We start from the raw sequence: 49,537 nt of genomic DNA, 5'->3' as shown, positions 1-49,537 counted from the left end.
CATACGAGATGTATCATAACGGCATTGTAATCTATGAAGATATTTTAAAAAGTGATATAAGCTTAACCGAGACTCAAAGACTTCAGGTAATCACAAAAGATAACAGTCCATATATAGATAAAAGCATGATAGATGAGTTTATCTCTAATGTAAAATATCCTATAAACTTCTTAGACTTTGAGACATTTCAAGATGCTATTCCAAGATTTGACCACCAAAGACCATACACTCAAGTAACCTTTCAATACTCGCTTCATATCCTTCATGAAGATGACAGATTAGAGCACTTTGAATTTTTAGGTGATGGGATAAACGATCCAAGACAAGCTCTAGCCAAAGATATGCTTAAAAAAATAACAAAGCAAGGATCGATAATGGCTTATAATATGAGCTTTGAAAAAAGCAGAATAAAAGAGCTTACAGAGCTTTTGCCTGAACTCAAAGATGAATTATTAGCCCTTAATGAAAGATTTATAGATCTACTGGTTCCGTTTCGCTCTCTTGGATACTATGATAAAAACTTCCATGGTAGCTTTTCTATTAAGTCTGTTCTGCCTGCTTTATTTCCAAATAATAAAGAACTTAGCTATAAAGAGCTTGATATACAAAACGGAGGAGATGCAAGTAGCGAGTATGCAAATCTAATCTATCAAACAGACAAAAAAGAGATAGAGAAAGTAAGGCAAAATCTACTTAAATACTGTCATCTTGATACGCTTGCTATGGTTGAGATATTTAATAAGTTGAGGGGTATAATTAACTAAATTAAAAAGGAGGAAAAATGCAGGAGTTCTTAGATGAATTTAGCAAAGCTTTAAATAATTATAAAAATTATATTAAATTGCGTAAAAAACGTGGTTTGCACGATTATAATATTTTTACTGCTTTATTAAAAGAAAATGATGAAGTCAGGCTTCATTCGCGGTTTTTATATTCATTACTTAACACAGAAGGCAGACATTGTCAAGATGATTTATTTTTACAACTATTTTTAAAAAATATTGGTGAGCAGGACTGGATAAATACAAAGGAAGCAAAAGTATTCAAAGAATACCAAAATATAGATATTTATATCACAAATGGAGCAAAGCATATCATCTTAGAAAATAAAATATATGCTAATGATCAAAAGGAGCAAATTGGTCGATATATTGACCTTTTACGTGAACAGTACAAATATGATAGCAATAAACAAGAAAAGCAAGAGCCTGAGATTTTAGTCGTTTTTTTAAGTCCATTTGGACGTAGTGTTAGCGAATATAGTCTTGGCAAATATGAGCTTAAAAATGGAGAACTTACATGTCGAAACTTTAGTGTGCGATACAAAGAAATTTCGTATCAGTCTGATATTTTAAGATGGCTTAATGAATGCGAAAAAGAAGTTGAAAATTTGACCGATTTAGCAGTGTTTATTAAGCATTATAGGCAGGTTATTTTAAGCATTACAAATCAAAAACAAGGAGAAAAAATGGATGAACTAGCAAAAATTATGGCTCAAAATTACAATATAATTATAGATACGATGTCGCAAGCTAGGAAAATAGTTATTGATGATTTTGTAAAAAAGCTAAAAGATAGTCTAAAAATTCCAGATTGGTCAATAGAAACTTATGAGGCACAAACAGACAGTGGCGATGAATTGTTGCTAAAAGCTTTCAAGAAAGAAAGTTGTTTTTATTTTGCTTTAAAAATCTACAAAGACAATAATGGCTTAAATTTAAAAAGAGCTTATTTTAGCTTACGAACAGATGATGGGAATATAAATTGTAAAAATCTTGTTTCTGAAAAAAGTGATATTGACACCTTTGTTTGGGAGTATAAATACGGCAATGATTTTGCAGAATATATTAAAACACTAGAAAACGACTGTGTAGTCCAAGTCGCAAACGACATCATAGAATTTATAAAATCATACGAAGAAAAGATTGTGAAAAAAGTATTACAAAATTAAATAAAGGCGAGAAATGCGCCTTTTATTACACCAAAATAAATCCTTAAGTTCATAATTTTTTAGCAAAAAATCCTTCATTTTTAACCTATAGTTTTTTAATGTAACAAGATCGTACTTTAGTTTATTAGTAAAAATTGTAATATCTTCTAAAGTTTCAAATTTTATTACTTTTTCATCAAACTTTAGTCTATTTTTTACAAATTTTATTTGTCTTACAATTAGGCATTGTCGCTTTTTATCTACTTGAAAAATTCGTTTTTTAAGATATGAGTCATCGTAAATCAGGTACACTCCAGAATCTATTGCAATAAATTTGTAGTCGATCTCAACTAGTGATAAATTTCTAGCCAAATCAAGTACAAAAATCTCACACAATCCAATATCATCTTTTAGGCCGGACAAAAATCTATTTATTTGGCTGATCTGGCTTTAATTCCGGCAGAAATTTTTCATTAAAAAACACAAGTGTTTGTAACTGATCTATAAGATCAAAAATAGACTTAGTGCTACAATACAGCTCTTTTAAGCCATAATTAAAATCCTCTTGTTTGCTTTTGATGGTTGAGTCATATACATAAGAAACCAAATTTACAATATGTTCTAGCATATTTAACTACTAAAAAATAATTAAAATTTTATAGGCTCAGGGTTGCCACCAAGACCGCGAGTATGTGACGGCTCTCCACTTTTATTTAGTTTTAGGCAATACTTATTTTTTAGCATTTTATATACTTGAGCGCCCCTTTCATTGAATCTTCCTTTGTCTCCCCACATGCAAATAACTTTATCAACTTTGTCGCTATATTCTATGATAAATTGATCGTTTTCATTGCCGATTGGGTCATCTGCTGTGCATATTATTGTAGGACACATTGAAACCATCGCGAACAAATTTAGCATATAAAAACCACCATAACCCCAAAATTTAGCTAGGTTAGTGCATCTTGATATAGTTTTATCGGTAGTATTTTCATCAGCTATTGACGGATTTAACCCAACAAAAGCAACCATAGGCTTGCTTTCATCCCAAATTCTAGTTAAAACATATCTATATTTGTGATCTTTTGAAAATATTGCATCTTGTTTAATTTGATTGTCCATTGCATCTCCTTTAAAATAAATTTAAAAATTATACCACATGATAAAGCCACTTTCTTGTCCACTTTTTATGCTACACTTCTTGCTAAAGGATCTCAAATGCAACCATCAATCATCACAGCCAAAAACATAATAAACGAAGCAGATGCCATCATCATCACAGCTGGAGCTGGAATGAGTGTAGATAGCGGACTACCTGACTTTCGTGGAGACCAAGGATTTTGGAGAGCGTATCCGCCTTTAAAAGATAAGAATCTAAGCTTTACAGATATGGCAAATCCTCAGTGGTTCTTTTCTAATCCAAAGCTTGCTTGGGCTTTTTACGGACATAGACTTAAGCTATATAATGCCACTAATCCTCATGAGGGATTTTATCTGCTTAGAGAGCTTTGTAAAGAAAAAGATGATAACTACTTCATATATACTTCAAACGTAGACGGACACTTTGCTAAAGCAGGATTTGATAAGGATAAAATTTACGAGTGTCACGGAAGCATACACTACACTCAGTGCATATATAAAGACGATGGAGCTATCTGGGCAATAGATGAGAATGAGATAGAGGTGGATGAAGATAAATTCGAAGCTACTAAGATGCCTGTATGTAAAGAGTGCGGATGCGTAATGCGTCCAAATATTCTTATGTTTTACGATAGTACGTTTAACTGGAATAGAACAAAAGCTCAGTATCATAGATACGATGCTTGGTTAAGTAAAAATATGAACTCTAAAATTGCTATCATTGAGATAGGAGCAGGACTAGCCGTTCCAACTATAAGAGCTTATGGCGAAAGAATGGCAAAGAGATTTAACAAGGCAAATCTAATACGTATAAATCCAGTAGATACTAAGATAAACCCATATTGTGGAGTCAGTATAAAGATGGGTGGTTTAGAAGCCCTAAAAGCAATCTTATGCTAGATAAGACAGATAAAAGTCCTCTATCTGGTATAATAGCAGATAGAGGAGAAGAGATGAAAAAGATAGTTCCTGATAGCAACACAAGTAAATACGAACGTATAAACATAATAGCCCAGCTTATAAGAAATAAACCTCACTCCATATCACAGCTCTCAGAAAAGCTAGGAGTATCTACTAAAACCATACAAAGGGATCTATATGATGTATTAACAGATTATGGAGCGGTAAGAAGAGGTAGAATGTGGAGCATGGATGATAAAGACGCCAAAGATAACCTAACTCAAGAAGAGCGTATAGTATTAAACGTACTTGATAATATCTCAAAGAGTATGGGTGCAAATTTTTATAGCAAAGCTCATATATTATTAGAGCAGATTACACAGCAGCTAAATCACCCAATACTTACAAATATAAATAACGAGAAGCTAAATGAAGATGACTTTATAAATTTTGAACTGATTGAAAAGTCTATAAAACAAAAACAAGAGATAGCTTGTAAATATAACGACTATGAGTTTAAAGTAAAGCCGCTAAAGCTAGCTATGTTTGATGGTTTTTGGTATCTATTGCTGCTTGATAGCAATAAAAAGGATGCTTTTAAGAAATTTCATCTAAGAAGCATAAGTGATATAAAGATTCTTGATGATAGATTTGAGATAAGTAGTGAAATAGAAAACAGAATACAAAACGCAAACTCGGCCTGGTTTGATCTGGTAAAGCCAAAGAAAGCAAGACTGCTTCTTGCTCCACAGATCACAAAGTACTTTGAAAGAAAACCGTATGCAAAACAAAGCATAACAGGTAAGGACAATGACGGATCGGTAGAGGTAGAGATAGAGTATACAAACATAATGGAGATAAAGCCACTGATTTACTACTATATACCTTTTATCAAAGTTCTTGGACCAAAGGAGCTGGCTGAGATAATAAGAGATGAGATTGGGGAGTATTTTAAAGAGATAGATATATAAAGACAAACGAGACACAAAATGTCCTAAAGTCCTGCTAAAATTTCAAAAGATCACAAAAAATGTATCGGTGATCTAAAAAAGAAAAAAGGATAATAAATGATCTTTAACCAACTACAAGAGCTAGTATCTAAATCAGATATCAAAAAGCTTAGCAAAGAACTAGGGTATGCAAGAGAGAAAAACTTCTCAAGAGCTCTTTATAATCTAAGTAAGGTAAATTCATTAGATGAGTTTTTAGAACGCGGACACTTTGACTGGTGTCATAGTTCAAAGACTCTAATTACTTCAATTGCAAATCATTTTAATATAGACATAGCAGATGAGCTTAATACCTCAAGTATTTTAAATGATGAAAAAAGAAGATACAAAGATTCCTATATCTATATAGAGACAAATTTTAAAAGACAAAACGAGCCTATATTTATGCTCGCTATGACTCAAGGAGTAAGATATATAAGCTTAAAGCCTATACTTCATGAGCTTTATTTTAAAAGCATCGACATAAAACTAAAAATAATATCTGAGTTTATAAAAGATCATTACAAAAATACCAAAACACTTCCTCTTTATGGAGATATAACAGGCTATAAACTATATCTTTTAAATAACACTTACAGCTTCGATACGGATGCAAATCTTGTGGATAAAGAAATTTCTGAGCAGGTAGCTTGGATTAAGATATAAGGAGATAAAAATGCGTGAATTCTCAAAACAAGAAAGAGCTAGGTTTATGGATATAAATAATAGACTTCATGGATTAGAAAAGAGAATTTTGGATGTAGCTATAAAAACTGACAGCTACTTAGCGCCACTTAAAGATAGAGATGGGATATATGATTATGATATTGACCTGAAAACTTTTTATAAAGATATAGCCGATAGTGACAAGGTGGTTGTCTCATACAATGAGTGTTTTAGAGGCATATCGCAAGATATGCTTAAAGATGATAGCTCAAGTAGTTATTTTTACATCAAAAACCAAAACGAATTTCAGCACTGGGATGATCATCCCATGAGAAATGAGTGGCACTGCTGGTTTTATCACTGCCTTTATGATCATACTAATCTTTACTTTGAGGATATATTAGATATTGGAAATATAGATTCAGTATTACAAACAAGTATAGATTATAGTTGCAGGACTCTTGAACTTAAGAGATTTGATAGCAGGATGGATTTTTGGTTAACAGATTGCAGTGATGAAGAAAAAGCTGAGATGATGAAGATAAACTCAACCTTGCAAGATATTCAAGAAACTCTAATCAGCAAGGCTATTTTTCATGAGAATGAATTAAAGCAGAAGCTAGAAGATGACATAATAAAGGGATTTGATATGAATTACGAAGTTGCTTTTTATCTTAATGAAAAGGATCCCTTATACAAAGACGATGAGGATAATGTAGTAGCCATTATAAACGAACCTCTTAATATGAGTAAAGAGATAAAACTACCCACCTTTCAAAACAGATGGAGAAGAAATTGCAATGAATATCTTGGTCTTAGTGCATTTAAAAAACTAAACAAAGATTATCACTGCTATCTATTTCATACTCTTTGCAACCATACTAGCTTGCTTGGAGATATAAGCCAGATGTCTGGCATAGGTAAAATAATCTTAGCTATAAAATTTAACGAATACTTTAAAGCTTAAAAGGATAAATAGTGAAAACAAAAGAACAAATCATAAAAAAGCTAAGAGAGGTAGTCATAAAAAATCCAGTCGTTAGATCGGTATTTATCAGGCTAAAAGACAAATGAGATACTTTAGCATAAATGAAGCCATAGAGCTTCATGATATCATAATGAACGAAATAGGTGGCAAGCGTGGATTTAACGAGAGTCAAATTTCGCTTCTTGACTCTGTGCTCTCCTCTATACAAAATGATGATTACTATCCAAGTTTTATAGATAAGCTAACACATCTTATCTTTTCTTGCATTAAATTTCACCCCTTCTTAGATGGCAATAAAAGAAGTGCTATATTTTTAGCAATATTTTTTATGGAACTAAACGACAAGGCTGATATATATGAGGAGTTTGCAGCTCTAATGGAAGATGTGGTAGTGGAAGTGGCTGCTGGAAGTATAAGCAAAGATGAACTTAGGCTAATAATAGGTGAGTTTATAAAGCCCTTAAAATGAGGACTTTAAGTTATTTTATAAATTTTAGAAATTTCATCAAAAATCAAAACCTTACTTTTTAATACGCTCATATTTTTATCGAACACTTTTAGATTATATTTCTTTGCCACTGGTTTTTTATCGTTATTTTCTATATTGTATTCGTAAAATATTTTATTTAAATAACTTATAGTATCAATATATTTGTCAGAACCATGTTCAGGATAACCAAAAGTGCGTGTGATTGAAAAATTTTTATTGATATTTTCAAAAATTTCTTCTATATAATCTCTTAGTTCGCCTTCTTTTCCATAAATATTCATAATGTATTTCGCTGCAGCTTTGGGTATATAGTATAACTCATAAATTATATCATTAAAACTTTCTTTTAATGGCGAGCTGTAAATACCTATATATAAATCATCTAAAACAAAATTATTTTCGTCAATAGGTATATTAAACACATGTTTTATGTTTTTTGATTGCTTTTCTTTGGAATAATACAATTTATCATCTTCATTATTGATATCTAAGCTATCAATAGGAAGTTTAAAAGTTAATTTTGCCCAGTCTTTAATTTCTTTATCGTTTATGAAAACGTTTGCACTGTGTAAATAAACTCCGGATATATCGTAGTCTAATGACTTTAAAAAATTTTTACACTCTTTTTCATTTATGCTGTTTTTTAACGCATCCATCTTCTTCTTGTCGGTGTATCCAAACTCAAAATATTCTATCCCATCACCATTTACGGATATTGTAATTCCTTGCGTATATGATTTTTTTGTTTCGTAATATACCAATAAACACACAATAACACAGAAAAGATATTGTGCATTTATGGATTTTTTTGTTTTTACGCATATTTTTTTAATTTCATTTTTTTCTAATTCTTCTATAAAAAATCTTCTTCTTCTATCTCTTTGTAATATATGATATTGATTTATACTGCAAAATACTTCATCTATAAAATTTACAACATCAGTATATATCTCATTTGCGTGCAGCTCTAATTTATTTTTTATTGAATGCAAACTTTCTTTTCTGATATAATAAACTTTTTTTAACGCGCATACCCCATTAAAATAAGAATCCAATCTCATATTTGATACAACTATGTTTTTTATGTCAAAATCCTCTTCTTCATCAAGTTTTATCTTATAAAAAGTTTCACTACTGCCTATATCATCTGCTTTTACAATGAAAGTTCCGGCATTACTATTTTTTGCAAATTTATTTGGTAAAAATAAATCACAACAAAAATTATTCAATTCAGAACCGGAATAATACTGAGTGCTTTTTAATATGTCGTTTTCATAAATATCAACAAAAACATCATAAGTGTAAATGCCTGTTTTGCCTCGTATATCTTTTGTTAGGTATATATTGTTTAATACTGGTAAAAGTAGTGTATTCTCAGGTATAAAATTTGATTCTTTCGCTAAACTATTATTATCTTTTATTGCATTAAACTCATCAGTACTCATCTCTTTAAAAGATAATTCATATGATTTCATGGTTTTTATACAAATTTGCGCATATTTTTTCATAAAATATCCTTTGGTTTTTTGATATATTATAATTGTTAGAGCGAGACATTTTATGTCTATATTTTTAATACAATCACATATAAAATAGATTTGTGATAAAATGATTTCGCAAAAATATTTGTGCAAAAAGGAGAGAATTATGAATAATTGGAAGCAAATTAGTCCAAAAGTAAGGGCTTCGCTTTTGTCAGATGATGAATTTTATGTTCTTGATTATATAAAGCTAGATTGGCTTTATAGTGAAAGTAGTAAAAATTTGTTAAAAACTGTCTTTATTAATGACAGTAAAGATGAATATACAATCAGTTTTAACAATCAAATAATATCGATTGCTCAAAATGCAAATATAATTATTGGCCTTATTTGCAACGAAAATATGCATAAAGCGACAATAGAAATTCAAAAACCAGCAAAAGAAAATGAAAAATTTTATCTAAGAATGGATAAAAATTTTAATGTTTTAGATAACAGCGACATAAAATTAACAATGAAAAAAATAGAAGGTATTGTTTTGGATTTTAACGTATTAATTCAAAAAATAAAACAAGAAACAATAATGAACAATAGCCCAGAAAAAAGAATAGCCGGGTTTGGTGATAAAAAAACTTTTATGCAATGGTATATGGATCAAAATAAGAAATGTTGTTATTGTGGAATCACTGAAAAGCAATTGGAGCTACTTGGAAAAAAAGAACAGCTAAAAACTAAAAGAATCACAACTAGAGGTTACACTCTTGAGGTAGATAGAAAGCTACCAAATTTAGAGTATAGTGATAAAAACTGCTGCATGGCTTGCTATTGGTGTAACAATGCAAAAACAGACGAGTTTTCACCGTCAGAATTTAAAGAAATTGCAAGAGGTATAAATAAAGTGTGGAATGAAAGATTAAAAGCCATTGGTGAACGTGAAATTGAATTTGATGAAAAGTCAACAATTTGGCAAACAGACTTTAATGGAATAATGAAATAAAATTTATCTCTCTGCTGTCACACAGTGTAAAGCCCCGCCGAGTTTTATGATCTCACTAAAATTTATAGGCTCTATTAGACAGTTTTTGTAAATTTCTTCAAGCTGTCTTAGAGCCAAACCATCCTCATCTACACCATAAATTGGAACTATTAAAATATCCTTAATTTTAATAAAATTTAAGTATGCGCCCCAGCCTCTATCTTTAGTAAAAAAATTATCACTGTATTTCATCAACTTGATATTTAGCTTATGGGACTTAAGAGCCTTTAAAATTTTATCGTTGAAAGTCCTGCCCTCATTTGAAAAATCATTTACAAGTACGCTATTTTCATCTATCCATCTTACCATGCTGTCACTATGTCCGTATATATCATAAGGCTGTTTTGGTATGATGATAAGCTCGTTAAGATTGCATTTTTGCTTTATGATTTTGATGATTTCGTCTTTTGACTTTAGCGGATTTTCTTTGAAAATTTTATCAGTCATGATGGCTTTGTTTTTATATCTTACAAAATTGCCACCATCCATCACTAAGCCTATATGATTATCGGCACAAGGAATTTTTGTTCTTATGTTTTTATACTTATCATCTTTTAAGTAGTCTGGATCATAAACGTAAGAGGTAAAGCTTGCATTTTCAAGCATTAATGGCATAAAATCTCTCATCCAAATATCTTTTGTTTTTAAAATTCGATAATTTATTTTGTGTTTATATAGAATTGAGCATAAAGCATTTGCGACTTGTGGATGATTTTCAAACAAAAGATTTGATAAAAGGATTGTATGGCTCATATTAATTCCTGTGCTGATACTAAGTAAAAAGATACTTATGTAATATTACCCTTAAAACAAGACATAAGATGTCTTAAAAGCATTGTTAGAATTTCCAATATCATAAATTTAGCTACTGCTAGTAGATAAAATAAGTTTAAAGGATGAGGAGCAAATATGCTAAATAATATACTAATAATCTCAGAAGAAGTCTATAGATGGTCTTTGGATAAAAAATCAAAGCCTAACGGCGTGATGATATATGATAACTATAGAGCCTTGCACAATCTTTGCAAATCGGTAGAAATAGCTGCTAATCACTATCTGGACTTAGAATTTGATAATCCGATACTAACAGAAACAAAGAGCTTTAAAACACCGATAGACAAATGGCGAACAATTATCAATAAAGATTTTAAAAGAATGTGGGATAGCGTAGGAAAATTCGTAATATCTCTTTATCTATATAAATATACAAATAGATTTTTTGGATGTAAGCTTGATGGAGTATTTCTACCACACCATTTTCATGCTAGATTTTTAGGTACTTATTTAAGAATAGATGAGGATTTAATTTTGCAAGGATTTATTAAGACATTAGATAGTGCAGAATTTAAAAAATTTAGCTTAAATTTAAGCCGTTATGAGAAAAGGTTAAAGTTTAAAAATGAACTTTTGCGTGATTTAGAAAATTTTAATAAACAAAAAGATGTCTTAAGAAATTTTATTATCGAAAACTACGATATAAGCGAGCTTTTAATTTAGATTTAAAATTAGCCTATAGTATTCAATAAAGTTTGGTTGGTTACTCATCAACCAAACAGAGCCGGTTAAAACCCGACTCTGTTTCCACTATTTTCTACACCCTTATGCTTTATCTCTTCATTTAGCCTATTGATAAACTCATCGGCATCTTTTATGGGACTAAATCTGTTTGCTCTTAAAACAGCAGCAAAATCCCCAGGTGTTAATAGAGAAAAACTAAGAAGTCTATCTTTTGTGAATTTTGAAACTTTTAGTCCTAACAACTCACACTCTTTCATAAATAGCTTTTGAGCTTGTTTTGGTTTTAGATAGCCAAACTCTATCTTCATATCAAATCTTCTTATGCTAGCCTTATCAAGTCTATCTATAAGGTTTGTAGTAGCTATAAATACTCCTTCAAAGCTTTCCATCTGAGTCAGCATCTCATTTACCTGACTTACCTCCCAGCTTCTAGCAGCTTCATTTCTATCTTGTAAAAACGTATCAACTTCATCAAATACAAGCACGGCTTTTTTCTCTTTAGCCTCTTTAAATGCCTTGGCTATATTCTTTTCGGTTTCACCTACATAAGCATCCATAAGATCGCTTGCTTTTTTGATAATTATCTTTGAGCCTAGACTCTTAGCTATAAATTTTGCATAAGCACTCTTACCGGTTCCTGCCGGACCATATATACAAAGTCTTGCATTTTTGCTTGACTTTATACCCTCTGCAAGCTCTTTTAAATTTAAACTAGAATTTATTATGCTTGCATCATAGCTCTTTGGCAGTTCTATCTTCTCTTCTTTATTTTTCTTTTCTTTTTTGTCAAATCTATATCCTTGAGCTTTGAGATTATTTTTTATAAGATCTTTAAAGATCTTATCTTTCTCATCACTATTTAAATTTGATACAACCTTTGTTGCGTTAGAGATAAGAGCAGGGGCTATAAATTTATTTTTAGATAGTTGCTTAAGCACTTTTTCGCTTATTTGCCCATTGGTGTATTGTGTTAAGATTTCAAGCCTCTTTGCTTTAGGTGGTATCTTAAACTCTATAACCATATCAAATCTTCTGATGTAGGCGTTATCTATCTCGTAAATATCGTTTGTAAGCCAGAAGGTTGGCACAGAATTGTTTTCAAGAGTATTATTTAAAAAAGCCTTTGATATTCTTTGTCCATCTTTAAATACATCTTCTACTTCATCAAACATAATAACATCATGCTTGCTGTCTAACACTCTATCGGCAACCAAAAGAGATGCGAAACGTGCCTCTCCTGTATAGTTATCAAGAGAGTATCTATTGGTATATGATATCTCGTAAAGATTTTTACCTAATGTTGCAGATAGCATTTTTACAAATTCTGTTTTTCCGGTTCCTGGTTTGCCGTAAAGAAGTATGTTTGTGCCTTTATTGCTGCTTAAAACATGAGTTTTTATCATGTTTTCATCTACAGGTATATGTCTAAAATCATCAAATTTCAGTAAAGATAGATCTGATTTAAAAAAACTTGATTTAAATACATCTATAACATTGCTATGACCTACCAGCATATCTGTACTAAAATAGGAGTAGAAAAAATCAAACGCACTTCCTAAATTGATATTTTGCGTAGTGTCTAGTTTTAAAACTCTACTTTGTCTTAGTTTCGAGCTTGGATGAAGAGATTTTTTAATAATATGTGAAGGAATATCAAGTATGGCGCCTAAAATATTGTAAAATGCTATGATATGAACTCTTCCAAGATCATAAAAAACATCTCTTAACGCTTCAAATTCATTTGTTAATATTGCAAATTCCAATATCTTTTTATCTTCATCGCTAAGATTAAGTGTTTTAGATAGAGCCTCCAAATTTTTGTCGAGATTTTTTAAGCCGGTGATTTTTTTCTTTTCAAGGCTTTCAAGCTGCATTTTAAGTCTTTTTTTGGCATTTTCCGTAGTTTCATTTGACTTTAATATACCGTCATGTCTTCTAAGAAAATCATCAGGTATCCCAAATTTTACAATAGCCCTTAAAGACCAAAGCTTTATCTTGTTCTCTATCTCTTTTGGTAGCATTAAATCATCCATAGCCTATCCTTTCTTTTTATTTTAAAAGGATTTTATCTACTTTTTAAGACAATATGATGTCTGATTTTAATTTTTTATATGTTTATTACTTGATAAAAAGGCTCTATTGTTCCATTTGAGCTTGAATTGTAGATTGTGGCTTTATTTAGTGTGTCTATTCTGGAGACCGGATCATGTATATGACCGCAAAGAATTATTTTTACATTCATAAGTCCATGTTTTACTAGACGATAAAGTTCCATATCCCCATAGTCTTTATTGTTCTTAGAGATAGATGTTTTTGTTTTTGCCGGAGGCAAATGTGTTGCCAGTATGTCGCAATCTGCAAATTTTAAAATGTCCTCTTCGAGATATTTAGAACATCCAAATTTAATGCCATTGATATTTTTGATAGTATCATCACTATATATATTTTTTATTTGCTTTAGCCATTCATCTTTTAGACCTATATCATGGTTCCCACTACATACAAAAACAGGTTTTTTAAAACTTGAAAGCCAGCTGGATGTTTTTTCTATCTGAGTGGCTAACGGAGAATGGCCATCCAATAAATCCCCGCTAAAGCAAAATATGTCAAATTTATTTTCAAGGGCTGATATATGCTTAAAATATTCTACATTGAAATGTAGATCGCTGGCATGAAAAATTTTCATATCAATCACCAAACTCTGCTTCTATGAACTCTTTTCTCTCTTTATCTGACCTTATCGCATCCTCTAGTCTCATTACCCAAAAAACTGCGTTGTTTGTAATAGCATCTTCAAAAGGATTGCCATACATTTTGCTTAAGGCATTAAATACTTCATCGCCTTCATCGCAATCTACGCCAATACTCCCTAGATAAGGATATACAAGCATGCCAGGAGATACAAGATCAAATACCTCTGTCAATTTAGTATTAGGAAAATTTTCCTTCATGAAGTTCAAAAACTTTTCTCTTGCTTTTGTATCTATATATTTTTCATTCGTATTATCAAATGGATTGTCGCATACAATCTCTTTTTTAAACGCACATATATCATTATATCTTGTATGGAAAACAATCCAAAATCCAAACTCCTTGCCTCTTTTAATTATAAAATCCTCAACGGTAGGTAGCGCAACAGCCATGTTTTATTCCTTCTTTAAAATTAAGAAAATTATACATTAAAAAGTAGAAGGAATTATGTCTTGTTTATTCCAATTTTAAAATCTGTATTTTTGCTTCTAAAAGCATGGTTAAGTATAATTTGACATAACAAAAAACATACTTTAACATATATTAGCATTATTGATCAGAATATTTATATTTTATATTGATTATTACTTCATTTAAAATGTTTATGTGTACAAGAGAAGGGGTCTTAGGGGCAACTCCCTAACGAGTGATATTTTTGTCTGACTTGTCAGACAAAAAGTATCCTCGCCTATGTTGTCTCGCCTATGTTGTCTCGTATTATCATTTTGGATTTCTGTATGTATAAAAATATTTGCATATACTCTGCTTTTAAAATGCTTTGCTTTCAAATACTCTTTTTTTGTTTCTGAATAATATGTCTCTTATTCTTTAATTTTCTTACAGATAAGTTCAAGTTTTATTTTACCATTTGCTGCTCTAAAAAAGAATTAAGAAAAACTTTAGCTCATAGGCTGGCTATTTCGTAAAAAACAAGTAAGTAGCTTTGAACAACTTCTATAGCTTAACTTCTATTGAGATATTCTGCAATTATAATAAACATTATCTATCTATACAATATAATTAAAGCTCATATTTTTTGGTCTTTGCATTTTGTCACATAGAATAGTACGAACAAAATAGGGTCATATGCTCAATACTTAGTAGACTAATCTATTTAAATGATATGAAGTATTGAAATATTATTTTTTTTGGATTAAATAAATCAAAAACTAATTTTATATTTGTGTTTAAATTTTACTTTAGTTGCACGATTGGATGTTATATATAAAAACTTCAATTGAGAATACAGTTTTAAAGTGCATAACTTTCTGTTGTTGATATGGAATGATTTACTTGCTGAGTAATCTGCCGTAGTTGAGTGTTTTTGTTAATTTTAGGATTATTTTATCTACTAAGACAAGTATTTAGTCTTAATTTTATTGTATACTATGCTCTATAAGGTATAAAATTTGTTACAATTTAATACTTTAATTTTATAAAAGAGACAATATGAACATATTAAAATCAAGTATATATGATTTATTTAACGGACAAAAAGCTTTTCGCATACCTGTGTATCAAAGAGCATATAGTTGGGACAGAGTGAATCTATCTCAGTTTTTAGATGATATAAAAGAGGCTAGTCAAGGCAAGAACGAGTATTTTTTCGGCAATGTTTTGATTGAGAACAATTCTGACATTATAGATGGACAACAAAGAATAACTACTATCTTGATATTTATACGAGCTTTACTTGACATTTTACCACAAAACATGTCAGAAGAAAACAATTTTCGTAAAGATTTTATTTTGGAAGATTTTTTGATATATAGAAATGTTCCAAAGCTAACCGTAATAGAATATGATAGGGACTATTTTAAAAGCCTTATTATTAACGGTGATGATGATAAAAGCAATCCTTCAACTCCAAGTCAAGTTCGCATAAAAGAGGCTAAAGAATATTTTAAAACAGAGCTTAAAAAGCTTGAGTTGGAAACGATAAAGTCAATGTATTATACTGTTTGCAAAGCACAGATTATTACTATACCTTTTGAAAATAAAAAAGATTCTGTACTTATGTTTGAGCTACAAAACAACCGCGGTAAAAGCCTAACAAATATGGAAAAACTAAAATCTTTTATAAGTTATCAAATTTATATCCATGCACAAAACAAACAACAAGTTGAGCTTAAGCTTAGCGAAGTGATAGGAATGTTTGAAGATATTTATCGTGAATTAAAGAACATAAATGCTAACGAGGACTCAGTATTACGATACTTTAATATTTCTAAGTTCGGCTTTACATACAGAGAGGACGATCCTAAGCTAAACTATAAAAAACATCTAAAGGAACAGTGTTTTGAGAGTCATGAAGTCATAAAGTGGATAGATGATTATGTAAAAAATTTAAAAAATGCCTTTCTTGACTTTAAGGAATTTGAAAAAACTGAATATATAAAGCAGTTTAGAGCTTTAGAAAGATGGGAGGTGTATCCTTTTGTAATTAAAGCTTACTCTATGCTTAGACAAAACAGTCAGGAATTGGTACAAGTCTTTAAAGCATTAGAAATAATAGCGTTTAGAGATAGAGCTGCTGATACTAGAGCAGACTTAGCATCCAGGTTAAATAGTGCTTTGGATTTTAGTAATAGTGCAGAACTAGTAGATAAGCTTCGTAAAATTTGCAATGGTGACATGACAATACAGTATTGGGGGGATGAGCGAATAAGTGCTAATTTAACAAACATAAATGATATAAAACTGCTTAACTATATCTTTGTAAAGTATGAAAATTTCTTACGTCAAAAGCACTCAACTAAACGTGGATATGTCTTTGAAAACAATGTAAAAGACCCACAAATAGAACACATCTCACCACAAACAGAGCCTAATGAAAAATTAGCTAGCGGATATAGCGAGTATGACCAAATTTTTTTTGAAAAATATATAAATAGCATAGGAAATAAGGTTTTAATTGCAGGTTCCCACAACGCAAGTATTGGAAATAAGCCATTTTTGGATAAGCTTAGCTCATATAACGAAGCAGATCTGATGCAGTTAAAAGAAGTTTGCAGCTTTGCCACCGATAACAAGATTTGGGATAAAAAAGCAATAGAAAAAAGGCAAATTTCTCTTGTGAATTTTATACAAGAAACTTGGAGATACTAGAACAAGTTGAAAATAAGTTTTGTAAATAACAGGCAATAAGAGATGAACGCCTATTTTGTTAGACGAAGATAACAATTGGAGTTAGAATATTGATGAGTAGTTGGATATTTAGTTCTGTGTGTAAATAATTTATTCAGTTTTGAACACATACAAGATGATAATATTAACCTTAAGAAATTTGACTTTAGTAGCTATTTTGTAGATAATGTGGCTTTGCTCCTAAAAAACAAAATGTAGCTATACTCGATAAGTATAGTTTGTGAGAAGATATGCCTAATCAAAAGTAGTTATAGTATCACGATAAGAGTAAACTTGATAGACAAGGAATATAAGATTATAAAAGAATATGAATTTATAAAATAAACTACTGCTGTGGATTTAATCTATTACACGAGAAATTAAATAATGTATCAGGAGTAAAAATATTATTCAAAATTGTCTTTACGAAACTGCTGTTCAATGTTGTAAGGTCTTATGGATCAAGTAAGCAAGATTAGAACTAAAAGTCTAGCCAAATAGTACCAGTAAGTACCAATCAGACTCGATTTTATAAAGAAAACTCTTAGTGGTATGAGTAAGACAGTTTTTCTGATGGCTTTGTGGAATTTGACTCATATATCTTTCCTGTAATGATAAATAAAACCAAAGAGGTTATGATTAATAGTTGAAGTAATAATATACTAATCTACTTTTTAGTAAATACATATTTTGTGATAGTTGCTGATATATTAGCCAAGCAGAGCGGACGACTATGAACTATATGAAGTAAAATATAGCAAATCTGCAAAGACTATCATATAGACGACATAAGTTTTTAGCATAACGCTATAAACAAGGCTATAGATAAAGCCTGTATAGTACATATATAGTAGCATTTAGTAAGCTAAATTTTAAAGAGCTATTTTATATGAATGACACTAATCATTATTTATATATTTTATATGGGTTACTCTATATAAAATGTCTATGTTGGCAAAAGACTTTTTCTTGGTCTACACAACCTAACATGTAAAACAAATATGAATTTAAAGATGATACAAATAGCAATTTATCCATTGCTTAGTGGGTGGATATGTTTTAGATTTTAATTAAGAATAATATTATTTATATAAAATAAATGAGTGATGAAAAATAATCACTTTTATATTAATATACAAAAATATTGAAACTTAAAAAAGCATTAAAATATTTAAGGCATATAAATAATATTGACAAAGTGTGACATATAAAAGCCTTTAAGGTTTATAAAACATTATAGAGCTACTATTAAATAGAGGAATGTCTAGTTTGGGGAAAGTTGATTTGTCGTTAGTGTAGATCCTTTCACAGCCATTTTCTAAAGCACAAAAATACTGCAAAATATCTTCAAAGTCAGATTTTTTAGAAAAGTTTCCAGATTTTAAATAGCTCTTGCAGGCTAAATCTATCATTTCAGAACTAAAAGCAACGATTGCAAAATGCTCATCATTGTTTATAGTATGGAAGAACTCAACCGCTTCTTTCTTATTAGTGCAATTATATATTACATTTGTCATGATATCTTGACTGATAATCATAAAAATATCTTTTTTATAAAAATCAGAAATAAGTTTTGTCGCTTCTAAATGGTCTACGCGTTCAGAATCAAGGTAAGATATGATGATATTTGTATCTAAAAAGACTTTCATTGCCTGAGTGCTCTATTTTTTCTCATATCTTGAACTGTCATATCTTTAAATACGCCTTTTTGAGAGCCAGCAAAACTCATGATCTTTTCTAGTCCATTTTTGCCGCTATCTTTTCTGCCAATATCTGATTGTGAAAAGGATGCTAATTTTTCAGAGATAAATTTTGCTAAGTCAATAAGATCAACTCTATCGCTTGGTATTTCTAAATGAAAAACTTGCATGGCCATATCATCTCCTTTTTGTTTTGATTATATCATAAATTCAAATAAACACTATTTTTTATACAACCTCTTAACCATATCTTTACCGCTATCTGGCATTAGTTTGGCATATCTAAGGGTATGGTTTATATCCGAATGATTCATCAGTTTCTTTATTGTAAGTATTGGAGTGCCTGCTATTGCAAGATGAGAAGCAAATGTGTGTCTTAACGTATGAATTACTACTCTATTTGCGCTATCTTCTGGGGCAAGCCCGTCGTTAAAGAGCTTATTTAAAGAGTATTGCAGTACGTTTTGAAGAGTGGCGTATGGTTTATTGATAATCGGGTCATTTGGCAATAGCTGAGTATAAATTTTATTAATAAGTCCTAACGCTTCATCACTTAAAAAGCCTGTATATCTTCTGTTTTCAGGATTTTTACTTTTAAAGTCCGTTAGATTTACACTCATATTTGAAAGTGATATATCCTTTTTCTTTATGTTTAAAATGCCATCTAGTCTAGCTCCTGTACATAGAGCAAGCTCTACAAATAGTTCTAATGCGAAATCATTTTTCTTGGCGATTTCTTTACGAAGCAAATCTATCTCTATAAGCTCTAAAAACCTCTCTCTTTTATTATCGGGCTTTTTAATCTCTATATCAAACGGATTAAGATGAGATATTAGTTTTTGTTTTATGGCATAGTTAAAAATAGTCCTAATTATTCCCATAACTGTATTTACTCTGGAATGAGATAGCTTTCTGCCTGTTCTATCTGATACTATCTCTTTTATATCTTTAAAATGATCTTGCAGTATTTCAGAACTTATGCTGCTTGTAGTCATATTTCCAAATTTACTTTTGTGATATTGCTCATACATGGATATTTGTTCTTTTACGTTTTCTATTTTTTCTGGATTTTGTTCAAGTTTATAATCAAAAAACGCCTTTGCTATCTCATCAAATTTTATATCAGTACTCTTTGATTGCTGTTTTTTGGTTATTTTATCGGGTAGTTCACCATTTCTCTTTTTTGTGTCAAATTCTTTCTTTTTGTTGTATGCATAAGTGACATTTACACCTTCTGACTTTGAACCTATTTTGACATCTTTGCCATCAATTCTTATGTAGAATACTATATCATTATTATCAGGAACATATATTCTTACTCCAGGATATTTATTTGTATTTGCAAATTTGTTATAAGATATAAGTGCCATTTAAGGTTTCTCCTTTTGCTTAAAAAAATTAATGGCATTTTTCCCCTTTATTTCCCCTCTGTTTTTATAAAAAAGCATGATATTCTAGTGTAACTTAGAATATGCTTAATAAATAGAAATGCGTATTTTAAGGCTTTATATGCCATATTACGACTATCTAGAATAGTTTAAGAAATAGTATTAGACGAATCCAGCATCCGGAGCCATTTCCTTTCAGTTCCATTTTTTTCTTTATTTTTCCACTTTATTCTTTTTCTTTCCGAAAAGTTCTTAGAAAGCCTTAAATACGAGCTTAGAATCAACTATTTTTCTTTGATTTTTGATCTGTTTTTGCTTAAATTTTTCTTATTTTTTCCTTAAATTTCTTATTGATTCTATCCTATTCCGAAAAAAGTGAGACAAAAGTGAGACAGTAAGTATAAAATTTTTTACTGTCTCACTTTTTAATAAAGTATGATTTTGAAACTTCGTATGATTATATGTTATTACAAAAGTATATGTTTACTTTTTGGACAGTAGTTCGAACTCTATAGTAAGGATTTTTTTGTATTATTTTTTGATATTAAATTTAAGAAGTGTATTTCCTCGCTTTCTTATATGTTTTTTATATTTACTACATAATAGATACCTTAACTGCAAATAGAATTAACGAGAACTAGATATACCGGTTTAACAATGATAAATTTTGCAAGATCTCCAACTTCTAATACTAGAACACTACATAGAGCAAAAGACTGATATAAAGAGTTAATCGAAGTTGATTGTGATTAAAACGAACCAAAAGATAAGATATCCATAGGAGCAATGTTTGGATACTTTATAGAAGTAGAAGGTATAGGTATGGATTTGGACAATAAGATGTTTGATGAGTTTTTAGAAGAAGTAAACAGATTCAACAGAGAATTCTATCAAAATCACCAAACTTTAATAGACAACTATGACTTTACTAAGATATTTGAAAGAAAAGCTAAAGTAGAGTTTACTATAGGTAGAAGCTTGAATTTAAAGGGTTAAAGTATTAAATATTAGTTTTGTGTGTTTGCTTTATAATGCCGGACATAAAGAGTATCAAACTTCAGTAAACTAAATTTTAAACACACCTTAAATTATACTAATATAGAATATCAAGCAACTTAACTTCAATATTTCAAAAAAACAAAAAGGATAAATTTGAGAGATTATGATAAAGAGCCGATAATCTTACCCGAGCATATTAAGCTTGAAGAGGGTGAAGAGGTATTATATTGTTTTAAAAATACAAATTCTTTTTTTGGTGTCAGGATTTTTATTTGTATATTTTTGATATTCATTTTGATTCATATCATAGATAGTGGTATTTTATCTATGATAATCATACCTATTTTTTTAATATTCTTGCTTTATACTATATATTGTGAGATATCAAACTATGCAAGGCAGTATATATATTACTAATAAAAATCTTATTACTGGAAATAATCTAAGAATAAAAAAGAGGATATATTCTATAAATATTCAATCTATGTGTTCGGATATTATCCTATAATTATTTTTTATAAAAACAAAAAGTTTTTATATTTTTTAGGCTCTATTAAAATACTTCATTGATATTTCTTGGCAAAAAATACTAAGCTTAATCGTTATAACTGTAAAAAACACTAAAGATATACTATGAATTTAAAAAGTCATTTACATCGATTGCTAATTTCGGACTTTATACAATATTTAGTTACATTTTTTGGAATCTAAAATATCATAATCAACACTATATTTTAACAGAGCCTAAAAATAATAAAACTCATTAAAATCTCAGTAGAAAATTATAATTAGCCACTATTTACAAAATCGCCAATCGACCTACAAGTATTTTAATATAGATTTTAGACAGGTTGTGTCATTTTTAGTTAAGTCATCGTAAATTTCTAATTATGCTTGCAAACCTTAAAATACTTTAACTTGGCTATAGATATTTGTATGTTATATTTATATGATAGTTGTTGCTTTTAAATATCATATTTTCTTTAGAAGTATTAATTTGTTTTATAAAAAGCTCGCTATTATGTAGCAAATGCACAAGACTTTCATCGTAAAAGAGGCTAAAATTCTGCCATAGCTTTAAATAAGAGATATTTCTTTTTAAGCTATAAAAACATCTGCTTTAAAGGATTTATTATGGCGGTTCTTGAAAAGCTAGGGCGAAGCTATATATCTCTAATAGAGAAAAAGATATAATTATAAGAGAGTTGAGGAGATGAGATGCTAAAAATTAGATTTTTCATAAGGTATGGTCAAAAATGATAAAATGGACATTAGAAGATGATATAAACGACTATGTAAAAAAGAAACTCGAAGAATTAGGACTAGAAAAACTCAAGGACTATAATGTTGAGTCTAGTATGTCTAATTATATGAAAGAAGCACTTAGAGGCTCAGCGAAGACAAAAAACAAGACGAATTTTGGGAAGCCCGATTTTCACATAGAAAAATATAATATACCTGTAGTTTTCGAGAATAAACTTGATGGTAAAAAAATAGTTGCAGAGACTAAAGATGGCATAAAAGCAGATGAAAAATCCATAAGAGCTTACGCGGTAAACGGAGCTTTGTATTATGCTACACAGATGATCGATAGCGATAAGTATAATGAAGTAATTGCAATTGGTGTGGCAGGGAGTAGTGAGCATGATGTAGAAATAAAAATCTATTATGTTTATGGTTCTTCAATGAAATCTATCAAGTATATGGACAGATATACTACATTGGATTTTCTAGAGAACGAATCTTCCTTTGCAAATTTCTATAAAGACGCGATACTGACAGAGGAAGAAAAACACGAGCTACTGATTACAAGTAAAAAATCTTTAAATGAATATGCTACAAAATTAAATAAACTAATGCACAATCATAATATAACAGCTCCTCAACGAGTGCTGTATGTTTCAGGCATGCTTTTGTCTATGCAAGATGTCATTAACAAAAATGGACAGAAGATACAAGACGGGCTTACTCCTGATGATTTAAAGGGAGTTCAAACAGAATCCAAGAGAGATGGAAAGCTAATTGTGTCTCAAATTAAAGAGTTTTTAACTGCGAGAGATATTGATGCTGATAAAAGAGATTTGATGTTGGCTTCTTTCTCAGAAATATCAAAAGACAAACAGCGTGATGAACTCATAGAAAACCATAAGCAAGTATCAAACTTATTGGAGAAAGAAAGTAGTTGTAATAAGCAGATTTTCACATTCTTATACGAATATGTTTTTAAGCAAATTGATGCAATTGCCGGTCATATAGATATAATGGGTGAGATGTATTCCGAGTTTCTCAAATATGCTCTTGGAGATGGAAAAGAAATAGGGATTGTTTTAACACCACCCTATATTACAAAGCTAATGGCTGAAATTTTAGAAGTAACCGAAGAAAACAGAGTTATGGATCTAGCAACTGGAAGTGCAGGGTTTTTAATTAGTAGCATGGAACGTATGATTGCCTGCATTGAGCATAAGCATGGGAAAGATACTACAAAATCAAAGGATAAAATCAAAGAAATAAAAGCCGAAAGACTTTTAGGTGTAGAGCTAAACGCAGAGATGTATACTCTGGCTACTACGAATATGATATTAAGGGGTGATGGTTCAAGCAATATCCAGAAAGGGAATACATTCAAAACACCTGAAGAATTATATGTAAAATTTAAAGCCGATAGAATTCTTCTTAATCCTCCATTTAGTTATGATGAAAACGGGATGCCTTTTATCGCTTTTGGTCTTGATAAAATGCAAAAAGGCGGACTAGGGGCAATTATTATTCAAGATAGTGCTGGAAGTGGGAAAGCAGTTGAAACCAATAAAAGAATTATTAAAAGCCATAGTTTGATTGCGAGTATAAAAATGCCTATTGATTTATTCGAGCCTATGGCTACAGTTCCTACAAGCATTTATATTTTTGAAGCAGGGAAGTCACACGATTTTAATAAAACAGTAAAATTTATTGATTTCAGAAATGATGGCTATAAGAGAACTAAAAGAAAAATTCAAGAAATAGATAGAGCCACGGAAAGATACAGGGGGTTATTACAGGTCTACAAGAATGGTTTAAAAGCGAAAATAGATCAAAAACTTTGGGTTTTAGAGGATATTTATGTCGAAGATTTTATTGATGAGTCGGGAGCAGATTGGAACTTTGATCAGCACAAAAAAATTGATACAACGGCTAACTTAGATGATTTTAAAACCGTAGTTTCTGATTATTTAGCTTGGGAAGTTGCAAAAGTATTAAAAAAAAATAAATTTAATAATTTTAAAAAAAATCAAAGCAATTGCATAGAAAAACTTGAGCGTGACTTTAAAAAATGGGTGGTACGTGGAATGTGAAGCCGGCAAAAGAACTATTTGAAATAAAAGGAAACCCTCAATTAAATAAAGACAGCTTTATTTTTACCGATAATGAGCTATACCCTTATTTTACAAGAACTGTTTTAAATAACGGTGTCTCTGGCTACGTAGAATATTTGGACGAAGATCATAAGATTAATGGCAATAGTATAGCTGTAGGGATGTTAGGAATGCAATTTTTTTATATGGAAAAAGATTTTTATGCAGGACAATTCACAAAAACAATAATCCCCAAAGTTCCATATTTTAATAAAAAAGTAGCCTTGTACTTTATTTCACTTTTAAATAAGTATCAAAAAAATTTCCAAAGTGTTTTGGTTAGAGATTTTGAAAAAACATTTTACGAAACAATGTTAAGGTTACCTTTTCTAAACGGTGAAATATGTTTTGCTTACATGGAAAAATATATTGAGGAGCTTGAAGCCGAACGTATTGAGGAGCTTGAAGCATATTTAAAGGCAGCAGGGCTAAAAACTTAAATACGATAGAAGGAAATAGACTTGGTAATACTCTATTGATATAGTGTTTAATTAAATAATGCAACTATGTGTCAACTAGGCGTAAATATTAGTAAATACTTGTTAAAATTTTTAGCAATGTTTTATTATGAAAGTCTTGTGCATTTGCTACATAATAGCGGCTAAATCGTTTGGCCTTTCTTTGCTGCCGCTATCTATATTATATATTCTTTATTATTGATGTCATTGGAATGCTAATTAATATGTTTTTTGCTCGTATATTAGTTTCAAACAATAAAAGCGGTCAACCATAACGCTATTTTCACAATATGTAAATTTTCTCTTCAATAGCAAATTTATTTTGTCATTAACCCTAAAATATTTATAGTTTTTGCAGCCGGAAGTCTATAGCATTTATGCCAATCATACCCATCATAAATAAACATACTTAAAAAATACAATCGCAAAAGTCTCGCAAACGTAGTGTTTCTGCATTATTTTGATACCCCAAGACAAAATCAAGAAACAATTAAGCTGATTTTTTGTCTTAATTATACAAATCGAAACAAGATCAAATTTTATTTTTGATATTTATTATTATTTATGTTACTTTAAGTTACCGTACGATAAGTTCGATACATAATTGATGTTACAATAAGTACTGGGGCTAAAATTTCAAAGAAGGTCGTAAAGTGAGTAAAAAAATGATGGGTATCATATTTGCCTCCGTCTTAACATTAGTCTTACTCACGCCGGTGGCGTGGTATTTCGGGCTATTTAATGCGGACTGGCCGTATATTTTAGGTTTTAGCGATGCACCTGCCGCTCCCGTCTTTAAGCCTATCGATATCAGCAAAAAAGGTAATAAGGTAGATTTTCTCGTAAGGATTGAGGATAAGATACCTAAAGTATTTGTAGATTTATACTATAATAGATATAGACAAACAAAAATAGACGATGAAACCTATGATAAACTCGTAGAAAAATATCTCTGCACCAGTTATTTTGAACGCAAATTCCCTCCGTTTCCAATCAAAATCACGGTAAAAGCCATAAAAGATACAAACATAACCCTGATTGACGACATTGTTAATCCGTCAGAACCAGTTAGGGTCGCCCATGGTCGAACTATATTTTACAAAAAACTTGAACCGGGAATTTATGAAATCATAGTAGAGACTGTAAACGACTATCCTGAACTAAAAGACTTAGACGCTTGGATTTATGTCAATTATGATTTTGCAAAGTAGATGACAAATTTCTTATAAAGGAGCAATCATGTTTACCCTTACGGTTAAGATAGCAGCTGCAGGTGCTAAAATGAAAGACGAAAGTCCATCGATAGCGGGACATATGTGGCTTTCTGTATACGGCAATGGTAAAACTTCATCAATGGGATTTGGACCCGCAAAACAAGGAGATCCCTTTGGTCCTGGGGAACAAAAATACCAGGACGATAGTAAATATCTAGATATATATTATTCGGGCAAGATATATATTACTGAAGATCAATACCATATTCTGAAAGATTTTAGTAAAGACCCTAAAAAATACGGATTTGATATAGATAAATACAATGGAGTAGCCAATAGTTGCATAGATTTCACATGGAAAGCACTACATGCCATCGGTCTTAACCCTACAGATTTTGAAGGAAATTTACTCCCATCGGATAATGCCGATAATGTCGATAAATCATTATATAAGTACGTTATGGGCAATGGCATTGGATGGCAGGATACCGCAAGTAAAGGAAATTATCATGTCACGTATGAAAATAATGAAAATAATACGGTTCAAAATGATGGCCTAATTAATACAATATTTGGCCTAGGAGGTGACGATAATATTAAAATAAATGGGAATAAAGACAGTATTATAGTGGGTGGCGCTGGCAACGATACATTGGTAGGTGGAGACGGTGCAGACCATATATATGCCGGAAACCAACCAATGATACCATTAACTGCAGATTCTACTAATATTGATCAAGGAAGCTTTAATACCCTAACCGGCGGAAAAGGAAGAGATTTTCTGATGGGCGGAGTTGGCGATGATACCCTGATCGGAGATGATGATAATGAACGTGATGCTCTTATGGGTGGAAAAGGTAAAGATACCTACCGTGCGGGGAATCTTGATATCGTCAAGGACGACGACGGCAAAGGAGAGGTGTATTTTAAAGGAGATTTATTAAAAGGCGGAATTTATAATAAAGAAGAAAAGGCCTATATTAGCGAGGATAAAAAATTCCAATATAAATTTATCGGCTCATTATTATCCGTCAAGAATCAACAAACAAATGATACCATAATTATAGAAAGATATTTTAAAGAAGAAAAAAGCCTTGGTATTAACTTATCCGATAAAGCAGGTAAAGAAGTATCTATCGTCATAGATACCACCGGCTCTATGTATGATGATATAGATACAGCAAAAGCGAGCGCAAGAGCAATAGCAAGCAATATTTTCAAAGAAGGCACTTATTCAAAAATTTCAATCGTCACTTTCAGTAACAATAATATAAAAACGGTTGGCGTATATACCGACTATGAGTCATTTCAGCAAGGTATTAACTCCGTGAGAGAAGAGGGTGGCGGCATCGAATATCACAATGCCGCTATAATAGAAGGCATGAGAAATTTTACAAAAGACAATGGCTTAAGCAAAGAAATATATCTTATGACCGACGAGCCTGGAGATGACAATGAAAGAACTCAAGAAGTAATAGATATGGCTAAGAATTTTGGCACGAGCATTCTAAGAAGCATAAGTGCCAAATCCAATTCTGAACATTTTGATAATTCTGTAAAAATAAACGTAATATCCATTAATTCCGATTTGCAAAATTTAAAAATTTATGCTCAAGAAACCGGAGGCAAATTTTTTCAACCAAATAGTCTCGGAGAGCTTGAGGATGCTTTATTCGATCTTAGTAATACTGGCACCAATCAAAATGAAACCATTAAAGGTAACGACAAGGATAATATCATAGATGGCAAAGGCGGAGACGATATATTAGAGGGCGGTAAAGGCAGCGATACATATATATTTGACGCAAATTTCGGCAAAGACGTTATTGTTGAAACAAATACAGAAAATAAAGACAAAAATAGTATCGATATGTCAAAATTTAGCATCAAAGAAGTTGTATTTAGACAAAAAAATAATGATGTTGTAATACATAAATCAAAAACCGATGCGGTTACCATAAAGGATTTTTACGGCACAGAAGAAAAAATATCACTCATCAAATTTAAAGATATCGTTTTGGATCACAAAGCCATAAAAGAATTTACGGCGCTGCAAACCAATAAAACCGTCATAAAGTTCGCGGAAAAAGGCGAAACAAAGTTAAAAACTCTATTTGACAAGGTATATTTCAAAGCCGATGATGATACCCCTACTTTAATAGAAGGTGGAGTAAGAAGTGATGCTTTGATAGGTTCAAATTTAAGCGATAAAATCTATGGACATATCGGACACGATACCATTGTAGGCGGCAAAGGCGATGATTATCTAAACGGCGGTATAGGCAATGATACATATATTTTTGCTAAAGGTGACGGGAAAGATATTATCAAAGATACCGGCGGTAGAGATACTCTTTTACTCAGAAATATTAACAAAGACGAACTGATACTTAGCAGGAGTAAAAATGACCTTATTATACACTTTAAAAACCAAGCCGATGAGATTACTGTGAAAGATCATTTTAAATGGGCATTTGGCTATCACAACAAGCTAGAAAACATCAAATTTGAAGATAATACACAGGTAAGTCATCAAGATATATCAGATATGCTCGTTAGTTTATCTGGCGTTAATACTTATGAATCTCATGTGGATATAGGACAGTAAAAATTCTTTTTGTGAGTACTATTTATGGTACTCACAAAAATATGGATAACTCGGATAGAGTTACGCAAGAGGGGTATAATGGGTTTCGCGGATCATACACAAACGACGGATACGGTTTTACCATAGGTTTTCCCAATTTTGGAAATCCGGTGGTAAAAGAATTTGCCGGAGGCGGATATAGAGGATCTAAATGCTAAACTGAAAGAAAAAGGCGATACTCAAGTCGACATCTCAAAGATCGATAATCGCCTTTTTTACTACAAGGAAAACCCCTACACCGTATTTGCACCGGAGAGTAGATACAAAAAGGCGGAAGCCGATAGTATTAAGAACTTTTTTGATGCATACGCGGATAAAGACGGCTGGGTAGACCTAAGAAACAATAACGTATTTAATAAAAATAGCCTATTTAATAACTTTGCCTATGAAAAGGTTGGATTTGACGGAAAGCTAAAGCTTAGTGAGTTTAATCCTATAATAGAATCAGATACTCCTAAAGATAAAGACTTCTCATACACAGGATATCAAAGAAGTAGCTTTATGAAGTTTTATAACGATTACCGTAAAGAGCTTGATGCTCACACTAAAGATATAGAGTGGCTAAGTAAGAATTTAAAAGATTATGATGTGCAAAACGCAGATGAGTATATATCTAAGCTAAAAGATAGTAAATCATCTTATATGCTTGCCATGGAAAATGAGTTTAAAAAAGCCACCGGATTAGAATTTAGCATATCAAATTTAGAAAAGGTAAAAAGAGCCTTTGAATCAGATAGTAATAAAGCCGCACTGGCATTAAACGATAGCGATAGCGTAATAGCCATGAGAATGAATAGTAACGGAACCATAACCTTAAAATTTGATAGCGGTAGGGAGATAGACGTAAGAGATCTATATACGGATACCGGCAGATTAAATACTTCAGGAGATAAAAGAGCAAGCATTAACCTTGAAGCTAAGAATATGAGTAAAGAAGAACTAAACAGCCTTGACTTTGAAACCATAGCTATTAAACAAGATGATAAATTTGTAAGTCTAAAAGAGCTTGGAGCAACAGCGATAAGTAAGATAATGAAAAACAATGAATTAAGATTTTTAATACATCTAGCCGATAACAATATAATAAGCTCAAATGAGCTATACAATATCTCATATCTTAACCATACTCTAAATAGCAATGATAAACAGATACAAGAAAAGGATAGATTCTATAAGAGAGTGGATGTGAGGGTGTGAATTGGTGATACTAAATAAAAAACAAAAGAGTGAATTTAAGGCTTATGGTTATTAGGCAATATAATTAATCTATACTTCATATCTCAACACATCAACTTAACTGTTTTTATAAAATATGCTATAATACTTGTAATGCAAATAATACAAAGGACTAAATATGCAAATTTCAGTTAGACTAGATAAAGATATAGGAACTAAGCTTGAGAGATTAGCAAAAGATACCAAACGAACAAAAAGCTTTTATGTTCAAGAAGCTATAAAAAGATTCTTAGAAGATATGAATGATTATATAGATGCTATGGAAGAGTTAAAAAAGATAGAGAGTGATCCTAATCCTCAGTTTTATACTCTTGATGAAGTAGCTAAAGAGCTTGGCGTAAAAATATGAAAGTAAATTTCAGTAAAAATGCGTTAAAAGAGCTTAAGAAGTTAGATAATAGTATTAGCATTAAAATACTTAAAAAACTAAAAGAGATAGAAGGCTTAGATAATCCTCGTGATGAAGGTAAACCACTTATAGGAAATCTATCCGGTCTTTGGAGATATAGAGTCGGAGGATACAGAATAATATGCAAGATAAAAGATTATGAGCTTATAGTACTTGTACTTGGTGTTAGAAACAGAAGCGATGCTTATGATGGTGAGTTTGATGGTGTTTAAAAGGCAGGATAAACATAATAAAACTTTTAGTAAAAAGCATAAAACATTCTATTGTTATGACTAAGTGTTAGAAATCTATCCACTTTCATTCAGTCAAACTAGATAAAGACATAGAAGCTAAGTTTGAAAGAATAGCAAAGATACTTAAGCGAACAAAAAGCTTTTACGTTCAAGAAGCTATAAAATGTTCTTAGGGGGTATGAATGATTGTATAGATACTGTTAGGATGTATGAGTATTTAATATATTTAAATTGAAATGTTGTCAATTGTGCAAATTAAAACAAGTTACAATTTAATTGATACACATCACAATAATATTTGTATGTAGCTTTTACGCAAGACTATATTAAAATACAAAGAGAGGATTTTATAGGATTGAAAGCTGTAAAATCTTGATTAAAATTATAAAAACAGTAAAAATTATCTCATTAAGATGATAAAATACTTATTCCTATTCAATCTAAAATGATATTTTTTATGAGATAAAATATGAAATTTAAAACATCTAAAGACTCAAGTCATACAAACTATGGCTTATTTACTGCGTATGAACTAAGTTATAAAGAATTTATCAAGTTAAGTTTTGACGAATTTGTGAGCAAAAAATCTAAACCTAGATTAACAACTTAATATCGATAATACAAGCTTTGGTTTGTTTCTTAGTTTTGCCTCAAGATATCAAAAAGGATAAAAATGAATTTTGACAATCAAATTTTAATTATTTGTGAGAATATAGACAAAAACCTTGCAAATAACAGCATATGTGATGAACGGGGTTTTATAAGTCAAAATATCTTAGGTCAGCTTAGAACTCTAGTTGAATATATTTTTCAAAAAATTCACTCTACACAAGAAAATATAGACACAAACCAGTTTAAGCAAATAATAAATGAAAATGCCATTAAATATGTAAGATCAAAAGGAGGAAACTATCCATTTCTAGTAAAGTTTCACTCTTTCTTAGATAAGAGTACTTCTCACTATACTCTTAGTGAAAATTCCTCTGAGCGTCTGATGCTAAAGTATTTTATATATTTAATTGAATGTAAGAATTTTCTAAAAGAAAATTACAGCATTGAAGTTCTTAAAAATTTAAGTAAATTTCCGCTCAATTTAGACAAAAAATTTATGGAATATTACGAAAAAATTGCAGAAAAACTAGAAAATCAAAATATTTTAAGTAATTCTAGTAAAGAGAGCAGTGCTTACTATGTAACAAAAATAAAACCATTTATTGTAAAAGAACAAATTTATTATGAGATAACATTTGTAAATGCTGTTGATAATTTTAACAAATTTGACAAATTAATTGCATTCTCTAAATTTAGAATTTTTGATAATTATGCCTTAAATTTATGGCTTCATAACGAAAAGATAGAAATTTTAACCAAACAAATGCAGATAAAGATTATTGATGATTGGGAAGTTGCTATAAGACCCGCCGAATGGCAAAATTTTGGAAAAATATTTGGACTTTATAAAACAATAGGAAGAACAAATGAATATAAAGAATTGATGCGATTTTTAACACAAAATAAAATTAGCTTAGTTGATTTGATTGATAGGCACGACTATGAAAATATTAAAAACGATATTATTTCTAAAGGAAATGTTTCACATATTTTTGATATTTTAGACAGAGCAAAATCGGTAACGCAAGACGGTAAAAATACCGTTAGATATTTATTGTACAATTTAAGAAATCAAATAATAAAAAAGCAATTCGATAGCAATGAAAATCAATTCTTATCAAATTTAAGATTAAATTACAAATGTTCTCCTTTTGAACAAATGCCGTTTGCAACATCTTTACTTAACCACAATCCTAGTTTTTATGACTTAATGGAGTGCTTGAACCCAGCAGGAAGAGAGTATGAAATTTTTGCAAGAGCAGTAAGAAGCAAAATTGAAAATAATGGAAATTTATTTGTTGATAAAAAAGATTTTAATTTTAATAATATTGATGGCTTACGAGACAAATTTAATTCACTGCTTTGGAAGGGAAACACAAAAAATCCAAAAGGTCACACAGGCAGGAGAATTGAAGAATTTCAAAATCATTTTTACATAAAAGAGTATGTTGAAAAATCAATCGAAATTATTGATATACTTGGCGAATTAACCAAAAGCGGTATTGAGGGTTATTCAAATTCAGTAAAAGATTGGTTAAGTAAAAATCCAAATTTAATCAATGATAACAATAAAAAAGAAATTATTATTAATATGTTTGAGCATTCAAAAGTAGCGTTGATTTATGGTGCTGCAGGAACAGGCAAGACAAAATTGTTAGGATATGTATCAAAATTTTTTAAAGATCACACAAAATTATTTTTAGCAAACACAAATACTGCCGTAGATAATTTAAAAAGAAGGGTTGATGCAAATTTAGATAGCGATTTTAAAACAGTTACGAAAATAGCATCAAGCAAATCTGAGCACAAATATGATATTTTAATCGTTGATGAGTGTAGCACTATAAGCAATGATGATATGAAAAAAGTATTAAATAAAGTGCAGTTTGATCTTATTCTTTTGGTCGGAGATATATATCAGATAGAAGCAATATCTTTTGGAAATTGGTTTAAAATAGCTCAAAAATTTCTTAAAAATTGCTCTTTTTACCTAGAAAAAACATACAGAACAAAAGATGAAAAACTCTTAAATTTATGGAATGAAGTAAGGAATTTTGGCGACTCTATCAGTGAAATTTTGCAAAGAGAAAATTATTCGCAAAGACTAGAAGATTTAAGTTTTGAAAGCAAAGATGATGAAATTGTTTTGTGCCTAAATTATGACGGTTTATACGGAATCAATAACTTAAACACAATTTTACAAGAAAATAACAAAGAAAAAGGTGTTGAATGGAATCTCCATACATATAAGATTGGCGATCCGATTTTATTTAATGAAACGGAGAGATTTAAGCCTTTGATTTATAATAATATGAAAGGAAAGATTGTTGATATTGAGCTTGAGAATAAGCAAATTTGGTTTAGTATTGAGATAGAAAAAACAATAAACGCACTAGATGCTAAAAATTATGATTTTGAGTTGCTAGAAAATCAAGGAAAATCTGTTATAAAATTTTATGTAAATAAATACAAAACAGCCGATGAAGACGGAGGTTATAAAGATGACGAGGAAGCTACTGCCCCTTTTCATGTAGCTTATGCTATATCCATCCATAAAGCACAGGGCTTAGAATACAACTCCGTAAAGATAGTTATAAGCAGTGAAATTGATGAGATGATAACTCACAATATCTTTTATACTGCTATTACTAGAGCAAAGCAAAATTTAAAAATTTACTGGTCGCCTGAAGCTGAAAAGAAAATTTTAGAAAGTTTCAGAAAAATAAACAATAATAAAGATATTGAGTTTTTGAAAAAAATAAAAAAGTAAAATATTAAATATTTTAAGCTGCCAAAAGATGGCTTAAATTTTTACCTATCATAAATAAAATTTTTATTTATATCGCTTTCTCTAGAGGTGACTTAACTTCGCCATCTTTGATAGCGAGTGCATGTGCATCACTTACGCCTTCAAAAATATAAACTCTTTTCTTTTTATCTGTGGATCAAGTTTTAAGATGCTTGAGTACTGTTTTGAGGGCAGATAAATTCTTCTTACTCGCCTATTTGTGACATAGTAGTCTTTTACTATATCTCCATCATCAGCCTTTTTGTCAAAGCTTGCTGTATATTCGATTTAAAGAGGTTATCGGTATCTGAAAAGCTTGGTTTTATTTTGCATTTGTTTTGGTGCGTATTTGAAAAACTTATAAATTTTGTTGTGTTCCATAAGCCCGGCTGAACCATTAAAGAGCTTAGGTCAACAGCATCTTTTATCTGCATGATCTAATTAAAATAATCTAGACTTTAATAAAATATATTGAAAACTAATTGGTAAGTTTTAAAAACAAAGCTGTTAATTTAAGTATTTTCATAAAACATAAAAAAGATATCATTTTTTATATCATTTTAAGCCTTATATTTAGGGATTTAACTTATTTTTATAATTTTACCTTTTGAAAACCGATTAAAAAATTTATGAAATTTAACAAAAACTTTTCCGATTTTTTCCATTTTATTTCTAAGCTTATCCTATTTTATTCTACTTTATTCCGAAAAAAAGTGAGTCAAAAGTGAGTCACTACCATTTTTTTAGTAAGCTTAAAGTGGCTAAAATACAGTGTTTAATGCAAGCCGGTTCTGATTCAGCATCCGGAGCCATTTCCTTTCAGTTCCATTTTTTTCTTTATTTTTCCATTTTATTCTTTTTCTTTCTAAAAAGTTCTTAAAAAGCCTTAAATACGAGCTTAGAATCAACTATTTTTCTTTGATTTTTGATCTATTTTTGCTTAAATTTTTCTTATTTTTTCTTTAAATTTCTTATTGATTCTACTCTATTCCGAAAAAAAGTGAGACAAAAGTGAGACAGTAAGTATGAAATTTTTTACTGTCTCACTTTTTAATAAAGTACTATTTTAAAAGCTCATATGATTATACGCTATTACAAAAATAACAGTTTACTTTTTAGTTGTTGGTTCGAATACTATAGTAAGGATTTTTTTGTATTATTTTTTTTGATATTAAATTTAAGAAGTATATTTCCTGACTTTCTTATATATTTTGTATATTTACTACATAATAGATACCTTAACTGCAGATAGAATTAGCCATATAAATAATTTTAATCAATGGAGCAATTAAGAGATATAAAAATTTAAATGTATTAAATTAACAATAAAAGATTAAACAGTGTAGAGTATCGGTTGTTGTGTCATACCTTTCATCCATAACATTATAGGTGATATGCTCGATAATCGCTGTCGCCTTTTCATCATTAATTAGTCCCGCTACACGAATAATAAATTCTTCCGGATTATCTTTAAACTGATTAAATACAGATTCTTCCATACCCTGCAAAATTTGAATTACAGCCTTTCTAGTTAGACCGGTTTCCTCTACTAGTTTGCCTATCAAATCATACTTTAGATTTGAATTCGTGGCTACAGAAACATTGTAGATTCGCAAACTTTCCTTTGAAAATGAACTTGTGTTTATTAAATCACTTCTTGACTTAATCTCTTTCATTGTACCCGTTTCCACTTTGAAGTGAATCTTCGGAATCAATAACTTCTTATTAAGAGAGATAATAGAGTTTTTTACAAGCTCTTCTGTATCAAAATCTACAACATAAACGGATTTAGAATTAATTTTCGAACATAACGCCTTAAACTCAGGCATTGCAAGTTTTTCCTCATCAACGGTAAGCTTAACAGTAAATATGTCCTTTTTGCTCGGTAAAATACTTTTATGGATCAACCTATGTAAAAAATTAACAAAATATACTATTACAAGACACAATCTACAAAGGAGTCCATATGCAAAATTTAACCCAAATAAAAGAAATGCTCGAAGTCGCCGAAGAACTGCGAGAAAAAGTCAAATTTATGGTGAATGCCACCGATGTCTCTGTGGAAGATAAGTTTAGGTTAAAAAATATCAAGAGCGATTTGGCGGGTATTATAAATTCCCTTCAGGCCAAAACTATCCAGGAAGTGTCTAAGCTAGCAGACTTAAAAAACGGAAACACTGGAGTAGGCGGTCCATATACATTAGAAGAAACCGGGCTAGTACTAGGTGGAGTAACTAGAGAGCGTGTAAGACAAATAGAAGCCCAAGCCATAAAAAAGATCAAACATCCAAGGATAGTAAGGAAATTTTATGATTACGTGAAAGAAATATCTTAAATTTATCCGCGGATAGAATAGAGGGCCATCAATCAGCCCTTATTTGCCCTTGTATTTTTACGGTTTATTATAGGCTAAGGAGATAGGCTACCAAGTTGGATTAATGGAGTTGCTCTTTAGTATTTTAGATACTTCTTGATATTCGTACGGCGTCATCTCTACGTTTAGTATCATCTGCCGTATCTCTTGCACAAACTTAGTATCAAAGCCAAAATCTTGATCTAGATTCTGCAATATAAATTTTACTTCATCTATTACGTCATAAGTATTATTTAGCGCCTTTACGGCTTGCCTATAAAAATCCTTTGCCATATCCGTGCAGCTGTATTTAGTGAAAATGGCATTCCACACAAAATCATCACTAGATTTTGCCCTTATTAAAAAAGAATACTTGTCATACTCCTGCCACATCTCTTCTTCTGTCATATTGCTCTTTCGTGTTTTAAAATATACGACTAAGTAATAGTAAATTTAAGTGCACAAATTCAATACCTAAAAGAGGAAAAACTAGAATCTAGGTCGTATGGATAATGTTAAGCTAATAAATATCTGGTAAGCTTGTCTTTTTCTAAATCAAAATATAAAACATTAAGCTGCATATCGTTTTCATATCTAAATTTCATAGCCTTTTGATCGACACTGCTTGTCCTTGGATAGATGAGATATAGCTTGTTGCACTCGTATTTTTTGCCGTAAGCGTATAGCTGGTATAGGTCGGCTTGAGATATATCTTTTTCTGATTTTACTATTTTCCACTTTGTATCAGCTATATAATTTCGTTTTTGATTCTTTAAAAATATATCCAGTTTTAGCATAAAGTCTTTTGGTTTTTCTATAAGATGCTTTTGTGAATGCTGTAATTTAGCATTCGGAAGCTTTTTCTTTATAAAATTTCCGACATAGCTTTCAAAAAGTCTATTCATATCAAAAAGCAGGGCAAAAGCCACATCGCTACCTCTATACGGACTAAACGACTTCTTTTGTAAAAATATCTTGCTCCATAAAAGCGCTTGTTCATAGTGTTTTGTTTGGCGATTGAGTTTTAAGCGGCTAAAGTCCGCGTTTATATCGGAGCTAGATGAAATTTCGTCAAAAGCAAATAAATATTCTCTAATAAGCCGTTGATTTCTGCTTGATTTTGAGCGCTTGTATAAAAACTCGAGCGTGCTTTTTATAAGACGATTTTCGGCCCTATCTGTGAAAAACTCTTGATAGCAAACGTAAAATCTCTCTTTATGGACGATATTTTTACGTATTTGCTCCGATATTTTAAGCTTTCCTTTTAAAAATTTTAGATTATCTTCTAGCTCTACATAGTCGCTTTTTATGCCTATTTTTATGAGTTTTGATACTTCGTCGAGGAACATTGATATAAAAATTTCAAGAAGCGGCAAATTTAGGCTTTTTAAATTTGCTATGTTTATATTTTTAAACGGATGACTTTTTAAAGTCTTTAGCATCGTTAGTAAAATCTTTTTAGAATTTTCTACCGCCTCTTCATTGCTACTATTATCGTTGTCGTGGATCTTAGGAAGTATCTCAAGGCTATCGCCGCTTTTTGTCTGGATGATACCGACGTAGTTTTGAGCTTGTAAAAAATCGCCCCTTTTGTCTCTACCGGGCTTTAAAAACTCTACTGCGGCAAAATTTTCTCTAGTAAAGGCATCTACAGCTTTAAATAGGTTTTGGTCGTCTTCCGGGCGAAATTTTTCAAACTCTATTAAGTATTTGATCATTGCTCTTGCGTTTTGTTTTGTTTGTAAATTTTTATATAGCTTTGAGGGTTGTTGAAAGTTTCTTGGTTGTTTATCTCGTATAAGACTTTATCGTCTACATCGTCGATCTTTGATACAAATAATTCTTTTGCAACCATATTTTTCTTGACTTTAACAAACTGAAAGTCTTCGTTTTTCTGATTATCTCCTAGAACTAGCCTTATTTTCTCCCAGTCGTCGTAAAAATACTCTTGTAGTAGTGGTAAAATTTTGTTTTTAAAGACATTTGCAAGCGTTTCCATGTCTGACGCATTTATAAAATAAGCATGCCCTATCATGTGATCCCTGTCGTAAAGATACTCTATGCGTTCATTTATCGTTTTTAGCATTTGCCCAATATCTATGCCGGCAACTTCTTTTAGATTATTGTATTCTGGCATCATCTCCACAAACTCAAACCTTCTTCTAAGTGCTGTATCCATAAGGGCTATGCTGCGATCTGCCGTATTCATCGTGCCGACTATATATAAATTTGACGGCACTCCAAATTTCTCTTTTGAGTATGGTAGCTCCACTATTATCTCGTCATCTGCACCGAGTCTTTTTGATGGCTCTATGAGCGTTATAAGCTCGCCGAAAATTTTAGATATATTTCCGCGATTGATTTCGTCGATGATTAATACTCGCTTTTCTGATTTTCTGTTTGATTTTTCCATATAATATTCAACTAAATATGTGAACAAATTTGTATAGCCATTTACTATATATTTTTCGAGTATTTCTGGATTTTTTTCTGCCGCGTTTTTATTTTTAATATCTTCTATTGTAATAGATCCTTTTTTTAATAATCTCGCTAATTCTTCTACTAAATAAATTGGGACAGGAATTTCTCCTTGTATATTTTTTTTCTTTAGTTTTATGAGCTCGCTTCCAACATAAGAGATCGTATATCCTTCTATCACATCTCCTATATTAAAAATTGCATTCTTGGAAATATCTTTAAAAACTCCATTTGTTATTTTGTATTCTAATCCTTCATCTTGGTTAAAGACAGGTTTTATGCCCTCAACAAATTCTTCATATCCATAGCTTTGATGAAATGTTACAAATTTTATTTGTCCGCCTTGTATATATTCATCAAATTTCTTTTTTAGGTCATCTCTGTTTTCGCTTCTATCGACTTTTCTTTCTTCTAGTATCTCTATGGCTTTTACTACTGTGGTGTATGTCTTTCCGGTTCCTGGAGGGCCGTATAAAATTTGATTTAAGGGATAAGTTGCTGTTTTGTTATCATTGGCCGGCTCATTTTCTTTCTCTTCTTCTAATGCGGACTGTTTTGAATCGTTTTCTTTTGCGTATTCATTCCATAGCGAGGACGAATAATCGTAAAAGTCAATATTGTCTGGCTTCTTTTTAATTAGTTCTTTTTGAATTTGTGATATCCTGTTTGATTCTATATTATTTTTCTGAGCGAGATACTTAAAGGCATCTCGTGAAACAATACGTAAAAGGGTTTTATCTGGCGCATATAAAAAAGCTATTTTCCATTTTACGGCATCGCCTAGATCAATGCTGTCAATATTCTCAAATTCTTTGTTTTGTGCGTGATTTATAATTTGTAAAATGAGGCTTTTTATTTTTTCAAACGCTTCATTTCTAGTGTTTCCATATTTTAAATACCAGCCGTACTCACCATCGCCTGTTTGACCGCTTCTGAGTTCCTTTTTGTCATCATTTTGGGCTCTTTTGAAAATTCCAAATTTATAAGCCGACCCACCCCATATACTTATAAGATTTTCTGTTTTGCTTTCAAGCCAGTATGTAAAAGTATCCTTGTTGCCGATTCCTGTGTATTGTTCTATGGTCATATTTTTTACAGCTTGTAAAGTCCATCTTTGTTGAAACTCATCTCTTAGCTTTAAACATTCTTGCAATGATGACATTTTTGCTCCTTGTTTACTATTTTTTAAAATATATCTCTACCTACGGCTTATTATACGCCGCTATCTTTTAAATATTATTAAAGAAGTATTTTATTTAACTCATTCAAGATACTATATTATTTACAAACAGTTTCATTTTTACTAGTTTATAATTACAAAATATTGAAGCTTTTGGCCTTCTAAATCGTGTATTACCCACGTAATTTTGTTAAATGGCATTATAGGCGCACTAATCTTATAAATATACCTAGTTGGACAATTTTTTGTCCTTTTAACCTAGTAAAATACCTTCAAACAAAAAACAAACAAGGAGCCAGGTATGAGAAACGAAAGCTTTTATGTAGATAACGAGATATATGACCTTGCGATGCTTTGGATACTTCGTGCGATTTTTCGCACAGGCGGAGAAAGGGAGTTTTTAAGATGCAGATACGATAATGTCCTCGAGTTTCTAGGCGTGCATTCAAGCGAGCCTACAAAGCAGGACATCGAAGCTCTTAAAAATAGGCTTGACGTCCTTGAAAAAACTAAAATCTCATGCGAACTAAAAGATCTCGAGCATAATCTAAATTTACTTCAGTCAAATTTAGGTCTAAACGACGCCGAAAAGACTATTCTCAGATTCGTCGCTATTGTGTTTAACTACGAGATCGTCTCGGATGCTTGCGATCTAATAGGAGATATAAACAATAGACAAGCCGTAAAAGCCTTATCGCAGATATTAAATTTAAATTTTAGCGACGTTCAAAATGCTTTTAGAAAAGACGGAATTTTCACCAAGACTTCATTGATAAAAATAGATGCTTTTTACGCATGCAAACTAAGATCCAAAATCGACATCATAAATAACGAATTTATGGGCGCTTTATTCGTCAAATGCGAAAGTATAGACGAAATATTTGCGAGCGCAATCAAACCGTGTAGTCAAACAAATTTGAAGCTTAAAAACTATACTCACGTAAAAGAGGATACGCAAATTTTAGTCTCTTTTCTAAAAAACGCTATTCGTAAAAAGCAAAAAGGAGTAAACGTGCTCCTCTACGGTTCAGTAGGGACGGGCAAAACAGAGCTGAGTAAAGTAATAGCTAATGAGCTAAATTTAAAACTCTATGAAGTTGCTTATGCAGACGAAAGTGGATATGCAAATGAGACCCAAAGGATAAGATCTTATTGTCTTGCGCAAAACGTATTATCCGCCGGATCAAATTTGCTGATGTATGACGAAGCTGAAGACGTGTTTAACACAAGAAACGACGAGAAAAGACAATACGGTAAAGCCTTTATAAATAGGACCTTAGAAACAAACGAGGTTCCGACTATCTGGATAACCAATGATATTTACAGTATGGATGAAGCCGTAGTTAGACGCTTTAATCTAGTTATAGAGCTAGGAGTACCGAATCAAAACATGAGAGCAAAAATCATCAAAGAGTATAGTGCCAATTTGATAGATAATAGGCTAATAAATAAGCTAGCAAAGAATAAATTTATAGCTCCAGCTATCGTTAGCAATGCGAGTTTAGTCGTTTCAAATTTAAACGCGAGAGATAAAAACAAAGCCTTTGAGCGAGTGATAAGCAACACTTTAAAAGCGCAAGGATATGGAGAGATAGAAAAAGACAAGAAAAAAGAAAAGTCAAGCGATGATCTTCCTAGCAGTTATGACCCAAATTTCATAAACTCAGACTGCGATCTAAATGAACTAATGAGGGGGCATAAAAGATAGCAAAAGCGCTAGGATTTGCCTCTACGGAGTACCCGGCACCGGCAAGAGCGCCTATGCTAAATTTATCGCTAAAAGCCTAAGAAGGTCTATAATCATCAAAAAAGGAAGCGATCTTTTATCTATGTGGGTCGGAGGAACCGAGCAAAATATAGCAGAGGCTTTTAAAGAAGCCAAGAGCAAAAAAGCAGTGCTTGTATTCGACGAAGTAGATAGCTTTTTACAAGATAGAAGTATGGCTGCGAGAAGCTGGGAGATAACTCAGGTAAATGAGATGCTAGTGCAGATGGAGAGCTTTGATGGGATATTTATCGCAACTACGAATTTAATAGACAACCTCGATAAAGCAAGCCTTAGAAGATTTGATCTAAAGCTAGAGTTTGGGTATCTGTTGCCAAATCAAGCTCTAAATTTATTTAAAAAAGAGTGTGCCTTGCTAAAAGTTAAGTTTGACGAAAATATAGCTAAAAAAGTTTCAAATTTAGACTCACTAGCTCCGGGAGATTTTGCTAGCGTGAGAAGACAAGCTAAATTTAGACCTATTAAAAACGGAGATGATTTTTATGAGAGACTAGAGCAAGAAGTTGCTCTCAAGAATGAAGATAAAAACGCTAAGATAGGGTTTTAGTGATTATCCTTAACTAGGTATTTTGTTGGGTATACACGACAAAATATCTCTTTATGAACATTTCAACACCATATATCTAAAGAGTGTAGGGTATGCGATGAAAAGGTAAGAGTAGTAGTGAATTCATACGGATATAAAACTAAAAGAATGTCCGAAACTACAAATTATGAAGCAAAAATAGTAGAAATTTAAGTACACCTTCAAATTTTTAGATGTAGAATCATCTCTACCTTTATATTCCACAAACAAAACTTCCACAAAGCAATTAGTATTTATATTTAAAAGGATATTGGATGAATAGTAATATATTTTTTACATCCGATCTACATTTCGGGCATAAGAGCGTATTAAATTTCTGCCCTTGCTTTAGGAGTTTTAGATCGGTGGATGAGATAGATAATAGACTGATTGGCTTTTGGAATGATACGGTAAGTGTAAACGATGAAGTTTATAATTTAGATGATTTCTCTTTTTATAGGGATATTGAAAAGACAATATCTATTTCAGAGAGACTAAACGGTGTAGAATTATTAGAAGTAGAAAGAAAGTGAGAAAGACTTAGTAGATTTTAAATATTTTATTATGAGATCCAACTCTAACACAAGACAAGATTAAAGTATCTTCAATTTTTTTATAAACTAAAAGCAAATTAGGTCTTATGTGACATTCTCTATACTCTTTATATTCACCTTTTAAGTTGTGATCTTTATATTTTTTATCTAAAATCTCATCATTTGCTATCTTTTTAATTACATCTGTTATCTCGTTTAAAGCATCCTCATCTTTTTTAAATTTTTTAATGTCGTTTTTAAAAGAGCTAGTATATTTAACCTCATATTTAGTCATTTAAAATATCCATCATCATTTTATCAATATCTCGATACCCTTTATATTTTGATGGATTATTTATAATTTCCTGACTCTCTCTTATCGCCTTTATAGTTTCTTCGTTTAATTCATATTTGTCCTCATCATAATTATCCAAATAATATCTCAATGCTTCTTTTATATAGTAAGATTTTGAGCGTTTTGTTTTATTGCATAATAAAGAAATTCTAGCCGATAAATCTTTATCAAGTCTAACCGAGTGTAACATCTTGCTTCCTTTTTTTGTATTTGTAATACAAGTATAACAAAATAAAAGATAAAAATCAATTATCCTTTTATTTTTGCATAAAAATAAAATAATTTAACTAATTATAAAGCCATAAAATACGGCATTTCATTAAAGATAAAAAACCTATCATTTTTTTTATATCATTTAAATCCCTAAACTTAGGGATTTAACCTATTTTTGTAATTTTACCTTTTGAAAACCAATTGAAAAATTTGTGAAATTTAACAAAAACTTTTCCGATTTTTTCCATTTTATTTCTAAAGATTTCAAATTTTATGTCATTTTATTCCGATAAAAGTGAGACAAAAGTGAGACACTAACGATTTTTTAGTAAGCTTAAAGTGCCTAAAGTTCGGTATTTAGTCAAATTCCGTTCGCTTCCAGCATCCGGAGCCATTTCCTTTCAGTTCCATTTTTTTCTTTATTTTTCCGTTTTATTCTTTTTCTTCCCAAAAAGTTCTTAAAAAGCCTTGAATACGAGCTTAGAATCAACTATTTTTCTTTGATTTTTGATCTATTTTTCCTTAAATTTTTCTTATTTTTTCCTTAAATTTCTTATCAATTCTATTCTATTCCGAAAAAAAGTGTGTCGAATTTGTGTCGCTACGCTTTATACTCTTAGCGACACACTTTTATATTAAATCTATTATAAAACAGTTGTATTGATATCTATGGTTTAAATAAAACTATTGTTTACTTTTTAGTTGCTGGTTCTAATCCAAACGATGACTTATAAAGTCAGTTATAATTTATCACTATATATGACTATCAATGTATCTTGAGTTTATCTCTGTTTGTCATAAGACTAAGTTAGATACTTTAAGACTCCATTAAAGTTGTCAGTAATAAAATATTACTATTATAAAAAAGCTTTTTATGTTTAATTTAATTTTGCATATAACTTTTTAAAGGACTAATATGCATGAAGCAACTCCTTTTTTTATAATCCTAATACTTCTTATCGTAACTTTCTTTATGGCTATAATCAGACCCAAAGGTATACGTAAGCTAAGAGCGCTTCTTATATGGTTTTTAGTATTCTTTGGAGACGGTATGATAGTCTCGGCTATATTTCATGCTTACGGATATGTATATGCTAAGATAAATATCTATGAAAAGCCTAGTATAAATGCTTATTATTCAGGAGAAAGAACTACTACTCAAGGCTTTCCTGTTTTAAATCAACATACAGGCTATAATGCAACCGAAGATATAGCCTTTAAAATGCTAATGAATGGTAGTTTAGACTATATAGATTATAAAGTTAAAAGCGATAATGAGGCTTATAACGGTAAGTATTTCAGATTTTATCTTGATAACAATACATCAAAAAACTGTCATATGTCTGCAAACATAGATCTTATTGAATTTTTTCAAGATGAAAAAGTAACATATCAAGAGGTAAATGTATTTTTTAACGAACTACATTCAAACCAAAAAAGTGAGAAGCAAATATTTGAAGAGATAAAACTACTGATACAAGATAGAAATGATACAGATGATTATGCTCCGCGAAGAGTATTTAGTTATATATCTGAAACAATGAAAAACCTCAAAGAGATCTACAAAGATAAATGTATAGCCCGTAAAGAAATTTCAGAAGATGAGATAGCTCCTATTGAGATTTTAACCCAAGATCCTCATAGTCGACCGATGGAACTTAAACCTAATATAACAACTGTATTTGATAATTTACTCGGGATAGAATTTAACTATGGAGGAATTATAAAAGATAGAAACACAGGCAAGATATTGGCGGATAATATATATGGAGATTTTAGATATCAAGGAATATTAGGAGAGAGTCTTATAAGCGCTTTAGGTAGTCAATCAAGAGGACGAGTTACCAAATGCGATAGAGCTATGGAAAAAAGTTTGATGTATTGCAATACTAAACTAATAACAGAATTCTTTAAAAAGGATAAGAGATGAGAAAGTTTGAAGTGTTAAAGACTTATGCTGAGCTAGCTTGGGCGGGGTATAAAGAATTTAAAACCAAAGATGCCACTGGCGCACAGATAGGTGCGTTTGATAAAAGATTTGAAACAGTTAAAGATTCTCCCGCAAATAGTAGTAGCGGATTTCAAGCCACTCTATTTAAAGATAAAAGCACCGGTGAATATATCTTATCCGTAAGAGGAACGGAAGCCAATATTTTTAATGATCCTTTAGAAGCATTCAAAGACACCATCGTTGCAGACGGTAATTTGGCATTAAACGATATGCCTAGTTCTCAGACTAGGGATATGATGAATTTTATTAATGAACTTGTATATGGTGAAAAAAATGGAGATGAAGTGATTACTCCCCCTAAAATATCTTTTAACGACCACATCACAATAGTTGGACACTCTCTTGGCGGAACACTAGCTCAAATAGCATCTAAGATGTATCCTTCTTTGTTTGATAATTGCTATACTTTTAACTCTCCTAGCGGAAACAACTTAAACTATCATAAAATTTATAAGGATAGTGACGGTAAGTATTATTGGCTAGGAAACGAGCAGATAAATTTTAAACATTATGTTGAAGATAAGATAGGCGAAGCCTTCCATAACTATCAAAACACTTCAATGACTACTTCAGTAACAGACGTAAGAGCAAAAGATGTTCTTAGCATGATAGCTAATTTATGGTGGAAAGAAAGATTCGGAGAGAGAATAGAGGTCTCAGGAACGAATTCAAACGACAGTATATGGAGAGTTGCATAAAATGCTAGCGTTTATTTTAATACTTATAATTTCTTTTGCTTGGGCGGTAGTAGTAAATCAAATTTATTTGTCGAATTTAAATAAAATACTAAAATTTGTATTGATGCTAGCGTGTCTAGCCATATCAGGTGTTTCTACTTTATTTTCCATATTTTTAACGCCGTTGTTTCTAAGCATTTTTCAAAAAAAACAAATAAAATTCGACAAAAGAGTTGCTTTTGTACTGGCGGTATTGCTTTCTGCCGTCAGCTTTATCGATGTTAAAAACCGCATCGTTTATGAATACAAATGTAATATAGAAAAAGATTATGAAATAATCATAATAGACAATAACTTTACTTTAGACGATTTAGACAATATGTGTGTAAGTTTTTCAAACATGCGAGATAGTCCTAAATTTACTCAAAAACTAAACAATATAAATATTTACAGTGATACGAACAAAACCAAGATAGTGGCTAAAATTTACAATATTTATTGTCCAAATTCATTTATTTTATCAGGCATCCAAAAAGAAATATCAGGTACGGAAGGCGGGCTATTTTGTGGATATACTAAAACCGGATTACTAGAATATAATTACGAGTTAAAACAGATATTGAAAAATAAATTGATTGAAAAGGATAGCAAATGAGCAACTATTTTAGTAGTTACAAGATTTATGCACAGTTGGCTTGCGTATCTTACAATAATAATAAAACAAGTGATATACAGAGCTTCTTGTAAAGGATTAAAATGGATATTATAATGGAAGTTTTTATTCTACTGACATTTTATAGCTTTCTTTGGGCTTTTTTCTTTTATTGTTTTTTAAATCTGAGAGTACACGTTGCTCTCAAAATATTAATCATTATCCCAATATTTCTATTCGTATGGTGGCTAGAAGCTGCTATGGTTTTTACAATGCTTCCGGCACTTATTCTTATCTATAAAATAAAGCCAAAAATCCATATCATATTTGTATTGATAAATTTAGCGTTGATTGGATATTTGTACTACCATAATGCGATAAATCTATACAAATTTCAAAAGATGTGTAAAAATAAGGAGTATTATATAGAGATAGTGGACAATAACTACTCTATTGAGGATATAAGAAATCAAAAATATAAATTTAAAATAACAAAAAATGTGGAGGAATGTAAGAAGGATAGAGATAAATGCCCTAACACAACTATGCTTGTGCATGATAGAGATGTTTATTCTTACGATGAAACAAAACTTATTGCAAGAACATACAATGTTTTTATGCCTTATGATAATTTAAACATAAAAGTGTCAACTCTTTCACATACATTCCATGGCAAGTATTGTGAGGCTAAAGATACGAATAAATTATTATTAGAAAAATTTTTAATCAAGGAGTAAAAAATGAGTAGCAAGTTTTCAATATATAAAGATATGGCGATGCTAGCGGATATAGCTTATGAAACAATAGAAGTTAATGATCCTACTAAAAACGGTTATACTGTAAAACAAAACAGTCCTGCAAATTCCAGTGGTTTTTCTGCTACCTTATATCAAAAAGAGGATGAGATTATTTTAGCCTTAAGAGGAACGGAAACTAATTCTTTAGAGCAGTTTTATTATGATGTCTTAGTTGCCGATGTTGCGGAATTAGGCACAAAATCTGTTCCCACAAGCCAAGTTACTGATATGATTAGATTTATTGATGGACTTAAGAATAATAGTGATTTAATCTCTGAAAATAGTAAGGTTACAATAGTTGGACACTCCCTTGGAGGAACACTAGCTCAAATAGCATCTAAGATGTATCCTTCTTTGTTTGATAATTGCTATACTTTTAACTCTCCTAGCGGAAAGGAACTGAATAGTAAAAAGGTATACAAGGATCCCGAAGGAAAATACTTTTGGATAGGAAACGAGCAAGTTAACTTTAAGCATTATATTGACGATGCTATCGGTCAAGCCTTCTACAATTATCAGAATTCTCCTATGAGTACATCCATAACAGATATCAGAGCTAAAGATTTCATTTCTCCTATAGCAAATCTATATGCTGGTGAGAGATTTGGTGAGCTCATAAAAGTTTCTGGAGAGACTCATTATATAACCCCTATGACTAAAATACTCTACTTTTACGATAGCATGATAAAAAACGGAGCTAGCGAAGAAATGGTAACAAACTATCTAAGCGGACTACATAAATCATCAAATGCTATATTTAAAGGCGGAGTTGCGAACATAGCCGAACAAACAATGCAAAAGATAGATAAGATAATAAATAAAGCAATTAATAAAACAGACATAATAGATATTTGTCAAGCATATGAAGACAGTACTAATAATATCAACTTTAATATCCAACTAATTAATCCTGATTCAACTATACCAAATTCTAATAGTTCTATTGAAAATTTATACGCTCTAATAAACTTAAACCCTTTCATAGTATCGGGTGTATCTTCTAAAGCTTACACTGAACTTGAAAAACATAAAGATGAATACTCGGATGAATATGTGCAAGACTGCAAGCTGGCTTCTTAAATTTCATATAAATTTGATCAAATGAGTTTATATTAAATTTAAGACCTATCAAAAATATTTTTTGTCTGGTTTTTATAAAATTTAAAAAAAGGATAAATATGCAAGAAAATGTTAAAAAGACTATTGCGCCCATTTTATATTTTAAAGAAGTGTAAAATGGGCATATTTATACTGTTTTTTATATAATTATAGGTTGGGTTATATATAAGTGTTTTAAGATGGGTAAAAAAGGATATATTATTTTAGGCGTCATCTCCTTACTTATTGCCCATAATCTTATCATAACAAACATACTAGACTTTTACTATTGTAACACTACTCCAAAGCCTTTCATTAAAGAAAAAATAGAGTATCCTTAGAGTATATACTTTGAGGACAATGTATTTGGTGGATTTGCGGATAAATATATAAAAGATATGTTCAATAACTATCTAGATGGCATTCATTTAAAAACTATGGCTTTAAATTTACCTGATGGTAATGTAATGATACTCTCGTTTGATAAACAATCGCAAGAGTATAAAGATTTTATAAATGCTATAAATGAATATAGAGAAGCCGGCGCTACATACTGGAATTCCAGAGAAGAACTTCACAGAAAACTAGAGAGTTCAGAGATTAAGCGAAATTCAAAAGAGCACAAAGAGTATGTGGATATTATGAATAAAGAAAGCAAGAGGGAGTATGAAAATATAAATAAAATAAAAATTTAATAGATAGAATCGTGATTAAAAATGTAGTAGCCAAAGAAACTAGGCCTTGT

Annotated in this window: 46 protein-coding genes and 1 pseudogene; 31 read left to right on the top strand and 16 right to left on the bottom strand. The window is 30.8% G+C overall.

Translation table 11 applies throughout. The features are described from left to right. Together CDOM16190_RS09270 and CDOM16190_RS09265 are read left to right on the top strand one after the other, a co-directional pair. A partial coding sequence (locus tag CDOM16190_RS09270) for a DUF2779 domain-containing protein (RefSeq protein ID WP_170020357.1) occupies nucleotides 1-764 on the top strand: 764 nt, incomplete at its 5' end. Nucleotides 765-781: 17 nt separating this feature from the next. After that, entirely contained in the window at nucleotides 782-1,951 is a 1,170-nt protein-coding gene (locus CDOM16190_RS09265; RefSeq protein WP_170020355.1) for a PDDEXK-like family protein, read from the top strand. A gap of 406 nt (nucleotides 1,952-2,357) precedes the next feature. Here CDOM16190_RS09265 and CDOM16190_RS09260 read toward each other — a convergent pair whose 3' ends face one another. After that, nucleotides 2,358-2,558, bottom strand: a complete 201-nt coding sequence (locus tag CDOM16190_RS09260) for a hypothetical protein (protein ID WP_170020353.1) — start codon at nucleotides 2,556-2,558, stop codon at nucleotides 2,358-2,360. Nucleotides 2,559-2,578: 20 nt separating this feature from the next. Further along, nucleotides 2,579-3,052, bottom strand: a complete 474-nt coding sequence (locus CDOM16190_RS09255; RefSeq protein ID WP_170020351.1) for a DUF1643 domain-containing protein — start codon at nucleotides 3,050-3,052, stop codon at nucleotides 2,579-2,581. A 96-nt stretch (nucleotides 3,053-3,148) separates the two neighbouring features. Here CDOM16190_RS09255 and CDOM16190_RS09250 point away from each other — a divergent pair, with 96 nt between their 5' ends. The 5 genes from CDOM16190_RS09250 (at nucleotide 3,149) to CDOM16190_RS09230 (ending at nucleotide 7,082) form a co-directional block, all read left to right on the top strand. Next, on the top strand, nucleotides 3,149-3,970 hold the full coding sequence (locus tag CDOM16190_RS09250) for an SIR2 family NAD-dependent protein deacylase (RefSeq protein WP_170020349.1): 822 nt from the start codon (nucleotides 3,149-3,151) through the stop codon (nucleotides 3,968-3,970). Then, nucleotides 3,964-4,941, top strand: a complete 978-nt coding sequence (locus CDOM16190_RS09245; protein ID WP_249934162.1) for a helix-turn-helix transcriptional regulator — start codon at nucleotides 3,964-3,966, stop codon at nucleotides 4,939-4,941. Before CDOM16190_RS09250 ends, CDOM16190_RS09245 begins: the two co-directional genes overlap by 7 nt. 96 nt (nucleotides 4,942-5,037) lie before the next feature. After that, nucleotides 5,038-5,625, top strand: a complete 588-nt coding sequence (locus tag CDOM16190_RS09240) for a hypothetical protein (protein ID WP_170020348.1) — start codon at nucleotides 5,038-5,040, stop codon at nucleotides 5,623-5,625. Nucleotides 5,626-5,635: 10 nt separating this feature from the next. Next, nucleotides 5,636-6,592 carry a hypothetical protein gene (locus tag CDOM16190_RS09235; protein WP_170020346.1) on the top strand — a complete coding sequence of 319 codons (957 nt, stop codon included), beginning with the start codon at nucleotides 5,636-5,638 and terminating at the stop codon, nucleotides 6,590-6,592. A 103-nt stretch (nucleotides 6,593-6,695) separates the two neighbouring features. Continuing rightward, entirely contained in the window at nucleotides 6,696-7,082 is a 387-nt protein-coding gene (locus tag CDOM16190_RS09230; protein ID WP_170020344.1) for a type II toxin-antitoxin system death-on-curing family toxin, read from the top strand. Nucleotides 7,083-7,087: 5 nt separating this feature from the next. On the opposite strand, the gene CDOM16190_RS09225 is transcribed toward CDOM16190_RS09230, so the two are convergent. Continuing rightward, nucleotides 7,088-8,611, bottom strand: coding sequence for a hypothetical protein (locus CDOM16190_RS09225; protein WP_170020342.1), 1,524 nt, complete (start codon nucleotides 8,609-8,611; stop codon nucleotides 7,088-7,090). 139 nt (nucleotides 8,612-8,750) lie between these two features. On the opposite strand from CDOM16190_RS09225, the gene CDOM16190_RS09220 reads away from it, so the two are divergent. After that, nucleotides 8,751-9,581: a hypothetical protein gene (locus CDOM16190_RS09220; RefSeq protein ID WP_170020340.1), complete on the top strand. Its 831-nt coding sequence runs from the start codon at nucleotides 8,751-8,753 to the stop codon at nucleotides 9,579-9,581. 3 nt (nucleotides 9,582-9,584) lie between these two features. On the opposite strand, the gene CDOM16190_RS09215 is transcribed toward CDOM16190_RS09220, so the two are convergent. Continuing rightward, entirely contained in the window at nucleotides 9,585-10,373 is a 789-nt protein-coding gene (locus CDOM16190_RS09215; RefSeq protein WP_170020338.1) for an agmatine deiminase family protein, read from the bottom strand. A gap of 156 nt (nucleotides 10,374-10,529) precedes the next feature. Between CDOM16190_RS09215 and CDOM16190_RS09210 the strand changes: the two genes are divergently transcribed. Continuing rightward, nucleotides 10,530-11,117, top strand: a complete 588-nt coding sequence (locus tag CDOM16190_RS09210) for a hypothetical protein (RefSeq protein WP_169975955.1) — start codon at nucleotides 10,530-10,532, stop codon at nucleotides 11,115-11,117. A gap of 65 nt (nucleotides 11,118-11,182) precedes the next feature. Here CDOM16190_RS09210 and CDOM16190_RS09205 read toward each other — a convergent pair whose 3' ends face one another. The 3 genes from CDOM16190_RS09205 to CDOM16190_RS09195 all read right to left on the bottom strand — a co-directional run bounded on the left by CDOM16190_RS09205 (nucleotide 11,183) and on the right by CDOM16190_RS09195 (nucleotide 14,281). After that, nucleotides 11,183-13,171, bottom strand: a complete 1,989-nt coding sequence (locus CDOM16190_RS09205; RefSeq protein WP_170020336.1) for an AAA family ATPase — start codon at nucleotides 13,169-13,171, stop codon at nucleotides 11,183-11,185. 74 nt (nucleotides 13,172-13,245) lie between these two features. Next, the gene (locus tag CDOM16190_RS09200; RefSeq protein WP_170020361.1) at nucleotides 13,246-13,824 is read right to left on the bottom strand and encodes a metallophosphoesterase family protein; all 579 of its coding nucleotides are present in this window, start codon (nucleotides 13,822-13,824) and stop codon (nucleotides 13,246-13,248) included. A gap of 1 nt (nucleotide 13,825) precedes the next feature. Next, nucleotides 13,826-14,281: a hypothetical protein gene (locus tag CDOM16190_RS09195; RefSeq protein ID WP_170020334.1), complete on the bottom strand. Its 456-nt coding sequence runs from the start codon at nucleotides 14,279-14,281 to the stop codon at nucleotides 13,826-13,828. A 1,057-nt stretch (nucleotides 14,282-15,338) separates the two neighbouring features. Here CDOM16190_RS09195 and CDOM16190_RS09190 point away from each other — a divergent pair. Beyond that, nucleotides 15,339-16,997, top strand: coding sequence for a DUF262 domain-containing protein (locus tag CDOM16190_RS09190; protein ID WP_170020332.1), 1,659 nt, complete (start codon nucleotides 15,339-15,341; stop codon nucleotides 16,995-16,997). A 1,235-nt stretch (nucleotides 16,998-18,232) separates the two neighbouring features. Here CDOM16190_RS09190 and CDOM16190_RS09185 read toward each other — a convergent pair. Genes CDOM16190_RS09185 through CDOM16190_RS09175 form a run of 3 tightly spaced genes read right to left on the bottom strand, consistent with a single transcriptional unit; the run spans nucleotide 18,233 to nucleotide 20,085 of the window. Then, complete coding sequence (locus CDOM16190_RS09185) at nucleotides 18,233-18,664, bottom strand: type II toxin-antitoxin system VapC family toxin (protein WP_170020330.1); 432 nt, start codon at nucleotides 18,662-18,664, stop codon at nucleotides 18,233-18,235. Further along, complete coding sequence (locus tag CDOM16190_RS09180; protein WP_170020329.1) at nucleotides 18,661-18,891, bottom strand: hypothetical protein; 231 nt, start codon at nucleotides 18,889-18,891, stop codon at nucleotides 18,661-18,663. Before CDOM16190_RS09180 ends, CDOM16190_RS09185 begins: the two co-directional genes overlap by 4 nt. 45 nt (nucleotides 18,892-18,936) lie before the next feature. After that, a complete protein-coding gene (locus CDOM16190_RS09175; protein WP_170020327.1) occupies nucleotides 18,937-20,085 on the bottom strand; it encodes a tyrosine-type recombinase/integrase in 1,149 nt (382 codons plus the stop codon). An 804-nt stretch (nucleotides 20,086-20,889) separates the two neighbouring features. Here CDOM16190_RS09175 and CDOM16190_RS09170 point away from each other — a divergent pair. From CDOM16190_RS09170 to CDOM16190_RS09120, 11 genes and pseudogenes are all read left to right on the top strand, one after another. Then, a complete protein-coding gene (locus CDOM16190_RS09170) occupies nucleotides 20,890-21,099 on the top strand; it encodes a hypothetical protein (protein WP_169976018.1) in 210 nt (69 codons plus the stop codon). A gap of 156 nt (nucleotides 21,100-21,255) precedes the next feature. Then, a complete protein-coding gene (locus CDOM16190_RS09165) occupies nucleotides 21,256-21,519 on the top strand; it encodes a hypothetical protein (RefSeq protein ID WP_169976020.1) in 264 nt (87 codons plus the stop codon). 839 nt (nucleotides 21,520-22,358) lie between these two features. After that, nucleotides 22,359-24,344, top strand: a pseudogene (locus tag CDOM16190_RS09160) (HsdM family class I SAM-dependent methyltransferase); the annotation flags it as partial. Nucleotides 24,345-24,415: 71 nt separating this feature from the next. Next, nucleotides 24,416-24,937: a restriction endonuclease subunit S gene (locus CDOM16190_RS09155; RefSeq protein ID WP_170020323.1), complete on the top strand. Its 522-nt coding sequence runs from the start codon at nucleotides 24,416-24,418 to the stop codon at nucleotides 24,935-24,937. A 671-nt stretch (nucleotides 24,938-25,608) separates the two neighbouring features. Further along, the gene (locus CDOM16190_RS09150; RefSeq protein ID WP_169976171.1) at nucleotides 25,609-26,166 is read left to right on the top strand and encodes a DUF5625 family protein; all 558 of its coding nucleotides are present in this window, start codon (nucleotides 25,609-25,611) and stop codon (nucleotides 26,164-26,166) included. Nucleotides 26,167-26,194: 28 nt separating this feature from the next. Next, nucleotides 26,195-28,777, top strand: a complete 2,583-nt coding sequence (locus CDOM16190_RS09145) for a calcium-binding protein (protein WP_170020321.1) — start codon at nucleotides 26,195-26,197, stop codon at nucleotides 28,775-28,777. Between the two features lie 41 nt (nucleotides 28,778-28,818). Continuing rightward, entirely contained in the window at nucleotides 28,819-28,974 is a 156-nt protein-coding gene (locus CDOM16190_RS09140; protein ID WP_170020319.1) for a hypothetical protein, read from the top strand. Continuing rightward, nucleotides 28,940-30,013, top strand: coding sequence for a response regulator (locus CDOM16190_RS09135; protein ID WP_170020317.1), 1,074 nt, complete (start codon nucleotides 28,940-28,942; stop codon nucleotides 30,011-30,013). The genes CDOM16190_RS09140 and CDOM16190_RS09135 overlap by 35 nt, the downstream gene beginning before the upstream one ends. A 157-nt stretch (nucleotides 30,014-30,170) precedes the next feature. Then, nucleotides 30,171-30,401: a type II toxin-antitoxin system RelB family antitoxin gene (gene relB / locus CDOM16190_RS09130; protein ID WP_169943208.1), complete on the top strand. Its 231-nt coding sequence runs from the start codon at nucleotides 30,171-30,173 to the stop codon at nucleotides 30,399-30,401. Beyond that, on the top strand, nucleotides 30,398-30,673 hold the full coding sequence (locus tag CDOM16190_RS09125) for a type II toxin-antitoxin system RelE family toxin (protein ID WP_170020315.1): 276 nt from the start codon (nucleotides 30,398-30,400) through the stop codon (nucleotides 30,671-30,673). Before relB ends, CDOM16190_RS09125 begins: the two co-directional genes overlap by 4 nt. A 694-nt stretch (nucleotides 30,674-31,367) precedes the next feature. After that, entirely contained in the window at nucleotides 31,368-34,076 is a 2,709-nt protein-coding gene (locus CDOM16190_RS09120; protein ID WP_170020313.1) for an ATP-dependent DNA helicase, read from the top strand. A gap of 1,337 nt (nucleotides 34,077-35,413) precedes the next feature. Here CDOM16190_RS09120 and CDOM16190_RS10590 read toward each other — a convergent pair. Beyond that, a complete protein-coding gene (locus CDOM16190_RS10590) occupies nucleotides 35,414-35,770 on the bottom strand; it encodes a hypothetical protein (protein WP_211436613.1) in 357 nt (118 codons plus the stop codon). 290 nt (nucleotides 35,771-36,060) lie between these two features. On the opposite strand from CDOM16190_RS10590, the gene CDOM16190_RS09110 reads away from it, so the two are divergent. Further along, complete coding sequence (locus CDOM16190_RS09110) at nucleotides 36,061-36,429, top strand: sigma factor-like helix-turn-helix DNA-binding protein (RefSeq protein ID WP_169976053.1); 369 nt, start codon at nucleotides 36,061-36,063, stop codon at nucleotides 36,427-36,429. Between the two features lie 87 nt (nucleotides 36,430-36,516). Here CDOM16190_RS09110 and CDOM16190_RS09105 read toward each other — a convergent pair whose 3' ends face one another. The 3 genes from CDOM16190_RS09105 to CDOM16190_RS09095 form a co-directional block, all read right to left on the bottom strand. Beyond that, entirely contained in the window at nucleotides 36,517-36,855 is a 339-nt protein-coding gene (locus tag CDOM16190_RS09105; protein WP_169976054.1) for a hypothetical protein, read from the bottom strand. Nucleotides 36,856-36,962: 107 nt separating this feature from the next. After that, a complete protein-coding gene (locus tag CDOM16190_RS09100) occupies nucleotides 36,963-38,165 on the bottom strand; it encodes an McrC family protein (RefSeq protein WP_169976056.1) in 1,203 nt (400 codons plus the stop codon). Beyond that, nucleotides 38,162-40,087 carry an McrB family protein gene (locus CDOM16190_RS09095; RefSeq protein WP_249934161.1) on the bottom strand — a complete coding sequence of 642 codons (1,926 nt, stop codon included), beginning with the start codon at nucleotides 40,085-40,087 and terminating at the stop codon, nucleotides 38,162-38,164. Before CDOM16190_RS09095 ends, CDOM16190_RS09100 begins: the two co-directional genes overlap by 4 nt. A gap of 319 nt (nucleotides 40,088-40,406) precedes the next feature. Here CDOM16190_RS09095 and CDOM16190_RS09090 point away from each other — a divergent pair, with 319 nt between their 5' ends. The 3 genes from CDOM16190_RS09090 to CDOM16190_RS09080 all read left to right on the top strand — a co-directional run bounded on the left by CDOM16190_RS09090 (nucleotide 40,407) and on the right by CDOM16190_RS09080 (nucleotide 42,989). After that, entirely contained in the window at nucleotides 40,407-41,813 is a 1,407-nt protein-coding gene (locus CDOM16190_RS09090) for an AAA family ATPase (RefSeq protein ID WP_170020311.1), read from the top strand. Continuing rightward, entirely contained in the window at nucleotides 41,803-42,438 is a 636-nt protein-coding gene (locus CDOM16190_RS09085) for an ATP-binding protein (protein WP_170020359.1), read from the top strand. Before CDOM16190_RS09090 ends, CDOM16190_RS09085 begins: the two co-directional genes overlap by 11 nt. Nucleotides 42,439-42,731: 293 nt before the next feature. After that, nucleotides 42,732-42,989 (top strand): metallophosphoesterase family protein, encoded by a 258-nt coding sequence (locus CDOM16190_RS09080; protein ID WP_169976060.1) that lies wholly within the window; start codon nucleotides 42,732-42,734, stop codon nucleotides 42,987-42,989. Between the two features lie 7 nt (nucleotides 42,990-42,996). Here the strand turns inward: CDOM16190_RS09080 and CDOM16190_RS09075 are convergent, their stop codons facing one another. Next, a complete protein-coding gene (locus tag CDOM16190_RS09075) occupies nucleotides 42,997-43,284 on the bottom strand; it encodes a type II toxin-antitoxin system YafQ family toxin (RefSeq protein WP_169976062.1) in 288 nt (95 codons plus the stop codon). Continuing rightward, on the bottom strand, nucleotides 43,277-43,534 hold the full coding sequence (locus CDOM16190_RS09070; protein ID WP_170020309.1) for a ribbon-helix-helix protein, CopG family: 258 nt from the start codon (nucleotides 43,532-43,534) through the stop codon (nucleotides 43,277-43,279). Before CDOM16190_RS09070 ends, CDOM16190_RS09075 begins: the two co-directional genes overlap by 8 nt. Nucleotides 43,535-44,473: 939 nt before the next feature. Here CDOM16190_RS09070 and CDOM16190_RS09065 point away from each other — a divergent pair. The 6 genes from CDOM16190_RS09065 (at nucleotide 44,474) to CDOM16190_RS09040 (ending at nucleotide 49,487) form a co-directional block, all read left to right on the top strand. Then, nucleotides 44,474-45,487 carry a hypothetical protein gene (locus CDOM16190_RS09065; RefSeq protein WP_170020307.1) on the top strand — a complete coding sequence of 338 codons (1,014 nt, stop codon included), beginning with the start codon at nucleotides 44,474-44,476 and terminating at the stop codon, nucleotides 45,485-45,487. Next, complete coding sequence (locus tag CDOM16190_RS09060) at nucleotides 45,484-46,266, top strand: lipase family protein (RefSeq protein WP_170020305.1); 783 nt, start codon at nucleotides 45,484-45,486, stop codon at nucleotides 46,264-46,266. Before CDOM16190_RS09065 ends, CDOM16190_RS09060 begins: the two co-directional genes overlap by 4 nt. 1 nt (nucleotide 46,267) lies before the next feature. Further along, nucleotides 46,268-46,900, top strand: a complete 633-nt coding sequence (locus tag CDOM16190_RS09055) for a hypothetical protein (RefSeq protein WP_170020303.1) — start codon at nucleotides 46,268-46,270, stop codon at nucleotides 46,898-46,900. Nucleotides 46,901-47,001: 101 nt separating this feature from the next. Next, nucleotides 47,002-47,634 carry a hypothetical protein gene (locus tag CDOM16190_RS09050; protein WP_170020301.1) on the top strand — a complete coding sequence of 211 codons (633 nt, stop codon included), beginning with the start codon at nucleotides 47,002-47,004 and terminating at the stop codon, nucleotides 47,632-47,634. A gap of 3 nt (nucleotides 47,635-47,637) precedes the next feature. Continuing rightward, complete coding sequence (locus tag CDOM16190_RS09045; protein WP_170020299.1) at nucleotides 47,638-48,774, top strand: lipase family protein; 1,137 nt, start codon at nucleotides 47,638-47,640, stop codon at nucleotides 48,772-48,774. A 416-nt stretch (nucleotides 48,775-49,190) separates the two neighbouring features. Then, the gene (locus tag CDOM16190_RS09040) at nucleotides 49,191-49,487 is read left to right on the top strand and encodes a hypothetical protein (protein WP_170020297.1); all 297 of its coding nucleotides are present in this window, start codon (nucleotides 49,191-49,193) and stop codon (nucleotides 49,485-49,487) included. Nucleotides 49,488-49,537 lie beyond the last annotated feature (50 nt).

It is taken from the genome of Campylobacter sp. RM16190, from assembly GCF_012978835.1.
Classification (GTDB): Bacteria; Campylobacterota; Campylobacteria; order Campylobacterales; family Campylobacteraceae; genus Campylobacter_A.
This window is presented reverse-complemented; position numbering and strand designations above follow the sequence as displayed.

Excerpts from the sequence above, each read along its gene's own strand:
- CDOM16190_RS09265 (WP_170020355.1), top strand. The coding sequence starts at position 782 with ATGCAGGAGTTCTTAGATGAATTTAGCAAAGCTTTAAATAATTATAAA.
- CDOM16190_RS09260 (WP_170020353.1), bottom strand. The coding sequence starts at position 2,558 with ATGCTAGAACATATTGTAAATTTGGTTTCTTATGTATATGACTCAACC.
- CDOM16190_RS09255 (WP_170020351.1), bottom strand. The coding sequence starts at position 3,052 with ATGGACAATCAAATTAAACAAGATGCAATATTTTCAAAAGATCACAAA.
- CDOM16190_RS09250 (WP_170020349.1), top strand. The coding sequence starts at position 3,149 with ATGCAACCATCAATCATCACAGCCAAAAACATAATAAACGAAGCAGAT.
- CDOM16190_RS09245 (WP_249934162.1), top strand. The coding sequence starts at position 3,964 with ATGCTAGATAAGACAGATAAAAGTCCTCTATCTGGTATAATAGCAGAT.
- CDOM16190_RS09240 (WP_170020348.1), top strand. The coding sequence starts at position 5,038 with ATGATCTTTAACCAACTACAAGAGCTAGTATCTAAATCAGATATCAAA.
- CDOM16190_RS09235 (WP_170020346.1), top strand. The coding sequence starts at position 5,636 with ATGCGTGAATTCTCAAAACAAGAAAGAGCTAGGTTTATGGATATAAAT.
- CDOM16190_RS09230 (WP_170020344.1), top strand. The coding sequence starts at position 6,696 with ATGAGATACTTTAGCATAAATGAAGCCATAGAGCTTCATGATATCATA.
- CDOM16190_RS09225 (WP_170020342.1), bottom strand. The coding sequence starts at position 8,611 with ATGAAAAAATATGCGCAAATTTGTATAAAAACCATGAAATCATATGAA.
- CDOM16190_RS09220 (WP_170020340.1), top strand. The coding sequence starts at position 8,751 with ATGAATAATTGGAAGCAAATTAGTCCAAAAGTAAGGGCTTCGCTTTTG.
- CDOM16190_RS09215 (WP_170020338.1), bottom strand. The coding sequence starts at position 10,373 with ATGAGCCATACAATCCTTTTATCAAATCTTTTGTTTGAAAATCATCCA.
- CDOM16190_RS09210 (WP_169975955.1), top strand. The coding sequence starts at position 10,530 with ATGCTAAATAATATACTAATAATCTCAGAAGAAGTCTATAGATGGTCT.
- CDOM16190_RS09205 (WP_170020336.1), bottom strand. The coding sequence starts at position 13,171 with ATGGATGATTTAATGCTACCAAAAGAGATAGAGAACAAGATAAAGCTT.
- CDOM16190_RS09200 (WP_170020361.1), bottom strand. The coding sequence starts at position 13,824 with ATGAAAATTTTTCATGCCAGCGATCTACATTTCAATGTAGAATATTTT.
- CDOM16190_RS09195 (WP_170020334.1), bottom strand. The coding sequence starts at position 14,281 with ATGGCTGTTGCGCTACCTACCGTTGAGGATTTTATAATTAAAAGAGGC.
- CDOM16190_RS09190 (WP_170020332.1), top strand. The coding sequence starts at position 15,339 with ATGAACATATTAAAATCAAGTATATATGATTTATTTAACGGACAAAAA.
- CDOM16190_RS09185 (WP_170020330.1), bottom strand. The coding sequence starts at position 18,664 with ATGAAAGTCTTTTTAGATACAAATATCATCATATCTTACCTTGATTCT.
- CDOM16190_RS09180 (WP_170020329.1), bottom strand. The coding sequence starts at position 18,891 with ATGGCCATGCAAGTTTTTCATTTAGAAATACCAAGCGATAGAGTTGAT.
- CDOM16190_RS09175 (WP_170020327.1), bottom strand. The coding sequence starts at position 20,085 with ATGGCACTTATATCTTATAACAAATTTGCAAATACAAATAAATATCCT.
- CDOM16190_RS09170 (WP_169976018.1), top strand. The coding sequence starts at position 20,890 with ATGTTTGGATACTTTATAGAAGTAGAAGGTATAGGTATGGATTTGGAC.
- CDOM16190_RS09155 (WP_170020323.1), top strand. The coding sequence starts at position 24,416 with ATGGGTGGTACGTGGAATGTGAAGCCGGCAAAAGAACTATTTGAAATA.
- CDOM16190_RS09145 (WP_170020321.1), top strand. The coding sequence starts at position 26,195 with ATGTTTACCCTTACGGTTAAGATAGCAGCTGCAGGTGCTAAAATGAAA.
- CDOM16190_RS09140 (WP_170020319.1), top strand. The coding sequence starts at position 28,819 with ATGGATAACTCGGATAGAGTTACGCAAGAGGGGTATAATGGGTTTCGC.
- relB (WP_169943208.1), top strand. The coding sequence starts at position 30,171 with ATGCAAATTTCAGTTAGACTAGATAAAGATATAGGAACTAAGCTTGAG.
- CDOM16190_RS09125 (WP_170020315.1), top strand. The coding sequence starts at position 30,398 with ATGAAAGTAAATTTCAGTAAAAATGCGTTAAAAGAGCTTAAGAAGTTA.
- CDOM16190_RS09120 (WP_170020313.1), top strand. The coding sequence starts at position 31,368 with ATGAATTTTGACAATCAAATTTTAATTATTTGTGAGAATATAGACAAA.
- CDOM16190_RS10590 (WP_211436613.1), bottom strand. The coding sequence starts at position 35,770 with ATGAAAGAGATTAAGTCAAGAAGTGATTTAATAAACACAAGTTCATTT.
- CDOM16190_RS09110 (WP_169976053.1), top strand. The coding sequence starts at position 36,061 with ATGCAAAATTTAACCCAAATAAAAGAAATGCTCGAAGTCGCCGAAGAA.
- CDOM16190_RS09105 (WP_169976054.1), bottom strand. The coding sequence starts at position 36,855 with ATGACAGAAGAAGAGATGTGGCAGGAGTATGACAAGTATTCTTTTTTA.
- CDOM16190_RS09100 (WP_169976056.1), bottom strand. The coding sequence starts at position 38,165 with ATGATCAAATACTTAATAGAGTTTGAAAAATTTCGCCCGGAAGACGAC.
- CDOM16190_RS09095 (WP_249934161.1), bottom strand. The coding sequence starts at position 40,087 with ATGTCATCATTGCAAGAATGTTTAAAGCTAAGAGATGAGTTTCAACAA.
- CDOM16190_RS09090 (WP_170020311.1), top strand. The coding sequence starts at position 40,407 with ATGAGAAACGAAAGCTTTTATGTAGATAACGAGATATATGACCTTGCG.
- CDOM16190_RS09080 (WP_169976060.1), top strand. The coding sequence starts at position 42,732 with ATGAATAGTAATATATTTTTTACATCCGATCTACATTTCGGGCATAAG.
- CDOM16190_RS09075 (WP_169976062.1), bottom strand. The coding sequence starts at position 43,284 with ATGACTAAATATGAGGTTAAATATACTAGCTCTTTTAAAAACGACATT.
- CDOM16190_RS09070 (WP_170020309.1), bottom strand. The coding sequence starts at position 43,534 with ATGTTACACTCGGTTAGACTTGATAAAGATTTATCGGCTAGAATTTCT.
- CDOM16190_RS09065 (WP_170020307.1), top strand. The coding sequence starts at position 44,474 with ATGCATGAAGCAACTCCTTTTTTTATAATCCTAATACTTCTTATCGTA.
- CDOM16190_RS09060 (WP_170020305.1), top strand. The coding sequence starts at position 45,484 with ATGAGAAAGTTTGAAGTGTTAAAGACTTATGCTGAGCTAGCTTGGGCG.
- CDOM16190_RS09055 (WP_170020303.1), top strand. The coding sequence starts at position 46,268 with ATGCTAGCGTTTATTTTAATACTTATAATTTCTTTTGCTTGGGCGGTA.
- CDOM16190_RS09050 (WP_170020301.1), top strand. The coding sequence starts at position 47,002 with ATGGATATTATAATGGAAGTTTTTATTCTACTGACATTTTATAGCTTT.
- CDOM16190_RS09045 (WP_170020299.1), top strand. The coding sequence starts at position 47,638 with ATGAGTAGCAAGTTTTCAATATATAAAGATATGGCGATGCTAGCGGAT.
- CDOM16190_RS09040 (WP_170020297.1), top strand. The coding sequence starts at position 49,191 with ATGTTCAATAACTATCTAGATGGCATTCATTTAAAAACTATGGCTTTA.